Here is a 55,694-nt window from a genome sequence, read left to right as displayed (position 1 = left end):
CGGCAACCTGAAAGCTAAAGCGGAGATCCGCATCTCCACCTTTTTCCGCCTTGCTCCTGAGCCTTTCCTGCGCATGATTGTGGTGCACGAACTCGCCCACCTCAAAGAGAAAGATCACAGCAAAGCGTTCTATCAGCTCTGCTGCCATATGGAGCCTGACTATCATCAGCTGGAATTTGACGCGCGCCTGTGGATGACCGATCAGGCGATGCGCGGCAACGCAGCTTAAAGAAACTCCTGTGCTTTCTGAATCAGACTGGTTTTGGTCAGGGCGCCCATAAAACGACGCTCCTGCGGATTATTCAGCACCGGCAGCCGCTCGAGCGTCACGCGTGAAAATGCCTCCCACCCTTCGCGCATGCTCTGTCCCTGAAAAATGCAGGGAAAGTTGCTATCCATGACGGTGCTGACCGGCGAGTCCAGAGTGATCTCCTGCGCCAGTACCTTGCGCGAGATCTCGTGAATGGAGACCACGCCCAGAAACTGCCCCGCCTGATTCAGTACGTAAACATAGCGTTCACGCTTCAGCGAGCTGACCGCCAGCGCCTGTCCGACCGACTCTTCCGGCTGCAGCGCTGCACCGGGAATAATCAGCTGGTCGACACGCATATGGTCAAAATCATACCAGGCTTCAGAACGGCTCAGGTGATGGCTGACCACCGGATAGGTGCTGGCGGACTGCAGGCGGTAGACCACCATTGAAGCCAGGACCGAGGCGATCATCAGCGGAAACAGCAGGCTGCTGTTAAGCGTCATCTCCAGTACCATCAGCATCGCCATCAGCGGAGCCTGACTGACAGCGGCCAGCACGGCGGCCATGCCTATTGCTGCATAGAGCAGCGTATCGCCCACCGGCAGCTGCAGCGCGGCTGCGCTCTGCGCCAGAATCACCCCGAGCAGGGCGCCAATCAGCAGCGAGGGCGTAAACAGTCCGCCGACGGCATTTGAGCCTACGGAGAGGGTTGTCGCCAGGGTTTTGAGCAGCAGCAGCAGCAGCAGTCCGGTGATGACATAGTGCCCCTCAATGATCTTCACAATCACTTCATAGCCGTTGCCGAGAATATCCGTGGAGAGCAGCGCCAGCAGGCCGACAGCGACGCCTCCTGCGCCAAGCCGCAGCGGCAGCGATCGCACGCGGCTGAATAGCCGCCGGCTGCGGCCAATCAGCGCGATCAGCAGCCAGCCGGCAACGCCTGCTACCAGACCAATCAGCACTGTCATCAGCAGGCTCACTCCATCCATCTGAAACAGCGTATCGGCAAGCGGATAAAGCGCATTGCGAAAACCCAGCGCCCACATGGTCATCACCGCCACCGCAGAGGCGACAATCAGCGGGATCAGTCGCTGCAGGGCTGAAATACCAAAAGCAATTTCAGCAACAAAGATCGCCGAGGCAAGTGGCGCGTGGTAAACCGAGGAGAGGCCCGCTGCTGCCGCCATGGCGACAATGTCGCTGTTGCGCAGATTGAGCGATGCCGGCAGCCAGCGTCCCAGCAGACTGCCGCTGAGCGCTGAGAGCTGTACCATAGGCCCCTCTTTACCGATTGAAGCGCCGCTGCCAATGCTGGCGATTGAAGAGAGCGCGCGAAACAGTGAGGTGCGCGTCGGCACGGCATCCAGCCTGGCGTTAATCACTTCCAGGTAGTCTGTTTTTACCGTTTGCTGCTGCTCAATTGCGACGGCATAGCGCAGGAACCAGCCCGCCAGTACGCCGCCGCCGCCCACCAGCAGCGGCCAGAAGATCCACGGCCAGACGTGCATCGCCACGGTGATCTCATGGTCACTGTTAAACAGCAGCTGGTTAATCACATCGATAATGCCACGAAACGCCAGCGTCACCAGCGAGGCCATCAGCCCCACCGGAATGGCGATCAGCAGCGTGGTCCAGTTTAATGCATGTTTGCTTCCGCTCACCCGGCTCTCCCGTTCGCAGGCTTTCAGACACAGGGGCTCACTATATTGGAATGCGGATCGCAGGATCAAATAGTGCCGGCAGGTTTCCTGCCGCCGCGTGCTACCCTGCGGCTTTATTTTGTCAGGAGAGCAGACCTGTGATTCGCTTTGCCATTGTCGGCACCAACTGGATTACCCGTCAGTTTATTGACGCAGCACATGAGAGCGGCAGGTTTACGCTCAGCGCAGTCTATTCACGCAGCCAGCAGCAGGCTGACGCCTTTGCCGCAGATTACGCCTGTCCGCTCACGTTCACCTCACTGGAGGCTCTGGCGGCATGCCAGGATATCGACGCGGTCTATATCGCCAGCCCGAATGCACTGCACTGCGAACAGGCGCTGCTGTTTATGTCTCACGGTAAGCATGTGATCTGCGAGAAACCGCTGGCCTCCACGCTGCGTGAAGCCGAAGCGATGATCGCCTGCGCTCAACAGCATCAGGTTGTGCTGTTTGAAGCCTTTAAAACCGCCAGCCTGCCTAATTTTCTGCAGCTGCAGCGCACCCTGCCGCAGCTGGGCACGCTGCGTAAGGCGCTGTTCAGCTACTGTCAGTACTCTTCCCGTTACCCGCGCTATCTTGCCGGTGAAAACCCGAATACGTTTGACCCGCGCTGGTCCAATGGCTCCATCATGGATATCGGCTATTACTGCCTCGCTGCTGCCGTCACGCTGTGGGGTGCGCCACAGCGCGTCACGGCTGAAGCCACGCTGCTGGCGAGCGGCACAGATGCGCACGGCACCGTGATACTTCACTATGGCGAGTTCGACGTCACTCTGCTGCACTCCAAAGTCAGCAACTCCGCTATTCCGAGCGAAATTCAGGGAGAGGAGGGTTCGCTGCTTATTGAGAAACTGGCAGAGTGCCAGCAGCTGCGGCTACTGCCACGCAGCGGTGTTGAGCAGAATCTGACGCAGCCGCAGCACAGCAATACGATGCGCTATGAAGCAGAGGTGTTTGCCAGTCTGGTGGAAACGCAGCAGACCGCACACCCTGGCCTCGAAATTTCGCGGCTGACAGCAGCGCTGCTGACCACCATCCGCCAGCAGACCGGCGTGATATTTCCCGCCGATCGCCAGGAAGTGTAAATATTGCTAAATATGACTGGTCCTGCATTGCATCGGAGTGCGGCTGCGCTATTTTTTTCTAAGCAAAGGGGAGTAACTTGTCAGCTGATTGATCGTCATTACGATGTGTAGCGCATCCGGTCGTCAGGCAACCCGGAAGTGATTCTGTGTTGTAAGTGAGACCTTGCCGGAAGGCGAGGAGCGCTTGCAGCGTAATGAAAGCGGCTTACGTCTTCTGACGGAGCCGTTTTTTTTAACTTTCGCACAGGACACCATTATGCAATCGATAGGCACACCGTTACTCTGGGGCAGCTTTACCGTTGTTGTGCTGATTATGCTGGCGATCGATCTGCTGCTGCAGGGCCGGCGCGGCGCACAAACTATGTCGTTCAGACAGGCGGCTATCTGGTCGCTGATCTGGGTTTCCGTTTCACTGCTGTTTGCTGCCGCTTTCTGGTGGTATCTCGATACGCACGCCGGGCGCGAGGTTGCCACTACGCAGACGCTCGCTTTCCTGACCGGATACGTGCTGGAAAAAGCGCTGGCGGTGGATAACGTCTTTGTCTGGCTGATGCTGTTCAGCTACTTTGCTATTCCGCCCCAGCTGCAGCGGCGCGTCCTGATTTACGGCGTGCTGGGTGCCATTGTCTTGCGTACCATCATGATCTTTGCCGGCAGCTGGCTGGTCATGCAGTTCAGCTGGATCCTCTATATTTTCGGCGCGTTTCTGCTGTTTACCGGCATTAAGATGGCGCTGGCGCGCGAGGATGACACGGCCGTGGGTGATAAGCCGGTGGTGCGCTGGCTGCGTCAGCATCTGCGCATGACCGATTCGCTGGAGGGTGAGAAATTTTTTATTCGCCGTAACGGCGTACTGTTTGCCACCCCGCTGCTGCTGGTTCTGATTATGGTCGAGCTCAGCGATGTGATTTTTGCTGTCGACAGTATTCCGGCTATTTTTGCGGTAACCACCGATCCCTTTATTGTGCTGACCTCTAACCTGTTTGCCATACTCGGCCTGCGCGCCATGTATTTCCTGCTGTCGAATGTGGCTGAGCGCTTCTCTATGCTGAAATATGGGCTGGCTATCGTGCTGGTGTTTATCGGCATCAAAATGCTCATCGTCGAGTTTTACCACATTCCGGTCGCTGTCTCACTCAGCGTGGTGGGCATTATTCTGGGTGGAACGCTGCTGATCAACGCCTGGGTTAACCGGCGAAATGACCGCCGGCGCATCTCGCCATAATCTTCTGCAGGGGCGTAAATCGCCCCTGCTTTATTTCGCCTCAATGAAACTTTCCCTTTTTTATCTCTGTCACACTTCCTCTGTTTAGCAGATTGAAAAATCGATCCCGCACGCAAAGCCGGAATTATCGCTTTTCTCACCAGCACTTTTCCTTATACTCCGCCGGGCAAACCCTCTGGCGCGGAATAAACGCGCACCACACTCATGACCGATAGTAAAAGATCACGATATGCAAAATAACCTTTCCAGAGTGGCAGGCGTGCTGTTTAAAGGCAGCCTGGTCAAACAAATCATGGTAGGCCTGGTCGCTGGCGTAGCGCTGGCGTGGCTGTCGCGCGATGCCGCATTAGCCGCCGGCCTGCTGGGTGAACTCTTTGTCCGGGCACTGAAAGCCGTCGCGCCGCTGCTGGTTCTGGTGCTGGTCATCGCGTCCATTGCTAACCATCAGCAGGGACAGAAAACCAATATCCGTCCCATCATTATGCTTTATCTGCTCAGCACCCTGTTTGCCGCGATGATCGCGGTGATTTTCAGCCACCTCTTTCCGCAGACGCTGTCACTCGCCGCCGGTAACACGACAATTACGCCGCCTTCCGGGATCACCGAGGTGCTGCATGGCCTGCTGATGAGCATGGTGGCTAATCCGTTCGAAGCGCTGATGAACGCGAACTACATCGGCATTCTGGTCTGGGCGCTGGGCCTTGGCCTTGCATTTCGTCATGCCAGTCCCGGCACCAAAGATTTTTTAAATGACGCCTCACACGCGGCAACCTGGGTCGTACGCTGTGTGATCCGCTGCGCGCCACTGGGCATCTTTGGCCTGGTCGCCTCCATTCTGGCCTCTACCGGCTTTGGGGCGCTGTGGGAATATGGCAGCCTGCTGGTCCTGCTGATTGGCTGCATGCTGTTCATGGCACTGATTGTGAACCCGCTGCTGGTGTATCAGAAAATCCGGCGTAATCCCTATCCACTGGTATTTACCTGCATTCGTGAAAGCGGCGTGACGGCTTTCTTTACCCGCAGCTCGGCCGCCAATATCCCGGTGAACATGGCGCTGGCAAAACGACTCAACCTTGATGAAGACACCTACTCCGTATCAATTCCGCTGGGTGCGACCATCAGCATGGCGGGCGCATCTATTACGATTACCGTACTGACGCTGGCTGCGGTGCATACGCTGGGCATCAATGTCGATGTACCGACAGCGATTCTGCTAAGCCTGGTTGCCACGCTGTGCGCCTGTGGTGCCTCCGGCGTAGCGGGTGGCTCGTTGCTGTTAATCCCGGTGGCCTGCAATATGTTCGGCATTCCTAACGACCTGGCCATGCAGGTGGTGGCCGTTGGGTTTATTATCGGTGTGCTGCAGGATTCAGCAGAAACGGCCCTGAACTCCTCAACCGACATTCTGTTTACTGCGGCTGTCTGCCAGGCAGAAGCGGAACGCCAGCCCGGCGCCGCGACCTGACCTCTCCTCTGCGGCGCACACTGTGCGCCGCGCGCTTTCATAGCCGCTGTGCTGCCATCCTTCCCTTCTGCCTCATGTAACAAACTGCTGCCATAAACTGGCAATGTTGCCATATCTGGAAAATACTAAGCGGTGGCGGCGCAACGTTACGCTACATCACACGGCTTCTGCCCGTAACTGCAACTTGTTTGCCGCAGGCCGCCTGATTAAGCCGAACAGCGTAAAAACGGCCACGTTTGTACATTCTGAACCTGCAGACGGGGTCAGATAATCTGCAATAGTGTCAGCTCGTGTAAAGCTCCTTTTACTCCTGGCAGCAAAGGGTAAAACTCCACTACAACGGACATAATGCACTGTCTGAATTGGGAAGTATTTGTTACAGTTATCGCCCTTTTTTTACCATTTGCGACAAGGGCGTCAGAAAGTCGCTGATTTAACACGCATAGCCGCATGGATACGGACCCCTGCTCAGGTGGCATACCCAAAATGTATAACTCACCTCTGCCTGCGCTTTAGCCCCTGATGGGCTCGTTTAACAATGATGTTCGGGAAAGATTGATGGATATTTTGAAAGCACTGCTGCATGCCCTGTGGCAGCAGGATTATGAGATGCTCTCTGACCCCACGCTGGTGTGGGCGATCTACGGCTTACTGTTCATGATCCTGTTTCTTGAAAATGGCCTGCTTCCTGCCGCCTTCCTGCCCGGTGACAGCCTGCTGATCCTTGTCGGCGTGCTGATTGCCAAAGGCACAATGAGTTTTCCCCTGACGCTGCTGGTTCTCACCACAGGTGCCAGCCTCGGCTGCTGGGTAAGTTATATCCAGGGGCGATGGCTGGGTAATACCCCTACCGTACAGAAATGGCTTTCGCACCTGCCGGCACAATACCACCAGCGCGCCCACAGCCTGTTCCATCGTCACGGTCTCTCTGCCCTGTTGATTGGGCGCTTTATTGCGTTTGTACGCACGCTGCTGCCCACCATTGCAGGGTTATCTGGTTTGAGTAATGCGCGCTTTCAGTTCTTTAACTGGATGAGTGGCTTCCTGTGGGTATTGATCCTGACCGTACTTGGCTTTGCACTGGGCAAAACACCGCTGTTTCGCCGTTATGAAGATGAGCTGATGTTTTTTCTGATGATGCTGCCGCTGGCGCTGCTGGTCATCGGCCTGATCGGCTCGCTGGTCGTACTGTGGCGTAAGCGTCAGGCAGGACAAAACGGGAAAGCGCAGTAATGAAAACAGGACGTCTCTTTACCCGACCGCTGCTGCCGTGGCTGTGCGGCGGCCTGCTGCTGCTGCTCGCGGCCGGGGCTGCTCCACTGCTGTGGCAACATGAAACCGTGGTACAAATTCGCGTGGCGCATAGCGGCACCAATCTGCCGGATGGCTTTTATCTTTATCAGCAGCTCTCTGCCCAGGGCGTGCGCATTAAAAGTATTACGCCAGCAGGCGATGCGCTGGTGATCCACTTTGAAGATGAAGAACAGAGCCTGGCGGCGCAGAAGGTATTACGCCGCTTATTACCACAGGGTTTTGTTGTGGCCGCAGGCCCGCAGGCCTCACAGCAACCGCGCGACGCCAATCCCCCGACCTACAGCTAATCCGATCGTCTGACCTGCGGTCAGACGATACTTTTTCTCCGCTATCTCTTCGTCTTTTTTGAATTTTTGCCCCGGCTGACTATGCTTAACGTTAGCACACGCCGACGCGACGCCGGGATACGCTCCTGTCTGGCAGACGGCAGTTCATCAACAATGGAAGGTGTGAACGTGATGAAACAACTTCTTCTGGGTGCCATGCTTATCTCCTGCTCTGGCTCTCTGCTGGCGGCAGAGTCGCTGTGTCAGCAAAAAGAGCGCGATATCCGGCACGAGATTGCGATGGCAAAACAGCATGATAATCAGCGCCGGGTAAACGGACTGGAACGGGCGCTGACAGAAGTTCGCGCCAGCTGCAGCGATCGGCAGCTGAAATCAGCGCACTCAGAGCGTCTGAAGTCGCAGCAGAACAAGGTGGCCGAGCGCGAGCAGGAGCTGCAGAAAGCGCGCGACGACAGGGATGACAAAGACAAAATTGAAAAACGTGAACGCAAGCTGGATGAGGCACGACAGGAGCTAAAAAAGCTTGCTGCAGAGCCTTACTAATCGGACATAAATAATTGAAGTAATGGAGAACTCTCATGGCTAAAGACACCACATCTGAACATCTGCGCGCCGAACTGAAAAATCTGGCCGACACCCTGGAAGAAGTATTAAGCAGCTCTGCAGACAAATCCCGCAGCGAGCTGGATCGCCTGCGTCATAAAGCGCGCGGCGCACTGGAAAGTTCACGCGAGCGTCTGGGCGATTCCGGTGAGCGTATTGCCAAATCCACGCGTGAAGCCGCAGAGAAAGCGGAAGACTATGTGCGTGAGAATCCGTGGCACGGCGTTGGCGTTGGCGCAGCCGTGGGCGTGCTGATTGGCATTCTGATTTCGCGTCGTTGATATGAACGATTCTCAGCAAAGCCACGGCCCGGGCAAAGGGGTCTTTAACATCGGTCAGCGCGTGGTAACTACGCTGGTCAGTATGGTCGAGACGCGTGTCCGGCTGGCCGTTGTTGAGCTGGAAGAAGAGAAAGCCAATCTGATCCAGATGCTGATCATGATTGGCCTGACTATGCTGTTTACGGCATTTGGGCTGATGAGTCTGATGGTGTTGATCATCTGGGCGGTTGACGCGCAATACCGGCTGATGGCGATCGGAGTGACCACAGGCGTACTGTTTTTGCTTGCGCTGATTTTCGGTCTGTGGACGCTGCGTAAATCGCGTCAGTCGACGCTGCTGCGTCATACCCGTAAAGAGCTCGATTCCGATCGTAAACTACTGGAGGAGGACCGCTCATGAGCAGTCGCCATGAACGCGAAGCCCGCATTCATGAACTCCTTAATACGGTTCAGCAGCAGCGGCTCGATTTAAGCGCAGCAGGACGTGACTGGCTGGAAAATACAGCCCGCTATGACCGCGGCTGGCTGACGCTGGTAAGCTGTCGCCGCTATCTGGCGATAGGAAGCAGCGCGCTGGCTATCTGGTCAGTACGCAGCCCTAACCGGCTGTTGCGCCTCGTTAAACGCGGCTTCGGCCTGTGGAGCACCTGGCGTATGATTAAATCATCCATGCCGGGGCGCTAACCGCTCTATAAAAAACCGGACCAGCAGGTCCGGTTTTTTTTCGTCAGAATTCCTGAATAACTTCGACAGTTTATCTTGCTTACAACCCTTTCGCGCCGCGATTATTATCTCTCTCCATCAGCCCGGTGAACGTTTATCTGCGTTGCAGCGGGAAATTAACGGACAGGTTTTCAGCCTGCCACAAAATTACGCTGGAGTAGATGATGAAAAAATTCGAAGATGCAGGACTGTTAGCCGCGCGTGTACTGATGACTATTCTGTTTATTACGGCCGGCTGGGGCAAAATTACCGCTTATGCCGGCACTGAGCAGTATATGCAGGCCATGGGCGTGCCGGGCTTTATGCTGCCGCTGGTGATCCTGCTGGAACTGGGTGGCGGCCTGGCTATTCTGTTTGGTTTCCTGACGCGCTTTACCGCGCTGTTTACCGCAGGCTTTACTCTGCTGACCGCATTTCTGTTTCACAGCAACTTTGCAGAAGGCGTAAACCAGCTGATGTTTATGAAAAACCTCAGCATTGCTGGCGGTTTCCTGGTTCTGGGTCTGGTGGGACCAGGCGCCTGGAGTATTGATCGTCTGATCCGCCAGCGCATGGCGCCCGCCGCCGCCCGTTAAGCGCGCAGGTAGCTTACAGCAGATATACTGAATACAGGGGCAGAGGATCATCCTCGCCCCTTTTTTCTATGGAGGGCATATGGGACAGCTGATTGAGGGTGTCTGGCACGATACCTGGTACGATACAAAGTCAACCGGAGGGCGTTTCAAACGCTCAGAGTCAGCGTGGCGTAACTGGATCACGCCTGATGGCAGCGCCGGCCCTGACGGTAAGTCCGGCTTTGCAGCAGAGCGCGATCGCTACCATCTGTACGTTTCACTTGCCTGCCCGTGGGCGCATCGCACGCTGCTGATGCGCAAGCTTAAAGGGCTGGAAGAGATGATATCGGTTTCCGTGGTTCATCCGCTGATGCTGGAGAACGGCTGGACGTTTGATGACAGCTTTCCGGAGGCAACCGGCGACACGCTGTATCAGCATGAATTTCTCTACCAGCTCTATCTGCATGCCGATCCGCACTATAGCGGCCGCGTGACCGTACCGGTGCTGTGGGACAAGCAGCAGCACACCATTGTCAGCAATGAGTCGGCCGACATTATCCGCATGCTCAACAGCGCATTTGATGCACAGGGCGCACGAGCCGGCGACTACTATCCTGCCGATCTGCGCGATAAGATCGATGAACTTAACGGCTGGATTTACGATACGGTCAATAATGGCGTCTATAAGAGCGGTTTTGCTACCTCTCAGGCCGCTTACGATGAAGCCGTTACCGCCCTGTTTCATTCACTGGCGCGGCTGGAGCAGATCCTGGGACAGCATCGCTATCTCACCGGCGATCGCCTGACTGAAGCCGATCTGCGCCTGTGGACCACGCTGGTACGCTTTGACCCGGTGTATGTTACTCACTTCAAGTGCGACAGGCACCGCATTAGTGACTATCGCAATCTGAATGGCTTTCTGCGCGATATTTACCAGATGCCCGGTATTGCAGAGACGGTGAATCTGCCGCAGATCCGCCATCATTATTACTGCAGCCATAAAACCATCAACCCGAACGGCGTGATTTCACTCGGTCCGGCATTTGACTGGGATGAACCCCACGGCCGCGGTTAATCGGATGTAAAACGGGCGCCATTAATGGCGCCCCTGGCCGCAAACAACCGTGAACCGAATACCTGCATACGAAACGGGCGCCATTAATGGCGCCCCTACGCATAACCGTAGGGGGCGCATTCTTGCGCCCCGGGGTGTTTAGATGTAGGGGACGCATTCATGCGTCCCTGGCTGAATCCATGCGCCCCTGGCCGCAGAGAGAAACGGAAATACCTGCACTCGCGGCTCACAAAACAAAAAGCCCCGCCGGGGCGGGGCTTTTCATTTGAAAAGTCGAAACTGACCGATAAGCCGGGTTCTGTCGTGGACAGTCATTCATCTAGGCCAGCAATCGCTCACTGGCTCAAGCAGCCTACCCGGGTTCAGTACGGGCCGTACCATGTGAACCCCTATTTGGCCTTGCTCCGGGTGGAGTTTACCGTGCCACGGACTGTTGCCAGCCGCGCGGTGCGCTCTTACCGCACCCTTTCACCCTTACCTGATCCCGTTTCCGGGCCATCGGCGGTTTGCTCTCTGTTGCACTGGTCGTAGGCTTGCGCCCCCCAGGCGTTACCTGGCACCCTGCCCTGTGGAGCCCGGACTTTCCTCCCCTCTGCCTGTCTCCCCCGAAAGGGACGACGACAAAGCGGCGACTGTCTGGTCAGCTTCGGCGCAGGATAATAGGCGATCTGACCACGTTTGTCACTCTTCTTGCTGCGCCAGCGCATATTTATACAGCGCATTTTTTTTCACGCCGTGGATCTCCGCGGTCAGCGCAGCGGCTTTTTTCAGCGGCAGCTCCGCCTGCAGCAGCGCCAGCGTACGCAACGCCTCGGCTGGCAGCGCCTCCTCATCTGCCTTATGTCCCTCAACAATCAGCACCATCTCGCCCTTGCGCCGGTTCTCATCTTCCCGCACCCAGGCAAGCAGCTCTCCCACCGGCGCGCCATAGATCGACTCCCAGGTTTTGGTCAGCTCGCGCGCCAGTACCACATAGCGCGCTGCGCCCCATACGGCTGCCATATCCTGCAGCGTATCCAGCAGTCGGTGGGTCGACTCATAAAACACCAGCGTACGCGGCTCTTCGCTCAGCGCGCGCAGTGCATCGCAGCGCCCTTTGCTTTTCGCAGGGAGAAACCCTTCGTAACAGAATCGATCGGACGGTAATCCCGCCGCGCTTAATGCTGCAATGGCTGCACAGGCGCCAGGCAGCGGCACAACGCGCACGCCCGCCTCGCGGCAGCGACGCACCAGATGGTAGCCCGGATCGTTGATCAGCGGCGTGCCGGCATCGGAGACCAGGGCGATACTCTGCCCCTCCTGTAGCTTCGCCAGCAGCACATCCGCTTTCTGCTGTTCGTTATGATCGTGAAGTGCGAACAGTCGCGCATTGATGGCGAAATGTTGTAGCAACAGCCCGGTATGACGTGTATCTTCCGCTGCAACGAGATCGACGCTCGCCAGCACCGTCAGCGCACGCTGTGTGATATCACCCAGGTTACCGATCGGGGTAGGAACGATATAGAGCGTACTGGCAGAAATCTCTGCCCGATCGAGTTGTTTCATTGTCTCATCCGAATTGCCGATTTAATATTGAGCATCAAGAAAAAAACATCACTGGATACAGTATGCTTCCTTCAAAAGTCGTACGTCGTAAAGCAGGACGCTTTGTACCTGTTCTTCTCGCCGGGCTGATTCTGGCCGCCTGTAGCGGTCAGGGTCCGCAGCAAACCTCTAACGTCAATATTCAGGGGCCCGCAACCGGACGCTCTGACTATTATCTGCAGCAGGCACAGCAAAGCAGCGATGATAGCAAGACCGACTGGCAATTACTTGCCATCCGTGCCCTGTTGAAGGAAGGAAAGTATCCTCAGGCACAAACGCAGCTTGGCCAGCTGCCGCAGCAGCTCTCTGATGTGCAGCAGCAGGAGCTGCAGCTGCTGCGCGCGCAGCTGCAGATTGCGCAGCAGAATTACAGCGGCGCTCAGCAGCAGCTCAGCCCGATTAAGGTAGCCGATCTCTCTTCCGATCAGCAGGTACGCTACTACGCACTGCAGATCGCCGCGGCGCAGAACCGGCCATCGCTGGCGCTGCTGCGCGCCTATATCGCGCAGGAACCGCTCTTAAAAGGTGATGAACACCAGAGTAACATCGACGCGACCTGGCAGGCGCTGACCCAGCTGACGCAGGACCAGCTTAACAGCGTTGTCATCAATGCCGATGAAAATACCCTGCAGGGCTGGCTCGATCTGCTCAATACCTGGCACGCTAACAGCCAGGATCCGCAGATGCTGAAGGCGGCCATTAGCGACTGGCAGACGCGCTACCCGCAAAACCCGGCGGCAAAAACGCTGCCAGCGCAGCTCAGCCAGGTCAAAAACTTCAGCCAGGCTTCCACCAGCACCATCGCCCTGCTGCTGCCGCTGAACGGTCAGGCGCAGGTGTTTGCGAATGCGATTCAGAAAGGCTTTAACGATGCAAAAAATGGCGTGCTGAGCGCGGCTGCCCCGGCACAGAGCAGCGCGCCGGAAAGCGCCACTGCCCAGCCTGCGCCGGACGCGACAGCGGATAGCGGAGCGGCCAACAGCGTGGTTAGCCCGGCGGCCGCCAGCATGCCTGCGCAGGAGAACACGCAGCAGCAGCCTGCTGCACCAGCCTCTCAGCCAGCCGCCAGCAGCGCACAGATTAAAGTGTACGATACCAGCAGCCAGCCGATCGCTCAGGTCATGCAGCAGGCGCAGCAGGATGGCGCCACGCTGGTCGTTGGCCCGCTGCTGAAAAATCATGTGGAAGAAGTAGCAAACAGCCAGACCCCGCTCAACGTACTGGCGCTAAACGAGCCGGAACAGATCCAGAACCATCCGAATATCTGCTATTTTGCGCTTTCTCCTGAAGACGAAGCGCGTGATGCAGCGCACCATATCTATGAGCAGGGCAAGCGCCAGCCGCTGCTGCTGCTGCCGCGCAGCAGTTATGGCGACCGGGTCGGAAAAGCGTTTGCAGAAGAGTGGCAGCAGCTGGGTGGTGCCACGGTGCTGCAGCAGCGCTTTGGTGGCGTGGCCGAGCTGAAACAGGGCATTAACAGCGGAGCCGGTATTGCGCTGAGCGGCACGCCGCTGACGGTACAAATGGAGCAGCCGCAAAGCGTGGCCATTGCAGGCCTGACGATCCCGGCGCCGCAGAGTAGCACCCCGGCACCGGCGGCTGACAGCAGTGGCGGTAGCGTGGACGCCGTTTACATCGTCGCCAGCCAGAATGAGCTGCAGCTGATCAAACCGATGATCGCCATGCGCACCAGCAGCCGCAACAGCACGGCGCTTTATGCCAGCTCGCGCAGCGCGCAGGCGGGCGCCGGTCCCGATTTCCGGCTGGAGATGGAAGGCCTGCAGTACAGCGATATTCCGCTGCTCTCCGGCGCTAACCCTGGCCTGATGCAGCAGGCAGCGAAGACGTTTAACAACGACTATTCGCTGGTGCGCCTCTACGCGATGGGCATCGATGCCTGGACGCTGGCAACGCAGTTTAACCAGATGCGGCAGGTAGCCGGCTTTGCCATTGATGGCAACACCGGTAAGCTGAGCGCCGACACGGATTGTGTCATCAACAGGAAGCTGGCATGGAACCAGTATCGCCAGGGACAGGTCGTTCCGGTACAGTAAACCGCCAGCGTATCGGCGCGGAGCATGAACAGCAGGCGCGTCACTATCTGGAGCGCGCCGGGCTGAAGTGGGTCGCCAGTAACGTCCGCTTTCGCGGAGGTGAACTTGACCTGATTATGCGCGACGCCGACTGCTGGGTATTTGTAGAAGTGCGCTACCGGCGCGATGCGCGCTACGGCGGAGCAGCCGCCAGCGTGACGCGTCAGAAACAGCAGAAGCTGCTGCGGGCAGCGGCGCTCTGGCTGCTGACGCGCGGCGGCAGTTTTGAGACGGTCAATTGCCGTTTTGACATCATTGCCATTACCGGGCGCGAACTGACGTGGCTGCCCGCTGCTTTTAATGCCGATGAATAGAACCAGGTGGTCTTGTGCAGGACAGAATTAAAGCGTGTTTTACTGAAAGTATTCAGACGCAGATTGCCGCAGCCGAAGCGCTGCCGGATGCGATCTCCCGCGCCGCGATGACGCTGGTGCAGTCGCTGCTGAATGGTCATAAAATTCTCAGCTGCGGTAACGGTGCCTCAGCGGCCAATGCGCAGCACTTTGCGGCCAGCATGATTAACCGGTTTGAAACCGAGCGTCCCAGCCTGCCGGCGCTGGCGCTGAGCGCAGATAACGTTATGCTCACCGCCATCGGCAACGATCGGTTGCATGATGAGATCTACGCCAAACAGGTACGGGCGCTGGGTCAGGCGGGTGATGTGCTGCTGGCGATCTCAACCCGGGGTAATACCCGTGACATCGTTAAAGCGGTTGAGGCGGCAGTGACGCGCGATATGACTATTGTCGCGCTGACCGGACACGACGGCGGCGAGCTGGCTGGCCTGCTCGGCCCTCACGACGTGGAAATCCGCATTCCCTCTCATCACAGTGCGCGCATTCAGGAGATGCATATGCTGACGCTGAACTGCCTGTGCGACTTGATCGATAACACCCTCTTTCCCCACCAGGAATGACTGAAGGAGCTTACATGAAAGCATTGAACGCTATCGCCCTGCTGTTAACGGCCATGCTGCTGCAGGGCTGCGTGGCAGTGGTTGCCGGCGGTGCCGCTGTTGCCACCAAAACCGCCACTGACCCCCGCACCGTGGGTACGCAGGTTGATGACGGTACGCTGGAGCTGCGCGTCTCTAACGCGCTGGCAAAAGATGAACAGATTAAGAAGCAGGCGCGGGTCATTGTTACCGCTTACCAGGGCAAAGTGCTGCTGACCGGTCAGGCACCGTCTGCCGATCTCGCCAGCCGTGCCAAACAGATCGCTATGGGCGTCGACGGCGCAACAGAGGTCTACAATGAGATCCGCACCGGAGAGAAGGTCAGCCTTGGCACCTCTTCTTCCGACACCTGGATCACGACCAAGATCCGCTCGCAGCTGCTGGGCAGCGATCAGGTCAAATCGTCTAACGTGAAAGTGACGACGGAAAACGGGGAAGTCTTCCTGCTGGGACTGGTCACGCAGGAAGAAGCCACGGCGGCGGCAGATGTTGCCAGCCGGGTCAGCGGCGTGAAGCACGTGACAACCGCCTTTACCATTCTGAAATAATCTTCATTCTTCCTGTGAGGGCGGCGCTGGCCGCCCTTTTTTATGCCGGTAAATCGATCACCAGCGCACGCAGCGGCGTCTCTGCCTGCAGAATAAGCTGCTGCTCATCACGAATAAACGCACCGTCGCCGCACTGCAGCCGCTGCTGATTCGCGCTGCTGCTGCGCACATCCAGCGTGCCGTGAATCGACTGCAGATACGCGCGCGCGCCGCGCAGCTGCACAATCTGCTCCTCTCCCGGCGCTAACGTCACCTGATACACTCTCGCATCCTGACGCAGCTGCAAACTCTGGTCTGCCCCGTCAGGCGAGGCCAGCAGCAGCGGCGATGCGCCATTGAGCGTCATCCGCTGCTGCAGCGGGTTTTCCCGCTCCGGACAGGCGCTCAGCCAGAGCTGCAGGCGCGTCAGCGGCCGATCTTTGCTGAGGTTTATCTCGCTGTAGCTTACGCCCTGCCGCGCAGACAGCAGCATCGCCTCACCTGCCCGTACGGTCAGGCGCTGTCCCTCGCTGTCGCGATACTCCGCCTCGCCCTGCAGCACCAGATTCAACACATCAACCTGCGGATAGGTGCGGGGCTGAAAAGCGGCACCCGGCGCCAGCACCTCCTGGTTCAGCACGCGCAGCGCGGCGTATCCCATCAGTTTGGGATCAAAATAGTGGCCAAAAGAGAAGCTATAGCGCGCCTGCAACCAGCCAAAATCAGCCTGGCCACATGCGGACGCGCAGCGGGTTGTCATCATGCTATACCTCCGGTGCACTGCAGGAGACGCTCACTGCAGGCTTAATCGGTTTATGGTAAAAGGCTGGACGGCGGAATGTTAGCCAGTTAATCTGCCTGGCATATTCAAATTTACTGACAGAGAATCAGTATGGCTAAAGAGCGTGCATTAACGTTAGAAGCGTTACGGGTGATGGATGCGATTGACCGGCGCGGCAGCTTTGCCGCCGCGGCAGATGAGCTGGGTCGCGTTCCCTCTGCGCTGAGCTATACCATGCAGAAGCTGGAAGAGGAGCTGGATGTGGTGCTGTTCGATCGCTCCGGTCATCGCACCAAATTCACTAACGTTGGCCGGATGCTGCTGGAGCGCGGTCGCGTCCTGCTGGAGGCCGCAGACAAGCTCACCACCGACGCAGAAGCGCTGGCGCGCGGCTGGGAAACGCAGCTGACTATCGTAGCGGAGGCACTCATCCCCACCGACCTGCTGTTTCCGCTGGTCAGCAAGCTGTCAGAAAAAGCCAACACGCAGATATCTCTGATCACTGAAGTGCTGGCGGGCGCGTGGGAACGTCTGGAGCAGGGCCGGGCGGATATCGTCATCGCACCTGACCTGCACTTCCGCGCCTCCAGCGAAATCAATACCCGCAAGCTTTACACCATTATGAGCGTCTATGTCGCCAGTCCTGACCACCCTATTCATCAGGAGGCAGAGCCGCTTTCGGAAGTCACGCGTGTGAAATATCGCGGCATTGCCGTCGCTGACACGGCGCGTGAACGTCCGGTGCTGACGGTACAGCTGCTGGATAAGCAGCAGCGTCTTACGGTCAGCAGCATGGATGACAAGCGGCGGGCGCTGCTGGCGGGACTGGGCGTTGCCACCATGCCTTATCCGATGGTAGAGAAAGATATTGCCGAGGGCCGGCTGCGCGTGGTCAGCGCTGAGTATACGCGCGAAGTGGATATTATTATGGCCTGGCGTCGCGACAGCATGGGTGAAGCCAAAGCCTGGTGCCTGCGTGAAATCCCGAAGCTGCTGGCTAAGCGCAATCAGGCCTAGTCAGGGGCGGCCCAGACACTCTATCGCCACGGTTTTAAAATGGTCAAAGTCACGGCACTCCCGCAGGCGCGGCATGGCGCGTTCGCGTAAAAAGGTGACAAATAGATCGTAGAGCGCCATCGCCTCTTCATATTCACGTTTGCTGATGGCCAGCAGAAAGATCACGCTGGCGGTCTCATCACCCCAGCTGACGCCATGCGGCGCAATCACGGTATAGACCGCGGTTTTCTGCGCCAGCAGGCCGAGCGCGTGCGGCAACGCAATGCCATCCCCGAGCAGCGTGCTGACAATCGCTTCACGCTCAACCACGGATGGATAAAAGTCTGCTGCAACAAAGCCCTGCTCCTGCAGGCGATCGCACAGCAGCTGAAAGAGCGCCTGCTGCGTCAGCGGCTGATCCAGCACCATAAAATGCTGCGCGGAGAAATATTTTTCCAGCATCCACGGTCGGGTGCGATCCACCAGCACCAGTTTGCCAAGCTGCTCCAGCTGAAAGCCGGTCGGAAAGGGCGACATCACTACCACCGGCCGGTTCTTTTCATGCAGCCGCACCGTAGAGATAACAAAATCTTCTTCAATCCGCTCCCGCAGCGCGTAGTCGCGCTGTGTCAGCCGGGCGGTGACCACCAGCTGCGGATATTTGCGCAGCAGCAGCGCTTCAATCATCCGCAGCGTTGAGGTTCCGCTATCGCACACCAGCAGTACGCGCGGGTGGCGCTGATAGCCGACGTTATAGTGCCGCTCCAGCCCCACGCCAATATGCAGCACCAGAAAACCAATCTCATTTTCGCTCAGCGTATAAGGGGTATATTTGCTCCAGCTGCTGACGGCAGCCAGCGTGACATCCCACGCCAGCGGATAGTGCTGTTTGATGTTGCTCAGCAGCGGATTGGGAATATGGATCTGATAGCGCACCCGGGTGATCATCGATTTGATATGGGTAAGCAGATCGGCGCGCAGCTGCTCGTCGTGCTGCAGCTGGTAGGCATAATGCGTATTGATATAACTCAGCAGCCAGCTCGCCAGCGCGTCAGCGTCATCTGCATTGATGGTGCTTGGCTCCAGCGCCTGGATCTGACGCGCGGCGATATTGACGCGCAGCCAGTTCTCTTCCGCCCGCGATAAGGCTTTGCCGGTAAGCGGTCGCAGCTGATGCACCAGCGCGTGCGCCGCCTCACGCACCTCTTCGCCTACTTCTTCTGCGCCCGGATCGCTGAGCGGAAAGCCTTCGCTGATGCGGCGTACTGCTACCGCGCAGTAGATCAGCAGGTAGCGCTCGCCCTCATCGCTGAGACGAATAGCGTAACGGCTGAGGCAGTGCTGCAGCAGCGGCTGCAGCTGCGTCAGCATATCACTGCGCAGTACTTCAATACTCAGCAGCGGGCTGTCGGGCGTCTCCTGGTCGATCTGCCACAGCAGATCGGTAAGGCAGGTGCGGATAGCCGTCTCGCTGCCAAACAGCTTCATGCCGTAGCGCGGTTTAGTTTCGATATGCAGATGATAGCGCCCCAGCCACTCCCGCACCTCTGCCATATCCCCCTGCAGCGTGGCGCGACTGACAAACCACTCTTCCGAGAGATCTTCCAGCCGCAGTGACCAGGCCGCAGTAAGAAAGCGGCTGAGCAGATAGCGAACCCGCTCCTGCGAGGTGCGCGGCACCCGCAGCGGCGCGCTGCTTTGCTGCTGCAGCGAATCAAAGCGTGCCGCGTCAGCCACCTGCAGCTGATAGCCGGCGCCGCGCGCCAGCACAAACTGTGCGCCGTGCTGCTCCAGCAGCGCGTTCAGCGCCGCAATGTCGGTGCGCACCGTGCGCGTAGAGACCGAGAAACGCCGTGCCAGCTCATCCTGCGGCAGCGTTTCATGCTGCAGTGCGGCAAACAGCTGCGCCAGACGCTGATTAGGAAATCTCACAAAGCCTCACCCGTAACGAAGTTATTGCAGCAGTGCCTTGCACGTTGCCAGAAGCTGGCGCACATCGTCAATGCGCGTCTCACCGCTTGCGCTGTCGATAATTGAGCTGTAAACGTGCGGGATCACTTTACTGACGCCCGCCTCCAGCGCGATCTGCACGATCTCCGCAAAATTATGCAGATCGATACCGCCGGTGGGCTCCAGCCAGAAATCGCGCCGGGCGCACGCCTCTGCGACCGCGCGATACTCCGCCACCGCGCTCAGACCGCCCATCGGAAAAAATTTTACCGAGCTGCCGCCCATGTCCTGCAGCATGGCGATGGCGCTGTCGATCGGCACAATCGCTTCCGCCGCCTGCGAGCTTAGCGGACCGGTTGAGATCTTCACTTTCCCTGGCGTCCCGCTGGGGGAGACCAGACCATTTACCACCGTCTGCGACTGTCCCAGCAGCGCACGGCTGGTCGCGACTCCGGTAAACACCTGATTGACATGCTGCGGCTGCAGCACCGCTGCCAGTTCGCTCACCATAGCAGACTGACGCGGATCGCCGGCCCCGAGACCGATAGAGAGCGCGTTATCAATCAGCGCGGCGTAATCGCGCATGTCAGCCAGCGCCGCGTCGTGGCTGGCATAATTTTTTGACAGCACGCCAACCAGCACATGCCCTTCTGCTGCCAGCCAGATGTCGCGTGCGTTCTGCTTTGAGCCCGCCAGTACGTTGAGACAGAGACGATCCTGATAAAAATCGGGGGTCAGCTTCATGCGTTGTTCCTTTCTGCCAGCAGCGCGTCAATACGGCTGAAGATAGTCTGCAGCTGCGCGGCAGTAACGCTGCGCACGTCGGCTTCGATAATGCTTTCGTTTGCCTTATAGCCGCGAAAATAGATAGCGATGTCGCCGTTTTTCAGCGCCTGGACGAGATCGCCGGTTGCCCAGCCGGTCAGCGCTTCATCGAAATGGATCTCTGTACGCGCAATATCGCGCCCGGCGCTGTCCCATACCACCCGCGCGGTGACGCCCGGCAGCTGGTTAAGCTGGTCGATAAATGGCGTCATGTGCTGAACCATCTCGCTGCCGCTGGTTTTTGGCTGCGACAGGTAGCGCTCAATGGCCTGCGTCAGGCCCAGGATCCCCTCTTTGCCCACTTTCATCGCACGACCGATGCCGTTGCTCTGCCGTTTTACCCATTCGACACAGCGGCTGCGCCCTACCACCAGTCCGCTGGAGGGACCCTCTATCGCCTTGGCACCGCTGTAGATCACCAGGTCAGCACCCATCTGGTAGTAGCAGCGCAGGTCTTCTTCTGCCGCCGCATCCACAATCAGCGGGATGCCATGCTGCTGCGCGACTTCTGCCGCCTGCGCCACGCTGAGGTGGCTTTTTTGCACGCAGTGGTGCGATTTTACGTAGAGCAGCGCTGCCGTAGCCGGCGTGATCGCCGCTGCCAGCTGCGCGGCGGAACACTCGTTGCTGTAGCCCGCTTCCACCAGCCGGCCACCGCCCAGCGCGACCATGGTGCCGACCGGCGCGCCGTAGTTCACGTTGTGCCCTTTAGGCACGACGATCTCATGCGGAACCGTGAGCGGCGCCGCGTGCAGGTTATCCAGCAGCCAGGCGTTATCTTTCACAATGACCCCGGCCACACACTGAGCGATACCCGCCGAGGCGCAGGAAACCACGACGGCGCTTTCTGCCTGCAGCAGTCCGGCAATGTAGTCACCGGTATGGTTCACCAGATCTTTCATTTCAAAGTAGTGGTTCAGGCCATAGCTGACGCTTTCCACCACCTCCGGTGCCGGCGTCGAGACGCCCAGAATAGTCATACGGCCTGACGCGTTGATCACCTGTTTCAGGTGATATTTTTCATAAACTGAAGACATGATGACGCTTTCCCTCTTCGGTCAGATGCCACTGGCCTGCCACTGTCACAGCCACCGGCAAAAAATGGTGCTCTCCCGCCACCTGTTCGCCCTCTGCATCGGTAAACGGACGGGTCTCCTGATTCACACTGAAAATAGTCAGATCGGCATCGCTGCCCGGCGTCAGATCGCCTTTGCCGCTGAGGCGCAGCGCCGCTGCTGCCTGGGTTGTCACGCAGGCGATCACCTGCGGCAGCGTCATGCCCAGCGCAAGAAACTTAGACATCACGTGCGCGAGGCTGTGTACCGGCCCGTGCAGGCGGTTGCGACAGTAGATATCGGAGCTGATGGTATCGGGCAGAATGCCGCGGGCGATCGCCTGTCGCGCCACCGCAAAGCTGAAGCTGGCGCTGCCGTGCCCGATATCGAGCGTGACGCCGCGCGCCAGCGCCTGACTGACCGCCGCTTTCAGCTCACCCTGCGCGGAGAGAATGCGGTTAGGTTTGCCGTTAAAGCAGTGGGTAATGATATCGCCGGCGGTCAGCAGCTCAGCGATCTCCTCCAGCACCGGCGGATCGTTACCGATATGTACCATGAGCGGCAGATCGCCGGCAGCGTGCTGGATCGCTTTGGCGCGGATCAGCGGTGCAATGCCGTTTTCCCCGACCACGCTGCTGCTCATGCGCGCTTTCAGACCAACAATGAAACCGGGATGGCGCGTGACCGCCTGCACCACCGCTGCTTCATCAATCTGACGCATGTCCGCCAGTTCGTTCTGGGTGACTATCCCGGTGCGGGCAACGTTGATCAGCGCCCTGACGTCGGTGGCGGCGTGGCGCGTCAGCTGCCGGAAGTCATCGATCTGGTCGGCGCCGGTGCTGCCGGCATCCACCACGGTGGTGACGCCCTGCGCAACGCCGACAGCGTCCGCTTCATCGTGGTAGACAGGCGATTTTGCATAGCAGTGTACGTGGCTGTCTATCCAGCCTGCGCTGACGTACCAGCGCCCGGCCAGATCGCGCTCCTGCTGCGCGCTGCCCGTGACGTTGCCGACGACGGCGATTTTGCCGTCATGAAGAGCGATATCCACCAGCTGCTCATCGCACAGTCGTGCGCGGCGCAGAATCAGATCAAACATGGTTACTCCTTACTGCGTTTGCGGCCAGAGGCGCATGAATGCGCTCCCTACATCCTTACCCCAGGGTCGCCATTCATGGCGCCCGCCCTGTTACAGCGAAATCGGGAACATCGCACCCGGCACCATGGCACCCGGAATTGCACCGCCGGTAATCGGCTTGTTCCACAGGTAAGCTCGTTTGCGGCCAGGGGCGCATAAATGCGCCCCCTACATCCGCCATTCATGGCGCCCGCCCTGTTACAGCGAAATCGGGAACATCGCGCCCAGCACCATGGCACCCAGAATTGCGCCGCCGGTAATCGGCTTGTTCCACAGGTAAAACAGCAGAGCGCCAGCGAGCGAGCCCAGGCCAATGGGAATGGAGGCTGCCATCGCCGACAGGATAATCAGCGGGCCGAGAAAGCGTCCGGAGGCGTTGCCTGCGCCCATCATCACATCGGCGCCATAGGTGGAATCGCTCTGGTTGATGGTAAATTTGCGCGCCAGAATAATGACGTAACCAATCGCCACCCCGATCACCAGACCGGTTACCAGCGAAGCCGCAAAGTTCGCGACCGGAAACACAATGCCTGCGCCCAGCAGCAGCGCCGGCACGCCCAGCCCGACGCCGGTCTGGATCGCACCGCCGATATCCAGAATACCGACCAGCGAGCCTTCAATGATGCGGGCAAACAGAAAGCTGGCGCCAAACGCGGCGACCGCGCCATAGACGCCGGTCTCCATGCCGGCGCGCAGCATCGACACAAACGCCACTTCGTTAAAGGCGCCGATTCCGTAGAGGTAGTACATATGCGTACCGGCAAATACGCCGGATGAGAGCAGACCGACAAAAATCGGGAAGGACCAGTCGGCATACCAGAAGCCGCGATTTTCATGTTCGTTCATGGATGGCTCCTTATTTGCCGCTCAGGCTGTTGTGGATCATGTCAAGCCAGCCAGGGACGCCGAGCTGGAAAGATTGCAGCAGTTTCATATCGAACCCGCGGAAGAAGCCGCTCAGTACAAACAGCAGCACAATCGCCGCCATCATGACTTTCGTCACCCGGTTCCAGCCGCTCTCCTCTACCCCTTTCCCAATCAGGATCCCCAGCACCAGCCCCGGTACGGCATTACCCATAATCAGCTGCGCCAGGCCGCCAAAGATGGTGGCCCAGAAGCCCGATTTTTTGCCGGCGTCGATGGCTGCCAGCCAGAAAATGACCGGCATGACGGTGTTTACCAGCAGGTTAGCCGCCGGCACCAGCACTTTGACTGCCGTCACCTGCAGCGCAGCCGGTACGGCTGAGGCGGTGCTGTTCAGAAAAGCCACGACGATCATGCCGATGATGCCGCACGCTATCGCCATACGCTTCGGGTTATGCAGCGTCTCTGCCACATTGCGATTTTTGACCATCAGCGCCGCAGCACCCCAGTTCGGCAGAATGCGGTGATCCACATCCTGCGTGAAGGAGCCAGCCGCCACAGAGGACGCCCAGGCGTTGAAAAAGAAGCCGAGACCAAAAGAGAAATGGGAAGCGGGGTCGCCTTCACACGAGTTAAGCTCGCCCAGGGTACGAAATGCACCCATGCCCTGTGTGACCGGTGCGTGGAACATGCGCGCTGCGCCGGCTCCCACTCCGACGCCGACCAGCCCGCCGATAATTAACGACTTAAACAAAATGATGAGAAACATAGTGTTGTACCCTTTATTGTCATTGTTGCGCCGGGTAAGCCCTCTCTCCTGGCGGGATAACGACCAGACCAGCGCGTTCAGGGTGTCGCCGTAAATGTCACGCTTTCCATATCGATAACGGTGACGCTGACGCTGATTTCCAGTTCAACGCTGTAGTGATGCCGCTCGCGCGCCAGGAAAAAAAACAGAAATTTTTCCCGCCGGGTACGCACCCTGGCGTGCAGCACCCGCACATCCAGCGGCTCAATGCGCAGCAGCAGCTTCTGGCTGTTGCGCAATACCTGCTGCTGCACGCTGCTGAGCGCATCGGCAAAGGCTTTTGCTTTGGTATCGCCTTTCCCCTGCACGATAACCTGCGTCTCATAGTGCTGTTTCATACGTCAGCTGCCGTGCTTCTTGTTCCAGGCCTGCACCAGCCGTTCGCCCAGCTCCTCTTTGTCCATAAAACCAAAGCCCAGCACGGTTGCCCCTTCGTTGATCGCCGTTACGCCCTCGTCTACCGAGCGCATGCCATGTTTCGCCCGGTAGCCATATTTGTTCTGCGCGGTGATAGCACCCGCGCCGCCGCTGCCGCAGAAAGAGATGCCGAAATCAGCGTTTTCCGCTTTCATCACATCACCCAGCTTCATATCGGCTGCCACGCCCGGCACCACCACCGCGCGTCCACCCGCTTTTTCAATGCCGGCAGCCACTTTCTGGCCTTTACCCAGACGATCGCCAATCACCACTGTCACCATGTTCACTTCCTCTCTGTTTATGCGTCGTTACTTTTCGCCACTTCAATATGCACCGAGAGCAGCCAGGCCTCTTCCACCGGCAGATTGCCGAACAGATCGACGATCTGTTGCGCCAGCTGCAGGCTGTCAGGCGGAATATCATCAAACAGCTCCGCTTCTACCTCCGGCAGCGCCTCGCCGCTTAGCGAGCGGCTGGCCATCGCCTGAACGTGCGAATTCAGCATCTGCTGCTGCACCGGTGTGGGGCTAATCTGGTGCGCGGTATAGAGGATCGCGATTTGACTTAATATGCGATCCGCCAGCGCCTGAACGGCTTCTGCGTTCAGCGGGACAGCATCACTCCTCACCCTTCTACTCCTGTTTACGGCAGATAATTCGCGTTAAAAAACAAACTACGCGTTCCGTCCGGCCGTGTGGAGACGCACTTTTTCCACCCTGAAACGGAAATGTGGCAACGCGCGGTGCGTCAGATCGCAGACAGCACATATCGCGCATGCCAGCGGCTGGCATGCATCAGGCGTGCGGGAAAGTTATATATTTGCAGAGGAGTTTGCAGGGGAGGATCGGTAAAGCGGGCCAGCACGCAGGCTGGCCCCGAGTATCAGCGGAATTTCTTATGGTTGGTATTGCGGATATCTTCCAGTTTTTTCGCTTCGGCTTTTGCCTCATCCAGCTTGCTGGCCTGAGCGAGCTTGTCGACCACGTCAATCTGCGCAATCAGTGCGTCAAGACCGGCGTGATAATCTTTGATCTGTGCGCTATCCGCCGGCTGCCCTTCCAGCTTGTCCGGCGTGGAATTTTTGGCATCCTGCGCGGCCTGGCGCATTTTACCGAGCGCAGTATGCATCTCCTGCGCGTCATCCGTTTTCTTCACTACGCTCAGGTTCTCTTTCAGCGTATCCATATCCTGTTCAAGATCTGCCGCCAGCACGCTGGCAGAAGAGAACAGTAACGACAGAGACAACATTGCAATTAAATGCTTACGCATGACGTGTTCCTTTTAATTATTATCGGGCAAAAAAAAGCAGCCTTGCCGGCTGCTTTCTGGAAGCGATGTCGTTATTGTCCGGCGATTTTCATCTCCGGCAGCAGCACCGATCCGCATTGTATATTGCTGCGGGTTTCAATGTCGTTACCGACCGTAACCATATTGCGCCACATCTCTTTAAGGTTTCCTGCAATTGTGACTTCGCTCACAGGATACTGAATTTCGCCGTTTTCAACCCAGAAGCCCGCCGCGCCGCGCGAGTAGTCGCCGGTCATGGCGCTGACGCTCTGACCCATCAGTTCAGTGACAATCAGGCCGCGTCCCATCTGTTTAACGAGGTCATCAAAGCTGTGGCCCTGACCGGCAATGCGCCAGTTATGTATGCCGCCCGCGTGGCCGGTGCTCTGCAGGCCAAGCTTGCGCGCTGAATAGCTGGTCAGCAGCCAGTTCTGCAGCACACCCTCTTTGATAATATCGCGCGCTTCGGTTCGCACGCCTTCACTGTCAAACGGCGTCGAGGCGAGTCCTTTCAGCAGATGCGGCTGCTCCTGAATCGTCAGCCATGAGGGCAGGATCTGCTGGCCCAGCGAGTCGAGCAGAAACGTCGATTTGCGATAGACGCTGCTGCCGCTGATCATACCAACCAGATGACCAAACAATCCGGTGGCGACCTCAGGTGCAAACAGCACCGGTGCTTTCATGGTTGGCAGCTTGCGCGGGGCAAGGCGAGCCAGCACGCGGCGGGCACACTCGTTACCGACCCACTCTGCGCTCTGCAGATCGTCTATTGAGCGGCCGATGGTATAGGCGTAGTCACGCTCCATATCGCCATCCTGCTCGGCAATGACACAGCTCGACAGCGAGTGGCGGCTGGAGCAGTAGCTCTGCAGCATGCCGTGACTGTTACCAAACACTTTGATGCCAACGTGGCTGTTGAAGCTGCCACCTTCCGTATTGGTAATGCGCTTGTCCGCCTGCAGCGACGCCTGTTCAGCACGCGCGGCCAGCTCGATGGCGCGATCGGCGTCGATCTCCCACGGATGGTAGAGATCAAGATCGGGTGCATCAAACGCCAGCAGTTCACGCTCTGCCGGTGCAGCGTAAGGATCGGGTGAGGTGTAGCGCGCAATGTCGATCGCTGCCTGCACGGTGCTTTTTATGGCATCGGGACTGAGATCGGTCGATGAGGCGCTGCCTTTGCGGTTTTGATGATAGACGGTGATACCAAGCGCACCGTCGCTGTTGAATTCGACGTTTTCCACTTCACCATAGCGCGTGCTGACGCCGATGCCGGTGGTTTTTGTCACCGCAACTTCCGCACCATCGGTGTGAGCTTTAGCGAGTTCCAGCGCCTGGGCGACAGCCTGTTCCAGCGCTTTACGTTGTTCTGCAACCTGAGTAGATACGTTCATCGACCTGCCGTCTAATCTTAAGTGTGAATCTGTTGAGTCTATCAGACTCAGAGAACAATTTCGCAGTCGCCCGATAAACTGGTAGGATTAGCCTCTTTTTTTAAGGAGCCAAGAGATGACCAGGCAGCCCGAAGACTGGCTCGACGATGTACCGGATAATCAGGAAGAAGAAGATGAAGAGATTATCTGGGTCAGCAAAAGTGAAATTAAACGTGACGCCGAAGAGCTAAAACGCCTCGGTGCCGAGCTGGTTGATCTGGGGAAAAACTCCCTGGATAAGATCCCGCTCGATGAGGATCTGCGCAACGCGATTGAGCTGGCGCAGCGTATTAAGAAAGAGGGTCGCCGTCGCCAGCTGCAGCTGATTGGTAAAATGCTGCGCCAGCGCGATGAAGATCCGATCCGTCAGGCGCTGGATAAGCTGAAAAACCGTCACAACCAGCAGGTGGCGCTGTTCCACAAGCTGGAGCATCTGCGCGACCGCCTGATCGATCAGGGTGACGACGCGATGACCGAGGTGATCACGCTCTATCCGCAGGCCGATCGGCAGCAGCTGCGCAGCATGATCCGCAACGCGCAGAAAGAGAAGGCGGCGAATAAAACGCCAAAAGCAGCCCGGCAGATCTTCCAGTATCTGCGCGAGCTGGCTGAAGCGTAAGAGGCGGCCTGCCGGCCGCACGCTCTCCGGAGGCGTCCTGCAGGACGCCACGGCCTTAGCGTCCCAGTCGCTCCAGCAGTTTTTGATGGATCCCGCCAAACCCGCCGTTGCTCATCACCAGAATTGAGTCGCCTGGCTGCGCCTCTTTCGCAATCATTTCCGTCAGCGTATCGACGTCCGCACTCCACTGCGCAGGCGGAATACAGGCGTCTGCCACGTCGGAGACCTGCCACGGAATATGGTGCGGCTGGAGCAGAAAGACCTTGTCTGCCCGGCCCAGCGACGGCGCCAGATCGTTTTTACTGACCCCCATTTTCATGGTGTTGGAGCGGGGCTCCAGTACCGCGAGGATGCGCGCCCTGCCACCTACTTTGCTGCGCAGCGCCGCCAGCGTGGCGTGTATCGCCGTCGGGTGGTGGGCAAAATCGTCATAGACCTTGATACCGTTGACCTCACCGCGCAGCTCCAGCCGGCGGCGCGCGTTGATAAAGCTGCTGAGCGCCTCGCCCGCATCTGCCGGTTTCACACCCACGTGGCGCGCGGCGGCAATCGCCATCAGGCCGTTATGCATATTGTGTTCGCCGACCAGCCCCCAGTTCACCTCGGCCACTTTTTCCCCCTCCAGCCAGACTTCCCAGCGGGCGGCGTCTGGCGTCAGCTTTTTCGCCTGCCAGTGGCCATGTTCGCCTGTGGTCTCCTGCTCGCTCCAGCAGCCCATCGCCATCACCTGCTTCAGGTTGTGATCGTGTTCCGGCAGCAGGATTTTGCCCTGGCCGGGTATGATGCGGATCAGATGATGGAACTGCTTCTGGATAGCGCGCAGGTCGTCGAAGATATCTGCATGGTCAAACTCAAGGTTATTGAGGATTAGCGTACGCGGGCAGTAGTGCACAAACTTGGAGCGCTTGTCGAAGAAGGCGCTGTCATACTCATCCGCTTCAATGACAAAGAATGGGCTTTTTCCTAATTTTGCCGAGACGTCGAAGTTGCCCGGCACGCCACCGATGATAAAGCCTGGTTCGAGGCCGCACGCCTCGAGGATCCACGCTGCCATGCCGGCAGTAGTGGTTTTACCGTGCGTTCCGGCTACGGCCAGCACCCAGCGATCGCGCAGCACAAAATCGTGCAGCCACTGCGGCCCGGAGAGGTAGGGAATGTTGCGCTCCAGCACGGCTTCAACACAGGGATTACCGCGCGTCATGGCGTTACCGATAATCACCAGGTCTGGCACCGGATCGAGCTGCGACGCCTCGTAACCCTCAGTTAATTCAATGCCTTGCTGCTCAAGCAGCGTACTCATCGGCGGGTAAACATTTGCGTCCGAGCCGGTTACCTGATGTCCCAGCGAACGCGCCAGCATAGCCAGGCCGCCCATAAAAGTGCCACAAATGCCGAGGATGTGAATGCGCATAAATAGATCCATTAACTGAAAGTTCGGCGCACAGTGTAACCCCGAGTCTGAAGGGAAGAAACGGATTAGGACTATGGTTTTTAAAGTTCAATCGGCTAAACTGCGTACGCATACGTTGGCAGTTTGTTACAGCTGCTGCCACTCCATCGTAGATTCAGGGAATGTGTTATGAAAACGTTAGGCGAATTCATCGTCGAGAAGCAACACGACTTTCCTCACGCCACAGGTGAACTGACGGCGCTGATTTCCTCCATTAAGCTGGGCGCTAAAATCATTCACCGCGATATTAATAAAGCGGGTCTGGTGGATATTCTGGGTGCCAGCGGCGTGGAAAACGTGCAGGGCGAACAGCAGATGAAGCTGGACCTCTTCGCGAATGAAAAACTGAAAGCTGCCCTGAAAGCGCGTGGTGTGGTTGCCGGCATCGCCTCTGAAGAAGAGGATGAGTTTGTTATCTTTGAAGGCTCGGAAGATGGCAAATATGTGGTGCTGATGGATCCGCTGGATGGCTCATCCAACATTGACGTAAACGTTTCTGTCGGAACCATTTTCTCTATCTATCACCGCATCAGTGAACCCGGTACGCCGATCACGGAAGCGGACTTTATGCAGCCGGGGAATCAGCAGGTGGCCGCAGGTTATGTGGTGTATGGCTCCTCAACCATGATGGTCTATACCACCGGCGTCGGCGTGCACGCCTTTACCTATGATCCGTCGCTCGGCGTTTTCTGCCTGAGCCACGAGCGCATGACCTATCCGGCAAAGGGCTACACCTATTCCATTAACGAAGGTAACTACATTCGCTTCCCGCAGGGCGTGAAGAAATACCTGAAGTTTTGCCAGGAAGAGGATATCGACACGCATCGTCCTTATACCTCGCGCTATATCGGTTCGCTGGTGGCAGACTTCCACCGTAACCTGCTGAAAGGCGGCATCTACCTCTACCCAAGCACCGCCAGCCATCCCAACGGCAAGCTGCGCCTGCTGTATGAGTGCAACCCGATGGCGTTTCTCGCCGAGCAGGCGGGCGGTAAAGCCAGCGACGGTAAAAACCGTATTCTTGACCTGCAGCCTGAAACGCTGCACCAGCGCTGCCCGTTCTTCTGTGGTAACGAAGCGATGGTCGATGATGTTGAGCGCTTTATCCGCGAATATCCGGATAACCACGGCGCCTGAGCCGTGCCGGACAGTAAAAAAACCCGCCGCTGAGCGGGTTTTTTATGGTTTGCGCTTACGCCGCGGCGATGCGGAACTGCGCCATTGAGGCCTGCAGCTGCTGCGACTGCGCTTCCAGCAGCCGGGTGGCGGCTCCCGCCTGCTCCACCAGCGCCGCGTTCTGCTGCGCCGCTTCATCCATCTGCGTCACCGCCATATTGACCTGCTCAATACCGCGACTCTGCTCGTCAGATGCACCGGAGATCTCTTTCATCAGCGTCGTTACGCGCATTACTTCACCGGCGATCTCATCCATGGTCGCCCCCGCGCGCGTCGCCATTTCACTGCCCTCTTTCACCCGCGTCTGCGACTCGCTGATTAATGTCCGGATCTCTTTCGCCGCGCTGGCGCTGCGTCCTGCCAGCGTGCGTACTTCATTCGCCACCACGGCAAAGCCCCGGCCCTGCTCGCCAGCGCGCGCCGCTTCTACCGAGGCGTTAAGCGCCAGAATATTAGTCTGAAAGGCAATACCGTCAATCACGCTGAGAATATCTGCGATGCGGTTGGAACTCTGCGTGATCTCCTGCATCTTCTCCATAACGTAGCACACCACTTCGGCACCGCGGCCGGCGGTGTCAGAGACGCTGCTGGCGAGCTGATTTGCCTGCTGCGCATTAACGGCGTTGAGCCGCACGGTGGCGGTGAGCTGTTCCATGCTGGCAGCAGTCTGCTCCAGTGATGCGGCAGACTCCTCGGTACGCTGTGAGAGATGCACCGTACCGGCCGCCAGCTCGCGGCTGCCGGTATCGATCTGCAGGCTGGCTTCGCGCACCTGACTCACAGAGTGGCGCAGCGCGCGCTGCATAACGGCCAGCGCCTGATTCAGACGGCCAATCTCATTGTGACCGGCAGCTGGCAGCGGCTGCGACAGATCGCCTGCCGCCACCTGCTCAAGATGCCGGACGGCGCTCTCCAGCGGACGCAGCAGCGCCTGACGCAGCAGCAGCCAGGCCAGGCCGGTCAGCAGCAGGGTGAGCGCCACCGCAACGCCGATCAGGATTTTCATCTGCCACTCATTGTGCGCCGCCTGCGCCAGCCGTGCGGCAGAGACCTCATCGGCGTAAAGGCTGAATGCGTTAACCGCACCGGCATAGCGGGCCGCAAGCTGCGATACATTGCCCTCCAGTACCTGGTAATATTCATCGGTATACTGCTTTTCCAGCGCGGCCATCATCGGCGCAACTGCACCCTGCTGATACGCTTTATAGGCGGCGGCGATCGCCTCCGCCAGCGTTTTGCCGTGAGCCGTTACGGTGCCGGCGTCGATAAACGCCTGCAGATGCCGCTGCGAGCTGGCGACGTCCGCGGCGGCCTGCTTCGTGACGGCGGTCCCCTCATCCAGCAGACCAATCTCAATTTTGCGCACCGCCAGCGCGGCGCTGGCGCGTGCGCGCATCAGGTCGGCGTTGCTCTGATAAAGGCTGTTCAGTTCAATTCCCTGAATACGATTGATGGCGTTAAGCGACTGATTACCGGCATTGATGGCGTAAATGCCCATGCCGCTGACGGCCAGCAGCAGCAGCGTCATGCAGATAAGCAGCGAAAGTAAGGCAGTGCGAAGCGAGAGCTGAGCAATCATGATAATTCCCGTATGCGGTAAAAAAGGGAGAATCCAGTGACCCTAAACGAAGAAATTATCGGCTGTGACGTGCGGAAACTTTACCGGTGCCTGACGATCGGGCGAATGATGATCGCTCATGCTGTGAATTTTCTTTACTGCAGCAGAGATAATTATGCATAAGCCGGTTGCGCCATTTTTTCTGATGGTTGATAAAGGACAGCAGACAAACCGTTGCACGGCTCATTGTCAGCCTGCTGATTATTTATGGAGAAATCATGGCCCCCTACGCCTCAACGCTGATCCTTATCTGTCTCGCCATACTGAGTTATTTTGTTCATAACAGCGCTGTGACGATTTCGATTCTGATCCTGCTGGCCATCAAGCTCACGCCGCTGGCGCAGTTTTTCCCTTACGTGGAGAAACAGGGTATTCAGATGGGAATTATTATTCTGACCGTCGCCGTCATGGCACCGCTGGCGAGCGGCACCCTGCCGGTGAGCGCCCTGCTGAAATCATTTGCCAGCTGGCAGTCCATCGTGGCAATTCTGGTTGGCGTATTTGTTGCGTGGCTCGGCGGGCGCGGCGTCAGCTTTATGAGCATTCAGCCATCGGTGGTTGCCGGGCTGCTGATTGGTACCGTGATTGGCGTGGCGTTCTTTCGCGGCGTGCCGGTAGGGCCGCTGATTGCGGCGGGCATTGTCTCGCTATTTGTGACGGCGAAGTAGCGGGCTTGGAGCATTCCGAAACGCCAAAAAGGGGGCATACTTTCAGAGTCAGTTGGCTATAATAGCCGTCACTCAACATACGACTAATGAAGGAAAGCCAGATGAGTCTGAACCAGGTGCCTGCAGGTAAAGATCTGCCAGAAGATATCTATGTAATTATTGAGATCCCGGCGAATGCCGATCCGATCAAATATGAAGTGGATAAAGAGTCTGGCGCCCTGTTTGTAGACCGCTTTATGTCTACCGCCATGTTCTATCCGTGCAACTACGGCTACATCAACAACACGCTGTCACTGGATGGTGACCCGGTTGACGTGCTGGTGCCAACCCCTTATCCGCTGGTGCCGGGTTCAGTGATCCGCTGCCGTCCGGTTGGCGTTCTGAAGATGACCGATGAGTCTGGCGAAGATGCCAAACTGGTGGCGGTGCCGCATACCAAACTGAGCAAAGAGTACGATCACATCAAAGATGTGAACGACCTGCCAGAGCTGCTGAAAGCGCAGATCACCCACTTCTTTGAGCACTACAAAGATCTGGAAAAAGGCAAGTGGGTGAAGGTTGACGGCTGGGATAACGCAGAAGCGGCCAAAGCTGAAATCATCACCTCTTTCGAGCGCGCGCAGCAGAAATAATCTTTGCCGGGCAGACCGGCTGAGATGCGCGTTACCGATAAAAAAACACCGCCTTTACGGCGGTGTTTTTATTTATGCATCTGCAGCGTCATCGCGTTGCAGCCAGTCGCCGCTGGCAATGTGCGGTCGCCCCGCGACTGAGCGCTGGTAGACGTACAGCCAGGCGCTGCCGTAAGGCGTCTGAATAAGCTGACGCTTATACTCGCCGTTCTTGCAGCGCAGGGCATCCAGCTCACCGAGCGTGCTGGCATCAATGCGGTATACCTCACCCAGGACGGTTCCTTCGCCCTCCACCACACCCGGGTAAAGCCCCAGATTATAGAGGTCAAACCCCTTAATCTGGTGCTCGCCGAGCCACTGCGCATTGGTCATCCAGTGACTATTTCCCTGCTTGCGCCGTAAACTGCCGTAGACAATTATTCGCATTGCTAGAACTCAAACTGATAGAGCAAATCCAGCGCCTGATCGAGACCAGACACAGCTTCCAAATAGAGTTTTGGCATCAGGCGATAACGCAGAGTCAGCGTCGCCAGTGAGTCAAAGATACCTACGCCATATTTCACCTGCAGCCCCGGCAGCACATAGCCGCTGACCTGAACCTGCTGGCTGTCACCTACGCCTGTGGTATCAAGCGCAAGATTACTGACGCCAAACGTCTCACCGATTTTACCCACAACCTGCCCACTTTGTGCAACCCCCAGCCCCACCAGCGCGGAGGTTAATGCATTACTGTCACCGTCGCTGTTCAGTCCCTGACCGCGTAACAGGTAAGAGAGCGCTTCCTGCTGCGACATGGCCGGATCGGAGAATACTTCCACTTTCGGCTCATCCGCCAGACCGGTCACGCGCAGACCCGCCGTGACATCATCTTCAGTGGCATCCGGGTTGCGGATCGCTTCCAGATTAACATACGGCTGATCCGGCGGGCCGGCAAACTGCAGCTCACCTTTGCGGACGATCAGATCCTGCCCATAGGCGTGGAAACGGCCTGACGGAATATTGATCTGCCCGTTAAGGCCGAGTCCGGTTTTATCCTGTACCAGCTTCAGGTCGCCGCTGAGGCGCGCTTTCAGGCCAAACGCGGAGAGGCGCACATCATTGCCGACGTGGATCACCAGATTACTGTTAATCGGGATGGCAGCCGTTTTTGGCGCTATAGGTTTGAGGTTCTCATCCAGCATCACTTCATCCGATGAGACGCCGGTAGCGCTCGCCGGCACCTCCTGTACGGTGATACGCGCCCACGGCACATCCACTTTACCGTCCAGGCTGAACGCGGCAGGCGTCGCCTCAAAAACCAGATCCGGCGAGACATCCATGCGCACCATCGGCGGCACGGTAACGCGAATGCGGCTGCCCTGCGCCGTGACACGCGCACGCCAGTTATCGAGCTGGCTCCAGTCAGCATTTCCGCCCAGATTCAGGCTGCCCTGCTGCGTCTGAATCAGACCATTCAGCGTAGAGCTCATGCCGTTGAATACCATGTTCAGGTTAGCCGACGTCAGCGTCACCGGCATAAAGCTTGCCTGGGCGTTGACATCGCTCAGGCCGAGCTGGCCAAACACCTGCGGACGCTGCAGCGTCCCGCCCAGCCGCAGATTGCTGTTGAGCCTGCCCTGCACTTTCTCGCCCTGCGACAGCGCCGGATTCAGCATTGCCAGGGAGATGTTGCTGATGCCGATGTTGCCGGAGAGCTGTCGCCGGTTCTGCGGATCGTTGATCTGCACGTTGCCGTTAAGCTGGCCATTGTTAGCAATACGGATCAGCCAGTCGAGCTGCGCGCGTCCGTCACGCAGTGCCGCGTTGAGGTTCAGCGTATCGAACGCTATCGGCAGCGCATTACCCTGCACATCCTGCACGACTTTTACGCCACTGCCTTTCAGCGCCACGGTGCCGGTTGGCAGCGCGCCGTCCGCGCTCCAGTTAACGCGCACATCCCCGCTGAACAGACCGCTAAGCCGGGTGGCATCGGTCAGAAACGGCTTCACCATCGCCAGATCAAAGCGATTCAGCACAACGTGCGCCCGGCCGCTCGCGCCCGCCTCAATCGGTTCCGGTACACAGAGCTGCGCATTGGGGTTCTGCCAGCAGTGCGGACCAATGGTTGCGCTCTGCTTGCTGTTGAGATAGTCAATCGCCATGGCGCGCGTCAGGCGCCACTCACCGACCGGGGTATCAAAGCGGGTATTATTCAGCGACCCCTGCCAGCGGCCAGCCTGACGATCAAAGCTGCCGTTCAGCGCCAGCTGACCTGAAACCGGCTCACCCTGAACATTGAGTTTCAGCTGATGCTGCTTCTCGCTGCCGTCGGCATTCAGCGTCAGCAGGTTGATTTTCAGCGCCTCCTGCTGCAGCTGTTCCACGCGCAGCTGCAGCTTGCCGGCCACCTGCTCACCCGACTTGATGTCGCTCTGCAGCGTGGCGCGGCGGATCAGCAGCTGCTGCCAGCGCAGGCCGGTAGCGGTAAGATCGGCCAGCAGCTGCGGCGCCTGCAGCGTGCCGCGCGCGTTGATAGCACCTTTAACGACGCCGCCAAGGCCCGGCAGCGCATTGTCGAGACGCGGTGCATCCACAATCGCATCCAGATTCAGCGTATCGCCCAGTTCGCCTTTTACATCCAGATAGTTACGTCCCAGCGCCACATTCAGGCCCGGGATTTTCCACTGGTTGTAGCTGTTACCGCTCAGGGAGCCTTGCGCGCGTACGGCATTCTGCTTCACGTTACCGTTAAGCTCCAGCTGCGGTACGCGCAGCTGCCAGCTGCCGCCGTAAAGGCTGCCGCGCGTGGTGATTTTGCCATCCAGCTTCGCAGGCCAGTCAGGATACTGCTTCGCCGTATTGATACCGGCCAGTGTCAGCTCGCTGCGCCAGCTAATCGCTTTGCGCCAGTCCACCAGCGCCGAGAGATCGATGTTGCCCTGCAGCGCGGCGACGCGCAGTTTATCCAGCGTAAACTGCTGCTCGTTGCCGTTGCCATCGAGCGTAATCGTTGCCGGTGGGATCGCCTCGCCTTTTACCGCCGTACGCAGCGACATCACATAGTCGGTGGCTTTGCCTTTGAACTGATAGTCGAAATTATCTGCCTGGTACTGCACCGGTCCGGTCAGCGGCCAGCGCAGCTGCGGGCTGGTCAGCGTCAGCGACAGCGGCAGTTCAGCGACGGCAGGCTGTGCCGTCGCCGCAAGCTGCGCGCGCACCGGTCCGGAGAGGTTCAGCCCCAGCTGCAGCTCGTCGCGCATTTCACCGCCCAGCGTCAGCTTCACTTTTTCGCCTTTTACCGGATCGATATTCAGCGCGCCGTTCAGCGTGAAGTTAACCGGCCAGTTGCCCGCCAGCTGCGCGTCACCGCGGGCGCTCACCTGGCCCTGGGGTGAATCGATATCAAACGTCTCCAGCTGCAGATGCGTATCTGCCGTTTTGGCTTTTACCAGCAGGCGCGAGAGAGTGAGATCCGTATCCCCGGTAATGCGCAGCTGCTCGCCGAGCAGCGACTGGACGGTGATATCCAGCGGCAGACGGAAGTCAGGCAGCTCCGGCAGCAGCGGTTTGGCAAACAGCGCCTGCAGCGTTTCGCCCAGCGGTTTTTCGTCCGGCTGCGGCTGCTGAACTTTCGGCTGAACAATCTCTTCATTCGCCACCTGAGCCGCTTTTGGCAGCGCAATCAGCAGGCTCTGGATACGGGTAGGATAGAGCGTCAGCGCCCGAGCCTGCCACTGCAGACCGGTGCTGAAATCGAGCAGTGAAATCGCCGTATCATCAACTTTAACGTTGATATTGTGCAGCGCGACATTCCGCAGCGCGATCGGGTAAGGCGTGCTGAGATTAGTACTGCCCGACTCCTCCGGTGGCGGCGGCTCGCTGGCCGGCGTCATTTTTTTGCTGTCGACCACCACACTGACATCCTGCAGCGCGAGTGCGTTGACGCAGACCGAGGAGTGCAGCAGGCAGTTGAGATCCAGCGCGAGATGAAAGCGCCCGGCATCCACGCTGACGCCCGGCATCTCATATTTCACATTATTCAGCGTCAGATTGCGCCAGCCGCCGTCAACCTTGCCGATTGAGAGACCGGGCACCCAGCGGTCAGCCCCTTTCAGCAGCAGATGCAGACCCGGCGTCGTGCCAACCAGCAGCGCCACGCTGCCCAGCAGAACGACCAGAAAAATAATCAGGCCAATCAGGACCTTTTTCCACAGCTTCATAGTTCCGGCCCCAGTCCGACATAAAATTGCAATCCATGCTCCTTGTCATCGCCAACGGGCCGGGCGATATCAAACTTAATGGGCCCGACCGGCGAAGACCAGCGCACGCCTACGCCTGCACCCGTCTTGAAGTTGCTCTGCTTAATATCATTAACCGCTTCCCCGGAGTCGATAAATACTGCGCCCCACCACTTGCCGGAGACGTTGTACTGATACTCCAGCGATCCGGTTGCCAGTTTCGAGGCACCGGTCAGCTTGCCCTCTTCGTCGCGCGGCGAGATATTTTTATATTTATAGCCGCGGATGCTGCGATCCCCGCCGGCAAAGAAACGCAGGTCGGGCGGCACTTTTTCAAAATTATTGGTTTCAATCCAGCCCAGGTTACCGCGTGCCACAAAGCGATGTTTATCCGCCAGCGTACGGATCCAGACGTTCTGCGCCTGCAGGATCAGGAAGTCGACATCGGAACCCCAGGTGGTATCAGAAACGTCGACCGAATAGCGCTGTGAATCGCCCCACGTGGGCATCAGCCCGCCGCGCGACCGCGTGCGGTTCAGGCTCAGGCCCGGATAGAGCAGCATGGTGGTATTGGTTACGTTACCCTGGGTAAAGTGATCGAGACTCCAGCGCAGGTTAACCGCTTTCTGCCAGCCGGAGCTGCTGTCCCAGTTACGCGACATCGCCAGCGTTGTGGTATCCGATTTCGTATCGTTGAGATCGGTACGCTTCAGGCCGCCGGAAAAGGTGTAGTACTGCTCCAGCGGGCTTTTCAGCAGCGGCACTTTGTAGCTGAGATCGAGCTGCTGCTCCGGCGCGGAGACATAGGCGCTGACCGCAAGACTGTGGCCACGATCGTTAACCCAGGGTTTTCGCCAGGTGCCTTTCAGGCGCGGGCCGACGTCAGTGGAGTAGCCTACGCCGGTTTCGATGGTATTTTCCACGCGCGGCGAAAGTGCAGCGCTGAGCGGCAGCACTTTGGTTTTACGCCCTTTATCAAACTCCGGGGCCACCACGACAGAGTTAAACCAGCCGGTGGCGGAAAGGCGGCGATTCAGCTCAGCCAGCTCGCGTGAACTGTAGGGATCGCCTTTCTTAAACGGCACCAGATTATGGAGGTAAGCTTCATCTATCTGCGAGCCTTCAAAGCTGACGTCGCCAAAGCGGTAGCGCGGGCCGCTGTCGTAATCGATATCCCAGAAAGCCAGCCGCCGCTCTGCGGAGACGCCGAGCTGGCTCTTTTTGAAATCACCGTCAAAATAGCCGTTACGCAGCGCCAGGTTAGAGAAACCGCTTTTGAATTTATCGTAGGTGCCGTGGTTCAGCTGCGAGCCCACTTTTGGTCTGCCCTGCTTTACCCACGCCCGGTAGTCCGGATCCTCTTTCGCTTCACCCTCGATCACAATGGTGCTGCCGCCGATTTTTACCGGTTCGCCGGCTGTCACATGGGCAATCAGAACCGGACGACCACCCTGTGGCGGGGGTGGACGCGATTCAAAGTCAATCTGCGGTTCATAGTAGCCGAGCGCGCGCAGTCCCTCTTTAATGGCATTTGAGACGCGCGCCTGAAAGCGCCCGTCACTGGAGACTTCATCGCTGCCAATAGTGGACAGGCGCGCCCTGACATTTTTTTCTAAATCCCCGGTAAGACCTTCTACCTGCAGTCGCACTTTCGCTGCCTCAACGGCAGGCGCAGCAAGCAGCAGGCTGGCCAAACAATAAGCATGAAATCGCGGCACGCGTACTCCTGTTATCAATGCCTGCCCCCCTTCCGCAGGGGCGTTAATCAGTCAGGCAGGGTTTCACTTCCCCCATTTACCCATCAGCATAGCCATCTTTTAGGGCAAGCGGCTACGTTAAACCCACGACTAAGCCAAATTGATCGCTATTGTCGGTAATTGATCGCGGTGATACAACCGGGATGCCGTGCTTCTGTGCGCCGCTGCGCTGCTGTCGGATAAATCTGGTGTCACCGATCGTGCCTCTGGCGGCATGACAGGCGCTGCTGCTATAATCACCGACCAGCAGGCCCTGCCTGCATTCAATTCTGCCCCGACGTTACTTTCTATTGTCGAACTGGCGCAGACATTTTTGGCACGGATAGCCCTGTCAGACTGGTGTGTACCGGACGTACCCCTCTTCGCGCTGCCCAGGCCAAAAATGACAAGTGATTAACTCAACGGATCTTTTATGCTAGATAGCCTGCTTGTCATACTTTTACTGATTGTCATCAGTTCCTTTTTTTCTCTTTCGGAGATCTCGCTGGCGGCCGCCCGCAAGATCAAACTTAAACTGCTGGCTGATGAAGGCAATATCAACGCGCAGCGCGTGCTGAAGATGCAGGAACAGCCTGGCATGTTTTTTACCGTGGTGCAGATCGGCCTGAACGCGGTCGCGATTCTGGGCGGTATCGTTGGTGACGCAGCGTTCTCCCCCGCTTTCAGCAGCCTGTTCAACCGCTTTGTGGAGCCTGAGCTGGCGGAAAAGCTCAGCTTTATCTGCTCCTTTACCATCGTAACCAGCCTGTTCATTCTGTTTGCTGACCTGACGCCCAAGCGCGTCGGCATGATCGCCCCGGAAGCCGTCGCGCTGCGTATCATCAATCCGATGCGCTTTTGCCTGCTGGTCATGCGGCCCCTGGTCTGGCTGTTCAACGGCCTCGCCAACGTCTTTTTCCGTCTCTTTAAGCTGCCGATGGTACGCAAAGATGATATTACCTCTGACGATATCTATGCGGTGGTAGAGGCGGGTGCGCTGGCCGGCGTGCTGCGCAAGCAGGAGCATGAGCTGATTGAGAATGTGTTTGAGCTGGAGTCGCGCACCGTTCCCTCTTCCATGACCTCGCGCGAGAACATCGTCTGGTTCGATCTGCGTGAAGATGAGCTGAGCCTGAAAACCAAAATCGCCCAGCACCCGCACTCAAAGTTCCTGGTGTGCGACGGCGATATCGATCATATCGTCGGCTACGTTGACTCTAAAGAGCTGCTGCTGCGCGTACTGGGTAATCAGAGCATGGCGCTTAACAGCGGCGTCCAGATCCGCTCGGCGCTGATTGTGCCGGATACGCTGACGCTGTCGGAAGCGCTGGAGAGTTTTAAAACCGCCGGCGAAGACTTTGCCGTGATCATGAATGAGTATGCGCTGGTGGTAGGTATCATCACGCTGAATGACGTAATGACCACGCTGATGGGCGACCTGGTGGGTCAGGGGCTGGAAGAACAGATTGTCGCGCGCGACGAAAACTCCTGGCTGGTTGAAGGGGGCACCCCGATTGATGATGTTATGCGCGTGCTGGATATCGATGAGTTTCCGCAGTCCGGCAACTATGAGACCATCGGCGGCTTTATGATGTATATGCTGCGCAAAATCCCGAAACGCACCGACTTCGTGAAGTTCTCCGGCTATAAGTTTGAGGTGGTGGATATCGATAGTTACCGTATCGATCAGCTGCTGGTGACGCGTATTGATGAACGCCCGCCGGCGCTCAGCGTGAAAACCAGTGATGATGAAAATCCATCGCTCTCCTGATCGATAAGCGCATGGCCGTGAAGCCACAGCGCTAAAACAGAAACAGCAGAAACATCAAGGGCGCCAGCGGCGCCCTTTTTACTGCCTGATTTTAACGCTTAGTTATACTCAGCCTGCAGTCGCAGCACCTGACGATTGATTTCTGACATTACGCTGAGGTGCTGTTTATCTTTAACGCGCGGCAAAATCACTTTGCCTTTATCAAACTCAAACGCGCCAACATCCTTGATATACAACCTTCCTTTAAATAGCGTTTTCACATATTTCGCAATTTGCAGCGGATTATATCGCTGGAAGATCTTCATGCTGTTTAACTCCTGAACAGATGTAATACGCTTCGCCGTTGCCAAATGGGTACGAACTCATGAAGCGCAAATGAGGCCTAAATATAGAACAGGATTTTTGATCCGGGTTCCGGAAACATGAATTTTTTACTGAATTGACACATCATTACAGACAACTCTGTCATTCAGCTCACAAAATCCAGTATAAACCTTTGTTGGTTACAGATTTGTGGCGCAGGTTGCAAAGCTGCCATGTTTTCGCGACAGGCGCATCATCCGCGCTTACCATGACAAAAATATGACCAACTGGTCTGATCACTAAGGAGCACTCTATGCGTCTGGCCCTTCCCCTGCTTGCGATCGCCCTGCTATTGCCTGGCCTGGCAGCAGCACACGCTTTTAAAACCGGCGAACGCGTGCCGCCGGTGGGTGTTGCCGATCGGGGCGAGCTGATGTATCAGCAGGATAAGTTCAGCTATCAGCCGTGGAACAGCGCTCAGCTTAGCGGCAAAGTACGGGTGATCCTGCATCTCGCCGGACGCATCTCAGCTAAAGAGCAAAACGCGGCGCTGATTGAGGCGATCAAAGCAGCCCAGCTACCGCACGATCGCTATCAGACCACCACGCTGGTCGATACCGATGACGCCATTCCGGGAACCGGCATGTTTGTGCGCAATAGCATTGAAAGTAACAAAGCGCAGTTCCCCTGGTCGCAGTTCATTATCGACAGCAACGGCAGCGCGCGAAAAGCCTGGCAGCTGGGAAAAGGGGAGTCGACCGTAGTGGTGCTGGATAAAACGGCACATATCCGTTTTGCGAAAGAGGGAGCGCTGACGCAGGATGAAGTTAAAGAGGTGATGACGCTGCTTCACTCTCTGCTGCAGCCGTAAATAACGGGAGGCGTACGCCTCCCGATGCATTAAAACAGAGAAACGCGGAAACCGGGATTCAGGAAGGATTCGCGCGGCGTATAGTCAAGCGTACGCCCCTGCCAGTCATGCACATGGGCCCCCGCCGCCAGCGCAACCGCATGGCCTGCACCGGTATCCCAGATATTGGTAGGCCCGAAGCGCGGATAGAGCTGCGCTTTACCTTCGGCCACCAGGCAGAACTTCAGCGATGAACCGATAGCCGTGGTCTGGTGTTCGCCCAGCTGCGTCAGGTACTCCTTCAGCTCCGGATCGTTGTCAGCGTGCGAGCGGCTGACGACGACCAGCGGTGGCCGCGCATCCAGCACGTGAATGCGGGTAGTCTGCCCCGCCTCCTCTTTCCACGCTTTACCCTCTGCCGCTGAATAGAGCACGCCCAGCGCCGGCGCATAAACGACGCCCATCACCGGCTTACCCTGATCGATCAGGGCAATGTTGACGGTAAATTCGCCGTTACGCTTGATAAACTCTTTGGTGCCATCCAGCGGATCGACCAGCCAGTAGCGCTGCCACTGCTGGCGGATCGCCCAGGCTGGCGGATCCTCTTCAGACAGGACCGGCAGATCGGGCGCGATCGCTTTTAAGCCCTGTATGATCACATCATGGGCGGCCAGATCCGCCGCGGTAACGGGTGAATCATCCGCTTTACGGGTCACGTCCATCGGCTGTGCGCCGTCATAGACCTGCATAATTGCATCGCCTGCGTCGCGCGCCAGCTGGCAAATTTTATCTAACATGCTTCACCTCATTTTCGCAGAAATGCGCTTTCCGACCCGGACTGCTGCTCTTCAGAGTCTGGCAGGTAAAGCCCCGCCTGTCTGTTGCCGGCATCGTATTCAATAATAGATCGTATTATCAATACCATAGATTGCAAAGGGTAACTATGGCGCATTGCTGAATCGCCTGCGGTCGCGGAAAAAAAGCAAAACCCCGATATCTATCACAAATTGAACTGATAATTTGTCATGGTTTTACATTATTTTGAGAGGCCTATTTGGTAAACAAGGAGAGAGCCGTGTTCAGAGTGAACATGTCGTTACTGGCGCTGTGTCTGGCAGCCGCTACCGCTCAGGCTGCGACTGTGGATCTGCGTATTCTGGAAACCACCGATCTGCACAGCAATATGATGGATTTTGATTATTACAAAGATAAATCCACGGAGAAGTTCGGTCTGGTGCGTACCGCCACGCTGATTCAGCAGGCGCGCGCCGGGCGCAAAAACAGCGTGCTGGTCGATAATGGCGATATCATTCAGGGCAGCCCGCTTGGCGATTATATGGCGGCAAAGGGGCTGCAGCCAGGCGAAGTGCATCCGGTTTATAAGGCGCTGAACACGCTGGATTATACGGTCGGTAATCTGGGTAACCACGAGTTCAACTACGGCCTTCCTTATCTGCAGCGCGCGCTGGCAGGTGCACGCTTTCCCTATGTGAATGCCAATATCATTGATGAAGCCAGCGGTAAGCCGCTGTTTACGCCCTATCTGATTAAAGAGACCCTGGTAACCGATCGCAGCGGCGCTCAGCACACGCTTAAGATTGGCTATATCGGCTTTGTGCCTCCGCAGATTATGGTATGGGATCGCAATAATCTGCAGGGTAAAGTGCGGGTTGATGACATTACCGCAACCGCCAAACGCTATGTGCCGGAAATGCGCGCTAAAGGTGCTGACATTATTGTTGCCATTCCCCACTCCGGCCTGAGCAGCGAGCCGTATCATGCGATGGCGGAAAACTCGGTGTGGTATCTGAGCCAGGTGCCGGGCATTAACGCAATCATGTTCGGTCATGCGCATGCGGTATTCCCCTCAAAAGAGTTTGCTGCGATCAAAGGCGCTGATATTGCTCAGGGGACGCTGAACGGCATACCCGCCGTGATGCCGGGGATGTGGGGCGATCATCTTGGCGTGGTCGATCTGGTGCTGAGCAACGATCGGGGATCGTGGCAGGTGACGCAGGGTACTGCCGCTGCGCGTCCGATTTATGACGCAGCGGCGAAGCGATCGCTGGCGGCAGAGGATCCCGCACTGGTTGCGGTACTGGCAGACGATCATCGCGCCACGCGCGAGTTTGTCGCCAAACCGATCGGCAAAGCAGCAGATGTGATGTACAGCTATCTGGCGCTGGTGCAGGACGATCCCACCGTGCAGATTGTGAATAACGCGCAGCGTGCCTATACCGAACGCTTTATTCAGGGCGATCCCGATCTGGGACGCCTGCCGGTGCTGTCGGCAGCAGCTCCGTTTAAGGTGGGCGGCCGCAAAAACGATCCCGCAAGCTATGTGGAGGTTGAGAAAGGAGAGCTGACGTTTCGTAACGCCGCCGATCTTTACCTCTATCCGAATACGCTGGTTGTGATGAAAGTGAGCGGCGCTCAGGTTAAGGAGTGGCTGGAGTGCTCAGCCGGGCAGTTTAATCAGATTGACCCACACAGCAGCAAGCCGCAGTCGCTGATTAACTGGGATTTTCGCACTTACAATTTTGACGTAATAGATGGCGTGAATTATCAGATTGATGTGACGCAGCCCGCCCGCTACGACAGCGAATGTGCCCTGATCAATCAAAACGCCTCGCGTATCCGTGAGCTCACGTGGCAGGGCAAGCCGGTTGATCCCGCAGCAACCTTTCTTGTGGCAACCAATAATTATCGCGCCTGGGGCGGTAAGTTTGCCGGCACCGGCGACCGGTTTGTCGCCTTTGCCTCGCCGGATGAGAATCGCGCCGTGGTGGCAGCCTATATCAGCAGCCAGAGTAAGCAACAGGGCGCCGTGCAGCCGCAGGCAGATCATAACTGGCGTTTAGCGCCCATAAAGAGCCAGACGCCGCTGGATATTCGCTTTGAAACGGCACCGGGTAGTAAAGCAACGCAGTTTATAAACCAGTATGCCGACTATCCGATGAAGCCAGTAAGCACAGACGAGACGGGCTTTGCTATCTGGCAGGTCAACCTGCAGCACCCCTGACCCCGCCCGCCCGTCACCAGGGCGCCATTAATGGCGCCCCTACACCGACCCGCCTGTAGGGGGCGCATTTATGCGCCCCAGGTTTCAATCCCCGTACGCAACCAGGGCGCCATTAATGGCGCCCCTACATTCGATCCCCACACGCAACAGGGGCGCCATTAATGGCGCCCCTACATCGGCCAACCCGTAGGGGGCGCATTTATACGCCCCTGGCGGCGAAGCTATTACAGGATTTCCAGCAGCTCAACTTCAAAAATCAGGGTGCTGAATGGCGGGATTGAGGCGCCGGCACCACGCTCACCGTAGGCGAGGTTGTGCGGAATAGTCAGCTCCCATTTTGAGCCAACCGGCATCAGCGTTAATGCTTCGATCCAGCCAGCGATAACGCCGGTAACCGGAAACTCTGCTGGCTCACCGCGGGCAACGGAGCTGTCGAACACGCTGCCGTCGATAAGCTTACCGGTGTAGTGCACGCGTACGCGATCCTGACGTGACGGAATCGGACCATCGCCCTGTTTGATCACGCTAAACTGCAGACCTGTCTCCGTCGTGCTTACGCCTTCACGCTGGGCATTCTGCTCCAGGAACTGCTGACCCTGTGCGGCCATCGCTTCGGTGCGCTCGCGGCGCACGCCTTCTGCACGCTCGTGTACTTCGCGCAGCGCACGGTGTACCACATCAACCGGAACCGCCGGTGAGTTCCCTTCCAGCGCGTCGCGCAGACCTGCCAGCAGTGCTTCAGGCTGCAGACCCTGCAGTCCAGACTCCTGCAGCTGCTGACCAACCTGTAAACCGATACCGTAACTTGCTTGTGATTCGACGCTGTCAAATGAAGGGGTCGTCATCTTGATTCCTTAATCCCGGATAAAATTGAACCGGCAGCATAGCAGCGCACGCGGCTGGCGTAAAATCTCACGCGGTGCGTGATGACATTTGGCGACGAAACAGAAACAATACGCAGGTCAAATTTTTCAATGCTGGCGGGCACTTCCTGCTGTCATTGCCCATACTGTAAAACAAGAGAGATAACATGGGCCAGATTGCCCCGCGACGTCGCCGGACGCGCACCACGCGAACGCTGTTACCCTGGCTGCAACGCTGGCTGCCAGCCAGAATGCATAAAACCGCTGGCGAGGAGGATTCACCTATGGCCACAGATACCCCGTCCCGCATGCCTGCTGCCCTGCAGCGCGTCTGGCACCTGCTGGATGATGTACGCTGGATGGATCCCCTGCCGCCGCTTCATCGCCGCGGCATCGTTATTGCCCTGATAATCGTGCTGCTGGCGTTTCTCTGGCCGACCAGCAACGGCAAATATCCGGTTGAACGTTCGGTTGAGAGTCAGCCGAAAGAGGTACCAATGCAGGCGGAGCTTTCTGGTAATCAGGATAGCGCTTCTGCGCCGCAAAACGGCCAGCCGGCTATTGATGCGCAGGGCACCTGGCGCAGCTACAGCGTAGCCTCGGGCCAGACGCTGGCGCAGCTGTTCCGGGACAATAATCTGCCGGTTAATGATGTGTTTGCGATGGCGCGCGTAGAGGGAGAAGGCTCGCCGCTGAGCTCGCTGCAGAGCGGTCAGCAGGTGAAGATTCGGCAGAATGGCGATGGCGTGGTGACCGGTCTTACCGTTGACGGCAGTAACGGTCCGGTGCTGTTTACCCGTCAGCCCGACGGCACCTTTATCCGCGCTCAGTAAGCGCCGGAAACAAAAACGCCGGCACAGGGCCGGCGTTTTCGCATTACTGCATAAAATTATGCAGCAACTACATTCACAACCAGTTTAGCGAAAACTTCGCTATGAACCTGGAAGTCAACTTCATGCTCACCGGTGGTGCGCAGAACGCCGTTCGGCAGGCGAACTTCGCTCTTAGACACCTCAACACCTGCTGCAGAAACTGCATCAGCGATGTCGCGGGTACCGATAGAACCGAACAGTTTACCTTCGTCGCCTGCTTTAGACGCGATGGTAACGGTGCCCAGGCCGCTGATTTTCTCAGCACGTGCGTTGGCAGCTGCCAGAACGTCAGCCAGTTTGGCTTCCAGTTCAGCACGACGAGTTTCAAAGAACTCAACGTTTTTCTTGGTAGCAGGAACAGCTTTGCCCTGTGGTACCAGGAAGTTACGAGCGTAGCCCGCTTTAACGTTAACCTGGTCACCCAGGCTGCCCAGGTTTGCTACTTTATCAAGCAGAATAACTTGCATTACCTTATCCTCTTAAAGTCGTTAATGGACAGTTGCCGATTACTGATGACGATCAGTGTACGGCAGCAGAGACAGGTAACGCGCGCGCTTGATAGCACGAGCCAGCTGACGCTGGTATTTAGCACGAGTACCGGTGATACGGCTTGGAACAATCTTGCCGCTTTCAGTGATGTAGTTTTTCAGCGTTGCGATATCTTTATAATCGATCTCTTGAACGCCTTCCGCGGTGAAACGGCAGAACTTGCGACGACGGAAATAACGTGCCATTTGGCTAGTCTCCAGAATCTATCAATTCAATCTGCTCGGCATGTAACACAAGTTTGCTCTGGCCATTGCGTGCCTGATGGCAGCTAATAAAACCTGTGAGCGTGAGTTGCGTGCCGACCGTTATATGTTGAGTAATCGCCTGATGGGCGCTGCCGCTGATAATCACCGGCATCTGACACCAGGCTTGCCGGTGAAACCCGGCCTCCTCCTGCACAGAACGATGCTCAAGCATGAACTGGCAGTGTGGGATCCCTGACGGACTGACGTTTCGAACTGGCGTCCTGCACACAGTGCCAGACAGACGCAGCTGATTTGCCGTCATCGGGAATTACTCTTCAGAATCCCCAGCATCTGACTCTTCTGCCGATTCGTTAGCGAAATCTTCGCGGCGCTCACGACGCTCGTCTTTCGCTTTAACCATCGGAGAAGCTTCAGTTACCGCGTGCTTAACGCGCATAACCATGCTGCGGATAACGGCGTCGTTGAAGCGGAAGTTAGTTTCCAGCTCGTCGATCACTTCCTGCGGCGCTTCTACGTTCAGCAGAACATAGTGAGCTTTGTGCAGTTTGTTGATCGGGTAAGCCAGCTGACGGCGGCCCCAGTCTTCCAGACGGTGGATCGTGCCCTGTGCACCAGTGATAGCACCAGTGTAACGCTCGATCATGCCCGGAACCTGTTCGCTCTGGTCAGGATGGACCATAAATACGATTTCGTAATGACGCATCGATAGCTCCTTACGGATTATTCAGCCTCCTGTCAGGGTCAGCTGCGGCCCATGGAAGCAAGGAACGTTATAGGTTGCATATCATCGTTAAATGACACACACCTCTGAATGCAGCTGAAAAATTGACGCGTAATCATACTGGCCTCAGGGGCTAAACACAAGCGCACATTTCGCCTGTTTTGCACAGGCGTGCCAGACAGCGCGCCTTTTTGTGCTAAGCGTGCAACTTCAGCCTGTTACGCGCGTTTTTTCAAAAACATTGAAGTACGCGTTCAAAAAGCCGCTCTGGCGCTGCGCTGGTTAAAAACTAAACTCTATAAAAGCGCCCTGAACAATGCACCGGGCGCGCGATTGATGAAGTATCACAGGTGAGGAGTCGATTATGAAAGCTGTCATTGTCGCCACTTTACTGAGTCTCTTTCTCTCTTCCCCCGCCATTGCCAGCGTTACTGACTCTGCGCAGCAGATGAGAAGCAGCAGTAAAGCGGCTTCAGGCTATATCTATGTTAACCGGCTGGATGCGCCGGCTGATAACCCGTTTACCGCTGCGCAGCGCCCCGCCGATCGACTGTCCGGGCAGCGCTGAAGTCCCCGCTGGCGGCTGCTCAGAGAGAACGCGTAAAAAACGCCACCAGCGCGGTGAGCGCGGCGGGCGTGATTTTATGCCCGATCTGCGGCTCAGACAGGAACGTAAGCTGACCATCCTGCTGTGTGGCGCACAGCGCCTCTGCAAGGCGCTGCGTCTCAGCGAAGGGCACCACCTCATCCGCTTCGCCATGCCAGAGCAGCAGCGGCCGGCTGGCAAGCCGGGCCAGATTTGTGGCGGGATCGTAAGCGCTCAGCGGCGCCAGGCGCGCGGCAAGCAGCTGCTGCTGCTCAGCGGTTTTCGGTACCAGCGGCGGGAAGAGCTGCTCGCTGAGCTGCCGGAAATAGCCCGATCCCATCAGACAGCCAACACTCCGAATGTGCGGGTAGCGCGCCATGGCTCCCAGCGCCGTCATCCCGCCCATTGAGGCCCCCGCCACCGCAAAACGTTCGCCGGCGATCCAGCGGTTGTCACGCAGCGCGCTCTCCAGCTGCGGCAGCTCATCAATATTCTGGCGCAAAATCTCCCAGAAACGCGTCATACGCAGTGCGCTGTCGCCCTGATAACGCGCCCCGTGCATCTCTGCATCGGGCATGATGACGCGAAATCCTGCCTGCGCCAGCGCCACAGCAAAGTAGCTGTAAACCTCTTTTGATGAGGTAAAGCCATGGTAAAAGAGAATGGCGGGCAGCGGAGTCTGCCGCTGACCGGCGGGTGCGGCATGAATACACTCGATTCCTGCCAGAGTCTCTGTTGTCAGTTCAATCACGGTAGCGCTCCTGAATAGCGTGCATCTGATACCGAGTGTACCTGTTCTCTGCCGGCGCGTTAGCAGATTAACGTCGCTGCTTTTTCACCCTAAACCTTTGCCGGTTTTTGCCGTTGATCGTTCTCCCCCATTCTAAATAACAGGTATTTTATGAAGCGTCTTTCTCTCAGCGCCCTGAGCCTTGGCGTCAGGCTGTCTGTATTGACGTCTTTCAGCGTCGCCGTCGTACTGTTTGTCCTGACATTTACCCTGAGCCATAACGCCGCCCGTCAGCTGGAGCAGCTGGCAACCGACGATATGACCAATCAGGTACAGGGCATCAGTGAAATGGCCACGCTGTTTAACGCTACGCTCTCCGAAGAGGTGGCAAACTACACCAGATTATTCCAGAGCTTTTTACCTAAACGTTTCAGCCGTGACGAGAGCACCCGCGTTCAGACAGGTGAACTGAGCACGCCGGTGCTGCGTGCCGGTCTGAAAACGCTTAATCTCGATCAGCTTGCCGTGGATGACTTTTTTGAGCGTACCGGCGCGGTGACGACCATCTTTGTCCGCGACGGTGATGACTACGTGCGTATCGCGACGTCACTGAAAAAAGAGGATGGCAGCCGCGCCATTGGCACCCGCCTGGATCGCAGCAGCGCCGCCTGGCGCAGCGTACAGCAAGGCACCACATGGCGCGGGCTGGCTACGCTGTTCGGGCATCGCTATATCACCCAGTATGAGCCGGTACGTGATGAAAGCGGCAGCGTCATTGCGATTTTATTTGTCGGCGTAAAAATCGATACACAGTATGCGCTGATACGCGACAAAGTGCTGGCGCGCCATCTTGGTGACAGCGGCAGTTTCTTTGTGCTGAATGGTACGCCGGGCAGTAAACAGGGCACCTACCTGTTTGACCGCCACGCTGAGGGGCAGCAGCCGCGCTGGAGTCAGGCGGTACAGCAGCGGCTGCTTACACAGCCCGCCGGGCTGCTCAGCTTTGAGGACGCCGGTGAAACCCGGCTGCTGGCGTGGCAGCAGCTGCCGGGCTGGGACTGGGTTATTGCCGGTGAGGTCAGCCGTGCCGCGTTGCTGGCGCCGGTTACGCAGAGTCGCAACCTGTTTATGGCTATCGGCCTGGCGCTGGTGCTGCTGTTTGCTGCCGGCTTTGTTTTTTACTGTCGTCATGCCCTTACACGCCCGTTGCAGCAGGTGATCCATCTGGCCGAAGAGTATGCGGCGGGTAACCTGCAGGCGCATCTTAACTCAGCGCGACGCGATGAGGTGGGCCAGTTGGTGGCTGCCATCAACGGCATTGGCGACGGGCTGGAAAAAGTGGTGCGCCAGGTGCGGGGCGCCGCTCAGGAGATCAGTGACGGCACCGATACGATTGCGGCTGGCAGCGCGACCATCAGCGAGCAGATTAGCCGTCAGGCGAGCAGCGTGGAAGAGACTTCCGCCAGCATGGAGCAGTTTGGCGCCACGGTGGCGCAGACCGCGGCTAACGTACGTCAGGCGATGGCACTGATGAGCGAAGCTGCCGGTACCGTCAGTCAGGGTGGGGCCACTGTCGCCCGCTCAGCGGAAACCATGGCGGAGATCAGGGTTGCGTCGCAGAGTATTGCCGATATTACCCATGTGATTGAGTCAATAGCATTCCAGACCAATATCCTGGCCCTGAACGCGGCCGTAGAAGCCGCGCGCGCCGGCGAACACGGGCGCGGCTTTGCCGTGGTCGCCGCCGAAGTGCGGGCGCTGGCGCAACGCAGCGCCAGCGCAGCAAAAGAGATCGATACGCTGATCGCCCGATCCATTGAGCGGGTTGCGGCGGGCCATGCGCTCTCTGAGCAGACGCGCGATAATATGAGCCACATTGTGACGCATTTTGAGCAGGTCAAAACGCTGATGGATGAGATCAATATCGCGGCACAGGAGCAGGCGGCGGGTATCGGTCAGGTTAACCTGGCGATGAACCATATTGGTCAGGCGACACATCAGAGCAGCGATATGGTTATGCAGTCTGAGAGCACCGCCCGGCATCTGAGCGAGAAAGGGCATCATCTTACGGCGCTGGTCAGCCTGTTCAGGCTCAACAGCTGATGATTGCGGGAAGATGGCTTACACTTTAGCTATCTTCCCTGCACTTCCGGAGTCGTTATGTCCCGTCTGTTACTGCTGCTGAGTCTGGTGCTGTGTGGATGTTCAACGCTGCAGTCGACCCCGCAGGCGCCGCCGCCGCCCGCCTCACAGCCCCAGGAGATTTCGCGTGCGCAGAGCGCCGGACTGCCGAAGCTGGGCAATATCAGCGCGTCGACGCGCGGTTCACCGGATGATGTCCAGCGCGCGATTGCCGCACGCGCCAGCCAGGCTGGGGCTGTCTATTATCAGATTATAGTGCTGGATGATACCTCCTTTCCCGGCCTGTGGTACGCCACCGCGATCCTCTACGGCGCGCCTTCAGGCAGCGCCGGCGCGCAGTAGCAGACGCGCGGCCAGCGTCTCATCCGGGCCACGTGCGCCGCGCCCGTCGAGCGCAAGCGCACACCACGCATCGGCCAGCGGCGGTTCTGCGACTTTCAGCAGTATCGCCGCACTCGCCAGCCAGAACAGCTCCTGCGCCAGGTCACGCGCCTGCGCTTCATGCGGATGACGCAGCTGCAGACGCAGCTGACGCCAGCTGCGATCAACATGACGATTAGCGCCCCTCACCGCCTCAAACTCCTGCTGCAGCAGCGCATGGCATGCAGGATAGCGCTGCAGTACGCGCAGAATATCCAGACACATGACATTGCCCGATCCCTCCCAGATGCTGTTAACCGGCATCTCGCGATACAGCCGCGGCAGTTCGCTCTGTTCGCAGTAGCCGATACCGCCCAGCACCTCCATGCTCTCCGCGACAAACGGCATACCGGCCCGGCAGATGGCAAACTTCGCTACCGGTGTAAAGAGCCGGGCATAGAGCCGCTCCGTCTCGCTGGCTGGCGCTGACCACGCCCGGGCGAGCCGCAGCAACAGCGCAGTCTGCGCTTCAAGCTGCAGCGCCTGTCGTGCCAGCTGGAGGCGCATCAGCGGCTGCTCGCTGAGCGGTTTGCCCATGACCTGTCGCTGCTGCGCATGATGCAGCGCCACCGACAGCGCACGGCGCATCAGGCCGTGGCTGCCGAGCGCGCAGTCGAAGCGCGTCATGCCGCCCATGCGTAACAGCAGCCGCACGCCTTCACCCTCTTCGCCCATCAGCCAGCCAGTGGCATCCTGAAACTCCACTTCAGCGCTGGCATTGGAGCGGTTGCCCAGCTTCTCCTTGAGCTGCTCGATGCGCAGCGCATTGCGCGTGCCGTCAGGCAGCAGTCGCGGCAGAAAAAAACAGCTCAGGCCGCGTGAGGTATGGGCCAGGATCAGATGCGCATCGCTTTGCGGCACAGAGAAAAACCATTTATGACCGGTAATGCGCCACGGCTCGCCCGGCGCACGCACACCGAGTGGTTCAGCGCGCGTGGTGTTAGTCAGCACGTCAGTACCGCCCTGCTTTTCAGTCATCCCCATGCCAATCAGCAGCCCGCGCTTCTGACCGCCTGGCAGGTGATGGGCATCGTAGCGGTCGCTCAGCAGGCCTGCGCGCCAGTCAGCATAGGCTGCGGGCAGATGCGCCTGCAGCAGAGGAAGCGCGGCGTGCGTCATGGTGACCGGACAGAGGGAACCCGCTTCCGCCTGGGCATGCAGAATAAAGCGCGCCGCACGCGCTACCATGGCATGAGCCGGGGCATCAGGCTGCCAGCTGAGATTATGTAAGCGGCTGGCACAGACGCCCTGCATCAGCAGATGCCAGGCGGGATGAAACCGCACCTCGTCGATGCGCTCGCCGCGCGCGTCATAGCGCTGCAGTACCGGCGGTTCACTATTGGCCAGCCGTCCCAGCTCCAGCGATTCCGCGCTGCCAAGCTGCAGACCAACCGACGCCAGCCACGCCTGGTCCCAGGCCGCGCCTTCGCGCACCACGGCATCGCACAGAGCGCTGTCGCGGGTAAACAGATTACTGTTGCAGAGAGGATGAGGCTGATTGAATACGTGGTGAGTGGTATGAAACATAGCGCCTCCTGATGATAACGCATCATAGCGACGAGGCTGCCAGGCAGAGTAACCGTCTGGCAGCCTGCTCTGTCTGAATTATTCAGGAGAGCCGTACAGGAGGGGAAAGCGCTTGTTAATATTTTGCGGTGCCGATCACGCCTGGCGCTGGCGCACGGCCTCAAACAGGCAGACGCCGGTCGCCACCGAGACGTTCAGCGAAGAGACGCTGCCTGCCATCGGAATGCTGATCAGCTCATCGCAGTGTTCGCGCGTCAGGCGGCGCATACCTTCGCCCTCCGCCCCCATCACCAGCGCCAGCGGACCGGTCATTTTGCTCTGATAAACCGTATGATCCGCCTCACCGGCAGTGCCAACGATCCAGATGTTGTATTCCTGCAGCAGTCGCATAGTGCGCGCCAGGTTAGTGACGCGAATGAGCGGAACGTTTTCCGCAGCGCCGCTGGCGACTTTTTTTGCCGTGGCGTTAAGCGGTGCAGCACGATCTTTCGGCACGATGACCGCATGAACACCCGCCGCGTCAGCACTGCGCAGGCAGGCACCCAGGTTGTGTGGATCGGTTACGCCGTCGAGGATCAGCAGAAACGGTTTCTCCAGCGACTGCAGCAGATCGGGCAGATCGCCCTCCTGGTAATTTTTACCCGGTTTGATACGCGCCACGATGCCCTGATGCACGCCGCCCTCTACCTGTGCATCGAGCCACTGGCGGTTAGCCAGCTGGATCACAATACCCTGAGCTTCCAGTGCGGCAATCAGCGGCTGCAGGCGGCGATCGTCGCGCCCTTTGAGAATGAAAACTTCCTGAAAACGCTGGGGGTCGCGCTCCAGCAGCGCCTGCACGGCATGAATGCCAAAAACTATTTCGCTCATTATTTTGCTCAAGATTGGGTTAGAACAGCGATCGCTGAGATCCGGGTTCAGGATGCGCGCGGCGGCGCATCCGGTACAGCGCGTAAAGCATACCCGGATTGCCTGTCAGGACAATCCGGTGACCATCAGGTCGCGCTGCTTTTTTTTGATGCCCGCTTAGCCTTAGTGGCGGCGGCGATTTTACGGGTTTTCTCAGAGACTTTATTGCCTTTTTTCTCACTTTTCTGCGCAGCAGCCGGTTTCTTTTCACCACGGAAAGCCGCATCCGGTTCAAAGTTGCCTTTTTTACCCGCGTCGCGACGGCGCTTTGTGGCAGGCTTGCCGCTGCGCTTCTCGCGTTCCCGCGCGGTTTTGCCTTCGCCACGCGGCACGCGCTTGCTGGAGATCAGTGCAAAATCGATTTTACGCTCATCCATGTGCACCGCATCCACGCGCACTTCCACCGCATCGCCAAGACGATAGGTACGGCCGCCCGACTCGCCGATCAGACGCTGTCCGACGGCATCAAAGCGATAGTAGTCGTTATCCAGCGTGGAGACATGCACCAGGCCATCGATGAACAGATCGCTCAGCCGCACAAAGAAGCCAAAGCCGGTCACGCTGGAGATCACGCCGTTAAACACATTGCCCACCTGATCCTGCATGAAGTCGCACTTCAGCCAGTCAGCAACGTCGCGCGTCGCTTCATCAGCGCGGCGCTCGGTCATCGAACAGTGCTGACCCAGCTGCAGCATCTGCTGCATATCATAGTGGTAGCCGCCGTTCGGCGTAGTGATACCGTTTTCCATGCCCTGCTCTTTTGCCAGCAGATATTTAATCGCCCGGTGCAGCAGCAGATCCGGATAGCGGCGGATCGGCGAAGTAAAGT

The 55,694-nt window shown here is 57.8% G+C and carries 58 protein-coding genes and 1 other RNA gene (2 of these 59 cut by a window edge); 28 read left to right on the top strand and 31 right to left on the bottom strand.

What is annotated here, in order from left to right; all coding sequences use genetic code 11:
• Positions 1–229 carry the end of a M48 family metallopeptidase gene (locus C1Y41_RS10215; RefSeq protein ID WP_039380498.1) on the top strand. Its footprint begins 272 nt before the window's first position, so the window shows 229 of its 501 coding nt (coding positions 273–501); its start codon lies beyond the left edge, outside the window; its stop codon occupies positions 227–229.
• Here the strand turns inward: C1Y41_RS10215 and C1Y41_RS10210 are convergent.
• A complete protein-coding gene (locus C1Y41_RS10210; protein WP_039380500.1) occupies positions 226–1,914 on the bottom strand; it encodes a chloride channel protein in 1,689 nt (562 codons plus the stop codon). The two genes, C1Y41_RS10215 and C1Y41_RS10210, sit on opposite strands and share 4 nt — an antisense overlap.
• A 137-nt stretch (positions 1,915–2,051) precedes the next feature.
• Between C1Y41_RS10210 and C1Y41_RS10205 the strand changes: the two genes are divergently transcribed.
• The 11 genes from C1Y41_RS10205 (at position 2,052) to C1Y41_RS10155 (ending at position 10,565) form a co-directional block, all read left to right on the top strand.
• Complete coding sequence (locus tag C1Y41_RS10205) at positions 2,052–3,038, top strand: Gfo/Idh/MocA family protein (RefSeq protein ID WP_039380502.1); 987 nt, start codon at positions 2,052–2,054, stop codon at positions 3,036–3,038.
• A 256-nt stretch (positions 3,039–3,294) separates the two neighbouring features.
• Positions 3,295–4,263, top strand: a complete 969-nt coding sequence (locus C1Y41_RS10200) for a TerC family protein (protein WP_039385651.1) — start codon at positions 3,295–3,297, stop codon at positions 4,261–4,263.
• A gap of 229 nt (positions 4,264–4,492) precedes the next feature.
• Positions 4,493–5,728 (top strand): serine/threonine transporter SstT, encoded by a 1,236-nt coding sequence (gene sstT, locus C1Y41_RS10195; RefSeq protein WP_039380504.1) that lies wholly within the window; start codon positions 4,493–4,495, stop codon positions 5,726–5,728.
• Positions 5,729–6,286: 558 nt separating this feature from the next.
• The gene (locus tag C1Y41_RS10190; protein WP_039380506.1) at positions 6,287–6,961 is read left to right on the top strand and encodes a DedA family protein; all 675 of its coding nucleotides are present in this window, start codon (positions 6,287–6,289) and stop codon (positions 6,959–6,961) included.
• Complete coding sequence (gene mzrA, locus C1Y41_RS10185) at positions 6,961–7,329, top strand: EnvZ/OmpR regulon moderator MzrA (RefSeq protein ID WP_094111020.1); 369 nt, start codon at positions 6,961–6,963, stop codon at positions 7,327–7,329. Before C1Y41_RS10190 ends, mzrA begins: the two co-directional genes overlap by 1 nt.
• A 171-nt stretch (positions 7,330–7,500) precedes the next feature.
• Positions 7,501–7,872, top strand: coding sequence for a DUF1090 domain-containing protein (locus tag C1Y41_RS10180; RefSeq protein WP_139239686.1), 372 nt, complete (start codon positions 7,501–7,503; stop codon positions 7,870–7,872).
• A gap of 35 nt (positions 7,873–7,907) precedes the next feature.
• Positions 7,908–8,213, top strand: a complete 306-nt coding sequence (locus C1Y41_RS10175; protein ID WP_039380513.1) for a YqjD family protein — start codon at positions 7,908–7,910, stop codon at positions 8,211–8,213.
• Between the two features lies 1 nt (position 8,214).
• Positions 8,215–8,613: a phage holin family protein gene (locus tag C1Y41_RS10170; protein WP_039380515.1), complete on the top strand. Its 399-nt coding sequence runs from the start codon at positions 8,215–8,217 to the stop codon at positions 8,611–8,613.
• Positions 8,610–8,897 (top strand): YqjK-like family protein, encoded by a 288-nt coding sequence (locus C1Y41_RS10165; RefSeq protein WP_039380518.1) that lies wholly within the window; start codon positions 8,610–8,612, stop codon positions 8,895–8,897. The genes C1Y41_RS10170 and C1Y41_RS10165 overlap by 4 nt, the downstream gene beginning before the upstream one ends.
• A 203-nt stretch (positions 8,898–9,100) precedes the next feature.
• Positions 9,101–9,511, top strand: coding sequence for a DoxX family protein (locus tag C1Y41_RS10160; RefSeq protein WP_039380520.1), 411 nt, complete (start codon positions 9,101–9,103; stop codon positions 9,509–9,511).
• Positions 9,512–9,590: 79 nt separating this feature from the next.
• Positions 9,591–10,565, top strand: a complete 975-nt coding sequence (locus tag C1Y41_RS10155) for a glutathione S-transferase family protein (protein WP_104085393.1) — start codon at positions 9,591–9,593, stop codon at positions 10,563–10,565.
• A 271-nt stretch (positions 10,566–10,836) separates the two neighbouring features.
• Here the strand turns inward: C1Y41_RS10155 and rnpB are convergent.
• An RNA gene (gene rnpB, locus C1Y41_RS10150) (RNase P RNA component class A) lies at positions 10,837–11,213 on the bottom strand.
• Between the two features lie 33 nt (positions 11,214–11,246).
• On the bottom strand, positions 11,247–12,110 hold the full coding sequence (rsmI, locus tag C1Y41_RS10145; protein ID WP_039380525.1) for a 16S rRNA (cytidine(1402)-2'-O)-methyltransferase: 864 nt from the start codon (positions 12,108–12,110) through the stop codon (positions 11,247–11,249).
• 62 nt (positions 12,111–12,172) lie between these two features.
• Between rsmI and C1Y41_RS10140 the strand changes: the two genes are divergently transcribed.
• Genes C1Y41_RS10140 through dolP form a run of 4 tightly spaced genes read left to right on the top strand, consistent with a single transcriptional unit; the run spans position 12,173 to position 15,745 of the window.
• Positions 12,173–14,203, top strand: coding sequence for a penicillin-binding protein activator (locus C1Y41_RS10140; RefSeq protein WP_104085392.1), 2,031 nt, complete (start codon positions 12,173–12,175; stop codon positions 14,201–14,203).
• The gene (locus tag C1Y41_RS10135) at positions 14,161–14,556 is read left to right on the top strand and encodes a YraN family protein (RefSeq protein WP_071669191.1); all 396 of its coding nucleotides are present in this window, start codon (positions 14,161–14,163) and stop codon (positions 14,554–14,556) included. Before C1Y41_RS10140 ends, C1Y41_RS10135 begins: the two co-directional genes overlap by 43 nt.
• 14 nt (positions 14,557–14,570) lie before the next feature.
• Positions 14,571–15,158 carry a DnaA initiator-associating protein DiaA gene (diaA, locus tag C1Y41_RS10130; RefSeq protein WP_039380533.1) on the top strand — a complete coding sequence of 196 codons (588 nt, stop codon included), beginning with the start codon at positions 14,571–14,573 and terminating at the stop codon, positions 15,156–15,158.
• A 14-nt stretch (positions 15,159–15,172) separates the two neighbouring features.
• Entirely contained in the window at positions 15,173–15,745 is a 573-nt protein-coding gene (gene dolP / locus C1Y41_RS10125) for a division/outer membrane stress-associated lipid-binding lipoprotein (RefSeq protein WP_039380536.1), read from the top strand.
• 40 nt (positions 15,746–15,785) lie between these two features.
• Here the strand turns inward: dolP and C1Y41_RS10120 are convergent, their stop codons facing one another.
• Complete coding sequence (locus tag C1Y41_RS10120) at positions 15,786–16,487, bottom strand: pirin family protein (protein WP_094111023.1); 702 nt, start codon at positions 16,485–16,487, stop codon at positions 15,786–15,788.
• A 129-nt stretch (positions 16,488–16,616) separates the two neighbouring features.
• Here C1Y41_RS10120 and C1Y41_RS10115 point away from each other — a divergent pair, with 129 nt between their 5' ends.
• Positions 16,617–17,522, top strand: a complete 906-nt coding sequence (locus C1Y41_RS10115; RefSeq protein WP_039380543.1) for a LysR family transcriptional regulator — start codon at positions 16,617–16,619, stop codon at positions 17,520–17,522.
• Here the strand turns inward: C1Y41_RS10115 and C1Y41_RS10110 are convergent, their stop codons facing one another.
• The 11 genes from C1Y41_RS10110 to pmbA form a co-directional block, all read right to left on the bottom strand.
• Complete coding sequence (locus C1Y41_RS10110) at positions 17,523–19,433, bottom strand: transcription antiterminator (protein ID WP_104085391.1); 1,911 nt, start codon at positions 19,431–19,433, stop codon at positions 17,523–17,525. It abuts the gene before it with no gap.
• 21 nt (positions 19,434–19,454) lie between these two features.
• Entirely contained in the window at positions 19,455–20,195 is a 741-nt protein-coding gene (locus C1Y41_RS10105; RefSeq protein WP_104085390.1) for a KDGP aldolase family protein, read from the bottom strand.
• Positions 20,192–21,313 (bottom strand): DgaE family pyridoxal phosphate-dependent ammonia lyase, encoded by a 1,122-nt coding sequence (locus C1Y41_RS10100; RefSeq protein ID WP_039380551.1) that lies wholly within the window; start codon positions 21,311–21,313, stop codon positions 20,192–20,194. The genes C1Y41_RS10105 and C1Y41_RS10100 overlap by 4 nt, the downstream gene beginning before the upstream one ends.
• Complete coding sequence (locus C1Y41_RS10095) at positions 21,297–22,430, bottom strand: amidohydrolase/deacetylase family metallohydrolase (protein ID WP_104085389.1); 1,134 nt, start codon at positions 22,428–22,430, stop codon at positions 21,297–21,299. The genes C1Y41_RS10100 and C1Y41_RS10095 overlap by 17 nt, the downstream gene beginning before the upstream one ends.
• Positions 22,431–22,667: 237 nt before the next feature.
• Complete coding sequence (locus C1Y41_RS10090) at positions 22,668–23,315, bottom strand: DUF4310 family protein (RefSeq protein WP_039380556.1); 648 nt, start codon at positions 23,313–23,315, stop codon at positions 22,668–22,670.
• Between the two features lie 10 nt (positions 23,316–23,325).
• A complete protein-coding gene (locus tag C1Y41_RS10085) occupies positions 23,326–24,102 on the bottom strand; it encodes a DUF4311 domain-containing protein (protein WP_071669187.1) in 777 nt (258 codons plus the stop codon).
• 77 nt (positions 24,103–24,179) lie between these two features.
• Complete coding sequence (locus tag C1Y41_RS10080; protein ID WP_071669186.1) at positions 24,180–24,479, bottom strand: DUF4312 family protein; 300 nt, start codon at positions 24,477–24,479, stop codon at positions 24,180–24,182.
• 3 nt (positions 24,480–24,482) lie between these two features.
• Positions 24,483–24,839: an SFCGS family glycine-rich protein gene (locus C1Y41_RS10075; protein WP_039380562.1), complete on the bottom strand. Its 357-nt coding sequence runs from the start codon at positions 24,837–24,839 to the stop codon at positions 24,483–24,485.
• Between the two features lie 17 nt (positions 24,840–24,856).
• Complete coding sequence (locus tag C1Y41_RS10070) at positions 24,857–25,186, bottom strand: glycine dehydrogenase (protein WP_039380564.1); 330 nt, start codon at positions 25,184–25,186, stop codon at positions 24,857–24,859.
• A 254-nt stretch (positions 25,187–25,440) separates the two neighbouring features.
• Positions 25,441–25,827, bottom strand: a complete 387-nt coding sequence (gene cybC / locus C1Y41_RS10065) for a cytochrome b562 (protein WP_071669184.1) — start codon at positions 25,825–25,827, stop codon at positions 25,441–25,443.
• 71 nt (positions 25,828–25,898) lie between these two features.
• Positions 25,899–27,239, bottom strand: a complete 1,341-nt coding sequence (pmbA, locus tag C1Y41_RS10060) for a metalloprotease PmbA (RefSeq protein WP_094111026.1) — start codon at positions 27,237–27,239, stop codon at positions 25,899–25,901.
• A gap of 115 nt (positions 27,240–27,354) precedes the next feature.
• On the opposite strand from pmbA, the gene yjgA reads away from it, so the two are divergent.
• The gene (gene yjgA / locus C1Y41_RS10055) at positions 27,355–27,897 is read left to right on the top strand and encodes a ribosome biogenesis factor YjgA (protein ID WP_065648113.1); all 543 of its coding nucleotides are present in this window, start codon (positions 27,355–27,357) and stop codon (positions 27,895–27,897) included.
• Between the two features lie 55 nt (positions 27,898–27,952).
• On the opposite strand, the gene mpl is transcribed toward yjgA, so the two are convergent.
• Positions 27,953–29,308 carry a UDP-N-acetylmuramate:L-alanyl-gamma-D-glutamyl-meso-diaminopimelate ligase gene (mpl, locus tag C1Y41_RS10050; protein WP_104085388.1) on the bottom strand — a complete coding sequence of 452 codons (1,356 nt, stop codon included), beginning with the start codon at positions 29,306–29,308 and terminating at the stop codon, positions 27,953–27,955.
• A 168-nt stretch (positions 29,309–29,476) separates the two neighbouring features.
• On the opposite strand from mpl, the gene fbp reads away from it, so the two are divergent.
• Positions 29,477–30,484, top strand: a complete 1,008-nt coding sequence (gene fbp, locus C1Y41_RS10045; RefSeq protein WP_039380574.1) for a class 1 fructose-bisphosphatase — start codon at positions 29,477–29,479, stop codon at positions 30,482–30,484.
• A 55-nt stretch (positions 30,485–30,539) separates the two neighbouring features.
• Here the strand turns inward: fbp and C1Y41_RS10040 are convergent, their stop codons facing one another.
• A complete protein-coding gene (locus C1Y41_RS10040) occupies positions 30,540–32,099 on the bottom strand; it encodes a methyl-accepting chemotaxis protein (RefSeq protein WP_104085509.1) in 1,560 nt (519 codons plus the stop codon).
• 260 nt (positions 32,100–32,359) lie between these two features.
• Here C1Y41_RS10040 and C1Y41_RS10035 point away from each other — a divergent pair, with 260 nt between their 5' ends.
• Both C1Y41_RS10035 and ppa read left to right on the top strand, forming a co-directional pair.
• A complete protein-coding gene (locus C1Y41_RS10035; RefSeq protein ID WP_039380575.1) occupies positions 32,360–32,809 on the top strand; it encodes a DUF441 domain-containing protein in 450 nt (149 codons plus the stop codon).
• 101 nt (positions 32,810–32,910) lie between these two features.
• Positions 32,911–33,441 (top strand): inorganic diphosphatase, encoded by a 531-nt coding sequence (gene ppa, locus C1Y41_RS10030; RefSeq protein WP_039380576.1) that lies wholly within the window; start codon positions 32,911–32,913, stop codon positions 33,439–33,441.
• Positions 33,442–33,513: 72 nt separating this feature from the next.
• Here ppa and C1Y41_RS10025 read toward each other — a convergent pair whose 3' ends face one another.
• Genes C1Y41_RS10025 through C1Y41_RS10015 form a run of 3 tightly spaced genes read right to left on the bottom strand, consistent with a single transcriptional unit; the run spans position 33,514 to position 39,376 of the window.
• Positions 33,514–33,867, bottom strand: coding sequence for a gamma-glutamylcyclotransferase (locus C1Y41_RS10025; protein ID WP_039380578.1), 354 nt, complete (start codon positions 33,865–33,867; stop codon positions 33,514–33,516).
• A gap of 2 nt (positions 33,868–33,869) precedes the next feature.
• Entirely contained in the window at positions 33,870–37,640 is a 3,771-nt protein-coding gene (locus C1Y41_RS10020) for a translocation/assembly module TamB domain-containing protein (protein ID WP_104085387.1), read from the bottom strand.
• Positions 37,637–39,376 (bottom strand): autotransporter assembly complex family protein, encoded by a 1,740-nt coding sequence (locus C1Y41_RS10015; protein ID WP_104085386.1) that lies wholly within the window; start codon positions 39,374–39,376, stop codon positions 37,637–37,639. Before C1Y41_RS10015 ends, C1Y41_RS10020 begins: the two co-directional genes overlap by 4 nt.
• 451 nt (positions 39,377–39,827) lie before the next feature.
• On the opposite strand from C1Y41_RS10015, the gene C1Y41_RS10010 reads away from it, so the two are divergent.
• A complete protein-coding gene (locus C1Y41_RS10010; protein WP_039380584.1) occupies positions 39,828–41,165 on the top strand; it encodes a hemolysin family protein in 1,338 nt (445 codons plus the stop codon).
• Positions 41,166–41,263: 98 nt separating this feature from the next.
• Here C1Y41_RS10010 and C1Y41_RS10005 read toward each other — a convergent pair whose 3' ends face one another.
• The gene (locus tag C1Y41_RS10005; RefSeq protein ID WP_039380586.1) at positions 41,264–41,470 is read right to left on the bottom strand and encodes a DUF1107 domain-containing protein; all 207 of its coding nucleotides are present in this window, start codon (positions 41,468–41,470) and stop codon (positions 41,264–41,266) included.
• A 311-nt stretch (positions 41,471–41,781) separates the two neighbouring features.
• On the opposite strand from C1Y41_RS10005, the gene C1Y41_RS10000 reads away from it, so the two are divergent.
• Entirely contained in the window at positions 41,782–42,339 is a 558-nt protein-coding gene (locus tag C1Y41_RS10000) for a YtfJ family protein (RefSeq protein ID WP_039380588.1), read from the top strand.
• Positions 42,340–42,368: 29 nt separating this feature from the next.
• Here the strand turns inward: C1Y41_RS10000 and cysQ are convergent, their stop codons facing one another.
• The gene (gene cysQ / locus C1Y41_RS09995) at positions 42,369–43,115 is read right to left on the bottom strand and encodes a 3'(2'),5'-bisphosphate nucleotidase CysQ (RefSeq protein ID WP_094111030.1); all 747 of its coding nucleotides are present in this window, start codon (positions 43,113–43,115) and stop codon (positions 42,369–42,371) included.
• A 293-nt stretch (positions 43,116–43,408) separates the two neighbouring features.
• Here cysQ and C1Y41_RS09990 point away from each other — a divergent pair, with 293 nt between their 5' ends.
• Complete coding sequence (locus C1Y41_RS09990) at positions 43,409–45,340, top strand: bifunctional 2',3'-cyclic-nucleotide 2'-phosphodiesterase/3'-nucleotidase (RefSeq protein WP_369826799.1); 1,932 nt, start codon at positions 43,409–43,411, stop codon at positions 45,338–45,340.
• Positions 45,341–45,564: 224 nt separating this feature from the next.
• Here C1Y41_RS09990 and fklB read toward each other — a convergent pair whose 3' ends face one another.
• On the bottom strand, positions 45,565–46,185 hold the full coding sequence (fklB, locus tag C1Y41_RS09985) for an FKBP-type peptidyl-prolyl cis-trans isomerase (RefSeq protein ID WP_104085384.1): 621 nt from the start codon (positions 46,183–46,185) through the stop codon (positions 45,565–45,567).
• Positions 46,186–46,370: 185 nt separating this feature from the next.
• Here fklB and C1Y41_RS09980 point away from each other — a divergent pair, with 185 nt between their 5' ends.
• Positions 46,371–47,036, top strand: a complete 666-nt coding sequence (locus tag C1Y41_RS09980; protein ID WP_158249868.1) for an OapA family protein — start codon at positions 46,371–46,373, stop codon at positions 47,034–47,036.
• A 56-nt stretch (positions 47,037–47,092) separates the two neighbouring features.
• Here C1Y41_RS09980 and rplI read toward each other — a convergent pair whose 3' ends face one another.
• From rplI to rpsF, 4 genes are read right to left on the bottom strand one after another with little or no spacing between them, the layout of a single operon-like run.
• The gene (gene rplI, locus C1Y41_RS09975) at positions 47,093–47,542 is read right to left on the bottom strand and encodes a 50S ribosomal protein L9 (protein ID WP_065648101.1); all 450 of its coding nucleotides are present in this window, start codon (positions 47,540–47,542) and stop codon (positions 47,093–47,095) included.
• 39 nt (positions 47,543–47,581) lie between these two features.
• Positions 47,582–47,809, bottom strand: coding sequence for a 30S ribosomal protein S18 (gene rpsR, locus C1Y41_RS09970; protein ID WP_000135199.1), 228 nt, complete (start codon positions 47,807–47,809; stop codon positions 47,582–47,584).
• Positions 47,810–47,813: 4 nt separating this feature from the next.
• Positions 47,814–48,131 carry a primosomal replication protein N gene (gene priB / locus C1Y41_RS09965; protein WP_071669179.1) on the bottom strand — a complete coding sequence of 106 codons (318 nt, stop codon included), beginning with the start codon at positions 48,129–48,131 and terminating at the stop codon, positions 47,814–47,816.
• Between the two features lie 6 nt (positions 48,132–48,137).
• The gene (gene rpsF / locus C1Y41_RS09960) at positions 48,138–48,533 is read right to left on the bottom strand and encodes a 30S ribosomal protein S6 (protein WP_039380603.1); all 396 of its coding nucleotides are present in this window, start codon (positions 48,531–48,533) and stop codon (positions 48,138–48,140) included.
• A gap of 382 nt (positions 48,534–48,915) precedes the next feature.
• Between rpsF and C1Y41_RS09955 the strand changes: the two genes are divergently transcribed.
• Positions 48,916–49,119 carry a hypothetical protein gene (locus C1Y41_RS09955; protein WP_039380605.1) on the top strand — a complete coding sequence of 68 codons (204 nt, stop codon included), beginning with the start codon at positions 48,916–48,918 and terminating at the stop codon, positions 49,117–49,119.
• Between the two features lie 19 nt (positions 49,120–49,138).
• Here the strand turns inward: C1Y41_RS09955 and yjfP are convergent, their stop codons facing one another.
• The gene (yjfP, locus tag C1Y41_RS09950) at positions 49,139–49,888 is read right to left on the bottom strand and encodes an esterase (RefSeq protein ID WP_104085383.1); all 750 of its coding nucleotides are present in this window, start codon (positions 49,886–49,888) and stop codon (positions 49,139–49,141) included.
• 150 nt (positions 49,889–50,038) lie between these two features.
• On the opposite strand from yjfP, the gene C1Y41_RS09945 reads away from it, so the two are divergent.
• Together C1Y41_RS09945 and bsmA are read left to right on the top strand one after the other, a co-directional pair.
• A complete protein-coding gene (locus C1Y41_RS09945; protein WP_071669177.1) occupies positions 50,039–51,970 on the top strand; it encodes a methyl-accepting chemotaxis protein in 1,932 nt (643 codons plus the stop codon).
• A 57-nt stretch (positions 51,971–52,027) separates the two neighbouring features.
• Entirely contained in the window at positions 52,028–52,351 is a 324-nt protein-coding gene (bsmA, locus tag C1Y41_RS09940) for a biofilm peroxide resistance protein BsmA (RefSeq protein WP_104085382.1), read from the top strand.
• Here bsmA and C1Y41_RS09935 read toward each other — a convergent pair.
• From C1Y41_RS09935 to rnr, 3 genes are all read right to left on the bottom strand, one after another.
• Positions 52,328–53,956, bottom strand: coding sequence for an isovaleryl-CoA dehydrogenase (locus tag C1Y41_RS09935; RefSeq protein ID WP_039380614.1), 1,629 nt, complete (start codon positions 53,954–53,956; stop codon positions 52,328–52,330). The two genes, bsmA and C1Y41_RS09935, sit on opposite strands and share 24 nt — an antisense overlap.
• Positions 53,957–54,091: 135 nt before the next feature.
• Positions 54,092–54,826, bottom strand: a complete 735-nt coding sequence (gene rlmB / locus C1Y41_RS09930; RefSeq protein WP_039380618.1) for a 23S rRNA (guanosine(2251)-2'-O)-methyltransferase RlmB — start codon at positions 54,824–54,826, stop codon at positions 54,092–54,094.
• A 125-nt stretch (positions 54,827–54,951) separates the two neighbouring features.
• Positions 54,952–55,694: the 3' portion of a ribonuclease R gene (gene rnr / locus C1Y41_RS09925; RefSeq protein ID WP_039380621.1), read on the bottom strand. 1,693 nt of this gene lie beyond the right edge of the window; only the last 743 of its 2,436 coding nucleotides appear in the window; its start codon lies beyond the right edge, outside the window; it ends in the stop codon at positions 54,952–54,954.

Origin of the sequence: Pantoea sp. ICBG 1758, from assembly GCF_002928325.1 — a bacterium.
GTDB classification, from domain to species: Bacteria; Pseudomonadota; Gammaproteobacteria; order Enterobacterales; family Enterobacteriaceae; genus Pantoea; species Pantoea eucrina.
This window is presented reverse-complemented; position numbering and strand designations above follow the sequence as displayed.

Bases quoted from the DNA above. Each gene is read 5' to 3' on its own strand.
- C1Y41_RS10090 (WP_039380556.1), bottom strand. From the start codon at position 23,315: ATGAACGAACATGAAAATCGCGGCTTCTGGTATGCCGACTGGTCCTTC.
- ppa (WP_039380576.1), top strand. From the start codon at position 32,911: ATGAGTCTGAACCAGGTGCCTGCAGGTAAAGATCTGCCAGAAGATATC.
- C1Y41_RS10025 (WP_039380578.1), bottom strand. From the start codon at position 33,867: ATGCGAATAATTGTCTACGGCAGTTTACGGCGCAAGCAGGGAAATAGT.
- rlmB (WP_039380618.1), bottom strand. From the start codon at position 54,826: ATGAGCGAAATAGTTTTTGGCATTCATGCCGTGCAGGCGCTGCTGGAG.
- C1Y41_RS10000 (WP_039380588.1), top strand. From the start codon at position 41,782: ATGCGTCTGGCCCTTCCCCTGCTTGCGATCGCCCTGCTATTGCCTGGC.
- mzrA (WP_094111020.1), top strand. From the start codon at position 6,961: ATGAAAACAGGACGTCTCTTTACCCGACCGCTGCTGCCGTGGCTGTGC.
- C1Y41_RS10100 (WP_039380551.1), bottom strand. From the start codon at position 21,313: ATGTCTTCAGTTTATGAAAAATATCACCTGAAACAGGTGATCAACGCG.
- C1Y41_RS10190 (WP_039380506.1), top strand. From the start codon at position 6,287: ATGGATATTTTGAAAGCACTGCTGCATGCCCTGTGGCAGCAGGATTAT.
- C1Y41_RS10180 (WP_139239686.1), top strand. From the start codon at position 7,501: ATGAAACAACTTCTTCTGGGTGCCATGCTTATCTCCTGCTCTGGCTCT.
- C1Y41_RS09980 (WP_158249868.1), top strand. From the start codon at position 46,371: ATGGGCCAGATTGCCCCGCGACGTCGCCGGACGCGCACCACGCGAACG.
- C1Y41_RS09990 (WP_369826799.1), top strand. From the start codon at position 43,409: ATGTCGTTACTGGCGCTGTGTCTGGCAGCCGCTACCGCTCAGGCTGCG.
- C1Y41_RS10140 (WP_104085392.1), top strand. From the start codon at position 12,173: ATGCTTCCTTCAAAAGTCGTACGTCGTAAAGCAGGACGCTTTGTACCT.
- rpsR (WP_000135199.1), bottom strand. From the start codon at position 47,809: ATGGCACGTTATTTCCGTCGTCGCAAGTTCTGCCGTTTCACCGCGGAA.
- C1Y41_RS10005 (WP_039380586.1), bottom strand. From the start codon at position 41,470: ATGAAGATCTTCCAGCGATATAATCCGCTGCAAATTGCGAAATATGTG.
- C1Y41_RS10035 (WP_039380575.1), top strand. From the start codon at position 32,360: ATGGCCCCCTACGCCTCAACGCTGATCCTTATCTGTCTCGCCATACTG.
- rplI (WP_065648101.1), bottom strand. From the start codon at position 47,542: ATGCAAGTTATTCTGCTTGATAAAGTAGCAAACCTGGGCAGCCTGGGT.
- C1Y41_RS10135 (WP_071669191.1), top strand. From the start codon at position 14,161: ATGGAACCAGTATCGCCAGGGACAGGTCGTTCCGGTACAGTAAACCGC.
- C1Y41_RS09955 (WP_039380605.1), top strand. From the start codon at position 48,916: ATGAAAGCTGTCATTGTCGCCACTTTACTGAGTCTCTTTCTCTCTTCC.
- C1Y41_RS10085 (WP_071669187.1), bottom strand. From the start codon at position 24,102: ATGTTTCTCATCATTTTGTTTAAGTCGTTAATTATCGGCGGGCTGGTC.
- bsmA (WP_104085382.1), top strand. From the start codon at position 52,028: ATGTCCCGTCTGTTACTGCTGCTGAGTCTGGTGCTGTGTGGATGTTCA.
- C1Y41_RS10200 (WP_039385651.1), top strand. From the start codon at position 3,295: ATGCAATCGATAGGCACACCGTTACTCTGGGGCAGCTTTACCGTTGTT.
- C1Y41_RS10010 (WP_039380584.1), top strand. From the start codon at position 39,828: ATGCTAGATAGCCTGCTTGTCATACTTTTACTGATTGTCATCAGTTCC.
- pmbA (WP_094111026.1), bottom strand. From the start codon at position 27,239: ATGAACGTATCTACTCAGGTTGCAGAACAACGTAAAGCGCTGGAACAG.
- fbp (WP_039380574.1), top strand. From the start codon at position 29,477: ATGAAAACGTTAGGCGAATTCATCGTCGAGAAGCAACACGACTTTCCT.
- priB (WP_071669179.1), bottom strand. From the start codon at position 48,131: ATGACGGCAAATCAGCTGCGTCTGTCTGGCACTGTGTGCAGGACGCCA.
- sstT (WP_039380504.1), top strand. From the start codon at position 4,493: ATGCAAAATAACCTTTCCAGAGTGGCAGGCGTGCTGTTTAAAGGCAGC.
- rpsF (WP_039380603.1), bottom strand. From the start codon at position 48,533: ATGCGTCATTACGAAATCGTATTTATGGTCCATCCTGACCAGAGCGAA.
- mpl (WP_104085388.1), bottom strand. From the start codon at position 29,308: ATGCGCATTCACATCCTCGGCATTTGTGGCACTTTTATGGGCGGCCTG.
- C1Y41_RS10120 (WP_094111023.1), bottom strand. From the start codon at position 16,487: ATGATGACAACCCGCTGCGCGTCCGCATGTGGCCAGGCTGATTTTGGC.
- cybC (WP_071669184.1), bottom strand. From the start codon at position 25,827: ATGCGTAAGCATTTAATTGCAATGTTGTCTCTGTCGTTACTGTTCTCT.
- C1Y41_RS10165 (WP_039380518.1), top strand. From the start codon at position 8,610: ATGAGCAGTCGCCATGAACGCGAAGCCCGCATTCATGAACTCCTTAAT.
- C1Y41_RS10175 (WP_039380513.1), top strand. From the start codon at position 7,908: ATGGCTAAAGACACCACATCTGAACATCTGCGCGCCGAACTGAAAAAT.
- C1Y41_RS10105 (WP_104085390.1), bottom strand. From the start codon at position 20,195: ATGAAGCTGACCCCCGATTTTTATCAGGATCGTCTCTGTCTCAACGTA.
- C1Y41_RS10170 (WP_039380515.1), top strand. From the start codon at position 8,215: ATGAACGATTCTCAGCAAAGCCACGGCCCGGGCAAAGGGGTCTTTAAC.
- C1Y41_RS10115 (WP_039380543.1), top strand. From the start codon at position 16,617: ATGGCTAAAGAGCGTGCATTAACGTTAGAAGCGTTACGGGTGATGGAT.
- C1Y41_RS10155 (WP_104085393.1), top strand. From the start codon at position 9,591: ATGGGACAGCTGATTGAGGGTGTCTGGCACGATACCTGGTACGATACA.
- rsmI (WP_039380525.1), bottom strand. From the start codon at position 12,110: ATGAAACAACTCGATCGGGCAGAGATTTCTGCCAGTACGCTCTATATC.
- C1Y41_RS10020 (WP_104085387.1), bottom strand. From the start codon at position 37,640: ATGAAGCTGTGGAAAAAGGTCCTGATTGGCCTGATTATTTTTCTGGTC.
- C1Y41_RS10095 (WP_104085389.1), bottom strand. From the start codon at position 22,430: ATGTTTGATCTGATTCTGCGCCGCGCACGACTGTGCGATGAGCAGCTG.
- cysQ (WP_094111030.1), bottom strand. From the start codon at position 43,115: ATGTTAGATAAAATTTGCCAGCTGGCGCGCGACGCAGGCGATGCAATT.
- C1Y41_RS10160 (WP_039380520.1), top strand. From the start codon at position 9,101: ATGAAAAAATTCGAAGATGCAGGACTGTTAGCCGCGCGTGTACTGATG.
- C1Y41_RS10075 (WP_039380562.1), bottom strand. From the start codon at position 24,839: ATGGTGACAGTGGTGATTGGCGATCGTCTGGGTAAAGGCCAGAAAGTG.
- dolP (WP_039380536.1), top strand. From the start codon at position 15,173: ATGAAAGCATTGAACGCTATCGCCCTGCTGTTAACGGCCATGCTGCTG.
- C1Y41_RS09945 (WP_071669177.1), top strand. From the start codon at position 50,039: ATGAAGCGTCTTTCTCTCAGCGCCCTGAGCCTTGGCGTCAGGCTGTCT.
- C1Y41_RS09935 (WP_039380614.1), bottom strand. From the start codon at position 53,956: ATGTTTCATACCACTCACCACGTATTCAATCAGCCTCATCCTCTCTGC.
- C1Y41_RS10080 (WP_071669186.1), bottom strand. From the start codon at position 24,479: ATGAAACAGCACTATGAGACGCAGGTTATCGTGCAGGGGAAAGGCGAT.
- fklB (WP_104085384.1), bottom strand. From the start codon at position 46,185: ATGACGACCCCTTCATTTGACAGCGTCGAATCACAAGCAAGTTACGGT.
- yjgA (WP_065648113.1), top strand. From the start codon at position 27,355: ATGACCAGGCAGCCCGAAGACTGGCTCGACGATGTACCGGATAATCAG.